The organism is Neorhizobium galegae (assembly GCF_021391675.1).
GTDB lineage: Bacteria > Pseudomonadota > Alphaproteobacteria > Rhizobiales > Rhizobiaceae > Neorhizobium > Neorhizobium galegae_B.
The window spans coordinates 741,656-799,326 of sequence record NZ_CP090095.1 but is presented as its reverse complement, the minus strand read 5'-3'; the positions used below and the strand labels follow the sequence as shown (position 1 = coordinate 799,326).

General features: G+C 61.5%; 51 protein-coding genes and 1 tRNA gene (2 of these 52 running past the window's edge). 17 read left to right on the top strand and 35 right to left on the bottom strand.

All coding sequences use genetic code 11. The features are described from left to right. From LZK81_RS29230 to LZK81_RS03885, 3 genes are all read left to right on the top strand, one after another. On the top strand, positions 1–1,706 hold the 3' portion of the coding sequence (locus LZK81_RS29230; protein ID WP_267967562.1) for a DUF3369 domain-containing protein. 88 nt of this gene lie to the left of the window's left edge; only the last 1,706 of its 1,794 coding nucleotides appear in the window; its start codon lies beyond the left edge, outside the window; its stop codon occupies positions 1,704–1,706. Continuing rightward, on the top strand, positions 1,610–2,164 hold the full coding sequence (locus LZK81_RS29225) for an EAL domain-containing protein (RefSeq protein ID WP_267967561.1): 555 nt from the start codon (positions 1,610–1,612) through the stop codon (positions 2,162–2,164). Before LZK81_RS29230 ends, LZK81_RS29225 begins: the two co-directional genes overlap by 97 nt. A 66-nt stretch (positions 2,165–2,230) precedes the next feature. Continuing rightward, the gene (locus LZK81_RS03885; RefSeq protein ID WP_233955245.1) at positions 2,231–4,081 is read left to right on the top strand and encodes a sensor histidine kinase; all 1,851 of its coding nucleotides are present in this window, start codon (positions 2,231–2,233) and stop codon (positions 4,079–4,081) included. 6 nt (positions 4,082–4,087) lie between these two features. On the opposite strand, the gene LZK81_RS03880 is transcribed toward LZK81_RS03885, so the two are convergent. The 3 genes from LZK81_RS03880 to LZK81_RS03870 all read right to left on the bottom strand — a co-directional run bounded on the left by LZK81_RS03880 (position 4,088) and on the right by LZK81_RS03870 (position 6,061). Next, the gene (locus tag LZK81_RS03880) at positions 4,088–4,864 is read right to left on the bottom strand and encodes a molybdopterin-binding protein (protein WP_233955244.1); all 777 of its coding nucleotides are present in this window, start codon (positions 4,862–4,864) and stop codon (positions 4,088–4,090) included. Continuing rightward, positions 4,861–5,715 carry a cytochrome b/b6 domain-containing protein gene (locus tag LZK81_RS03875; RefSeq protein ID WP_233955243.1) on the bottom strand — a complete coding sequence of 285 codons (855 nt, stop codon included), beginning with the start codon at positions 5,713–5,715 and terminating at the stop codon, positions 4,861–4,863. The genes LZK81_RS03880 and LZK81_RS03875 overlap by 4 nt, the downstream gene beginning before the upstream one ends. Before the next feature lie 82 nt (positions 5,716–5,797). Continuing rightward, complete coding sequence (locus LZK81_RS03870) at positions 5,798–6,061, bottom strand: pentapeptide MXKDX repeat protein (protein WP_046603292.1); 264 nt, start codon at positions 6,059–6,061, stop codon at positions 5,798–5,800. Between the two features lie 186 nt (positions 6,062–6,247). Between LZK81_RS03870 and LZK81_RS03865 the strand changes: the two genes are divergently transcribed. Together LZK81_RS03865 and LZK81_RS03860 are read left to right on the top strand one after the other, a co-directional pair. After that, entirely contained in the window at positions 6,248–6,796 is a 549-nt protein-coding gene (locus LZK81_RS03865; RefSeq protein WP_046603291.1) for a sigma-70 family RNA polymerase sigma factor, read from the top strand. Further along, positions 6,793–7,437, top strand: coding sequence for an NrsF family protein (locus LZK81_RS03860; protein ID WP_046603290.1), 645 nt, complete (start codon positions 6,793–6,795; stop codon positions 7,435–7,437). The genes LZK81_RS03865 and LZK81_RS03860 overlap by 4 nt, the downstream gene beginning before the upstream one ends. Before the next feature lie 166 nt (positions 7,438–7,603). Here LZK81_RS03860 and LZK81_RS03855 read toward each other — a convergent pair. Beyond that, positions 7,604–7,680, bottom strand: a tRNA-His gene (locus LZK81_RS03855). Between the two features lie 146 nt (positions 7,681–7,826). Beyond that, the gene (locus LZK81_RS03850; RefSeq protein WP_046603289.1) at positions 7,827–8,273 is read right to left on the bottom strand and encodes a phasin; all 447 of its coding nucleotides are present in this window, start codon (positions 8,271–8,273) and stop codon (positions 7,827–7,829) included. 237 nt (positions 8,274–8,510) lie between these two features. Between LZK81_RS03850 and LZK81_RS03845 the strand changes: the two genes are divergently transcribed. After that, the gene (locus LZK81_RS03845; RefSeq protein ID WP_233955242.1) at positions 8,511–12,422 is read left to right on the top strand and encodes an ATP-binding protein; all 3,912 of its coding nucleotides are present in this window, start codon (positions 8,511–8,513) and stop codon (positions 12,420–12,422) included. A 350-nt stretch (positions 12,423–12,772) separates the two neighbouring features. Here the strand turns inward: LZK81_RS03845 and LZK81_RS03840 are convergent, their stop codons facing one another. Then, positions 12,773–14,725: an acetoacetate--CoA ligase gene (locus LZK81_RS03840; RefSeq protein ID WP_233955241.1), complete on the bottom strand. Its 1,953-nt coding sequence runs from the start codon at positions 14,723–14,725 to the stop codon at positions 12,773–12,775. Between the two features lie 181 nt (positions 14,726–14,906). Between LZK81_RS03840 and LZK81_RS03835 the strand changes: the two genes are divergently transcribed. Together LZK81_RS03835 and LZK81_RS03830 are read left to right on the top strand one after the other, a co-directional pair. After that, the gene (locus LZK81_RS03835; RefSeq protein ID WP_233955240.1) at positions 14,907–16,781 is read left to right on the top strand and encodes an AsmA family protein; all 1,875 of its coding nucleotides are present in this window, start codon (positions 14,907–14,909) and stop codon (positions 16,779–16,781) included. A gap of 28 nt (positions 16,782–16,809) precedes the next feature. After that, complete coding sequence (locus tag LZK81_RS03830; RefSeq protein ID WP_233955239.1) at positions 16,810–17,058, top strand: hypothetical protein; 249 nt, start codon at positions 16,810–16,812, stop codon at positions 17,056–17,058. Positions 17,059–17,061: 3 nt separating this feature from the next. Here LZK81_RS03830 and LZK81_RS03825 read toward each other — a convergent pair whose 3' ends face one another. The 5 genes from LZK81_RS03825 to LZK81_RS03805 all read right to left on the bottom strand — a co-directional run bounded on the left by LZK81_RS03825 (position 17,062) and on the right by LZK81_RS03805 (position 22,688). Continuing rightward, complete coding sequence (locus tag LZK81_RS03825) at positions 17,062–17,880, bottom strand: ABC transporter permease (protein ID WP_046664720.1); 819 nt, start codon at positions 17,878–17,880, stop codon at positions 17,062–17,064. A gap of 1 nt (position 17,881) precedes the next feature. After that, on the bottom strand, positions 17,882–18,799 hold the full coding sequence (locus LZK81_RS03820; RefSeq protein WP_233955238.1) for an ABC transporter permease subunit: 918 nt from the start codon (positions 18,797–18,799) through the stop codon (positions 17,882–17,884). Positions 18,800–18,813: 14 nt separating this feature from the next. After that, positions 18,814–19,971 (bottom strand): ABC transporter ATP-binding protein, encoded by a 1,158-nt coding sequence (locus LZK81_RS03815; RefSeq protein WP_046603285.1) that lies wholly within the window; start codon positions 19,969–19,971, stop codon positions 18,814–18,816. Positions 19,972–20,048: 77 nt separating this feature from the next. Continuing rightward, on the bottom strand, positions 20,049–21,146 hold the full coding sequence (locus LZK81_RS03810; protein ID WP_233955237.1) for a polyamine ABC transporter substrate-binding protein: 1,098 nt from the start codon (positions 21,144–21,146) through the stop codon (positions 20,049–20,051). A gap of 123 nt (positions 21,147–21,269) precedes the next feature. Further along, on the bottom strand, positions 21,270–22,688 hold the full coding sequence (locus tag LZK81_RS03805) for a helix-turn-helix domain-containing protein (protein WP_233955236.1): 1,419 nt from the start codon (positions 22,686–22,688) through the stop codon (positions 21,270–21,272). 204 nt (positions 22,689–22,892) lie between these two features. Here LZK81_RS03805 and aceA point away from each other — a divergent pair, with 204 nt between their 5' ends. Further along, positions 22,893–24,182, top strand: a complete 1,290-nt coding sequence (gene aceA, locus LZK81_RS03800) for an isocitrate lyase (RefSeq protein ID WP_233955234.1) — start codon at positions 22,893–22,895, stop codon at positions 24,180–24,182. Positions 24,183–24,214: 32 nt separating this feature from the next. Next, positions 24,215–24,454: a hypothetical protein gene (locus LZK81_RS03795; protein ID WP_046603281.1), complete on the top strand. Its 240-nt coding sequence runs from the start codon at positions 24,215–24,217 to the stop codon at positions 24,452–24,454. A 12-nt stretch (positions 24,455–24,466) separates the two neighbouring features. On the opposite strand, the gene LZK81_RS03790 is transcribed toward LZK81_RS03795, so the two are convergent. Then, positions 24,467–25,330 carry a LysR family transcriptional regulator gene (locus tag LZK81_RS03790; protein ID WP_233955233.1) on the bottom strand — a complete coding sequence of 288 codons (864 nt, stop codon included), beginning with the start codon at positions 25,328–25,330 and terminating at the stop codon, positions 24,467–24,469. A 90-nt stretch (positions 25,331–25,420) separates the two neighbouring features. On the opposite strand from LZK81_RS03790, the gene LZK81_RS03785 reads away from it, so the two are divergent. Further along, positions 25,421–25,744 (top strand): hypothetical protein, encoded by a 324-nt coding sequence (locus LZK81_RS03785; RefSeq protein WP_046624932.1) that lies wholly within the window; start codon positions 25,421–25,423, stop codon positions 25,742–25,744. Between the two features lie 12 nt (positions 25,745–25,756). On the opposite strand, the gene LZK81_RS03780 is transcribed toward LZK81_RS03785, so the two are convergent. Further along, complete coding sequence (locus LZK81_RS03780) at positions 25,757–27,595, bottom strand: methyl-accepting chemotaxis protein (protein WP_233955232.1); 1,839 nt, start codon at positions 27,593–27,595, stop codon at positions 25,757–25,759. A 490-nt stretch (positions 27,596–28,085) separates the two neighbouring features. Continuing rightward, entirely contained in the window at positions 28,086–29,219 is a 1,134-nt protein-coding gene (locus LZK81_RS03775) for an NAD(P)/FAD-dependent oxidoreductase (RefSeq protein ID WP_233956453.1), read from the bottom strand. 174 nt (positions 29,220–29,393) lie between these two features. Between LZK81_RS03775 and LZK81_RS03770 the strand changes: the two genes are divergently transcribed. From LZK81_RS03770 to LZK81_RS03745, 6 genes are all read left to right on the top strand, one after another. Further along, positions 29,394–30,833, top strand: coding sequence for a glutamine synthetase family protein (locus tag LZK81_RS03770; protein ID WP_080954416.1), 1,440 nt, complete (start codon positions 29,394–29,396; stop codon positions 30,831–30,833). A 10-nt stretch (positions 30,834–30,843) separates the two neighbouring features. After that, positions 30,844–32,145 carry an NAD(P)/FAD-dependent oxidoreductase gene (locus tag LZK81_RS03765; RefSeq protein ID WP_233955231.1) on the top strand — a complete coding sequence of 434 codons (1,302 nt, stop codon included), beginning with the start codon at positions 30,844–30,846 and terminating at the stop codon, positions 32,143–32,145. Positions 32,146–32,246: 101 nt separating this feature from the next. Next, complete coding sequence (gene zwf / locus LZK81_RS03760; RefSeq protein ID WP_233955230.1) at positions 32,247–33,719, top strand: glucose-6-phosphate dehydrogenase; 1,473 nt, start codon at positions 32,247–32,249, stop codon at positions 33,717–33,719. A 5-nt stretch (positions 33,720–33,724) separates the two neighbouring features. Further along, positions 33,725–34,423 carry a 6-phosphogluconolactonase gene (pgl, locus tag LZK81_RS03755; protein ID WP_046624927.1) on the top strand — a complete coding sequence of 233 codons (699 nt, stop codon included), beginning with the start codon at positions 33,725–33,727 and terminating at the stop codon, positions 34,421–34,423. A 97-nt stretch (positions 34,424–34,520) separates the two neighbouring features. Beyond that, positions 34,521–36,338, top strand: a complete 1,818-nt coding sequence (edd, locus tag LZK81_RS03750; protein ID WP_233955229.1) for a phosphogluconate dehydratase — start codon at positions 34,521–34,523, stop codon at positions 36,336–36,338. 85 nt (positions 36,339–36,423) lie between these two features. After that, positions 36,424–37,785 carry a metallophosphoesterase gene (locus LZK81_RS03745; RefSeq protein WP_233955228.1) on the top strand — a complete coding sequence of 454 codons (1,362 nt, stop codon included), beginning with the start codon at positions 36,424–36,426 and terminating at the stop codon, positions 37,783–37,785. Positions 37,786–37,863: 78 nt separating this feature from the next. Here LZK81_RS03745 and LZK81_RS03740 read toward each other — a convergent pair whose 3' ends face one another. The 21 genes from LZK81_RS03740 to flgK all read right to left on the bottom strand — a co-directional run. Then, positions 37,864–38,220: a hypothetical protein gene (locus tag LZK81_RS03740; protein WP_046611702.1), complete on the bottom strand. Its 357-nt coding sequence runs from the start codon at positions 38,218–38,220 to the stop codon at positions 37,864–37,866. A gap of 178 nt (positions 38,221–38,398) precedes the next feature. Next, positions 38,399–39,487 (bottom strand): ABC transporter ATP-binding protein, encoded by a 1,089-nt coding sequence (locus LZK81_RS03735; protein ID WP_233955227.1) that lies wholly within the window; start codon positions 39,485–39,487, stop codon positions 38,399–38,401. Between the two features lie 25 nt (positions 39,488–39,512). Further along, a complete protein-coding gene (locus tag LZK81_RS03730; protein WP_233955226.1) occupies positions 39,513–41,168 on the bottom strand; it encodes an alpha-glucosidase family protein in 1,656 nt (551 codons plus the stop codon). Positions 41,169–41,196: 28 nt separating this feature from the next. Then, entirely contained in the window at positions 41,197–42,354 is a 1,158-nt protein-coding gene (locus tag LZK81_RS03725; RefSeq protein WP_233955225.1) for a carbohydrate ABC transporter permease, read from the bottom strand. A gap of 1 nt (position 42,355) precedes the next feature. Then, a complete protein-coding gene (locus tag LZK81_RS03720; RefSeq protein WP_046630750.1) occupies positions 42,356–43,369 on the bottom strand; it encodes a carbohydrate ABC transporter permease in 1,014 nt (337 codons plus the stop codon). Positions 43,370–43,457: 88 nt separating this feature from the next. Next, entirely contained in the window at positions 43,458–44,819 is a 1,362-nt protein-coding gene (locus LZK81_RS03715) for an ABC transporter substrate-binding protein (RefSeq protein ID WP_233955224.1), read from the bottom strand. Positions 44,820–44,959: 140 nt separating this feature from the next. After that, complete coding sequence (gene folD, locus LZK81_RS03710; RefSeq protein ID WP_046611732.1) at positions 44,960–45,859, bottom strand: bifunctional methylenetetrahydrofolate dehydrogenase/methenyltetrahydrofolate cyclohydrolase FolD; 900 nt, start codon at positions 45,857–45,859, stop codon at positions 44,960–44,962. A 120-nt stretch (positions 45,860–45,979) separates the two neighbouring features. Further along, the gene (locus LZK81_RS03705; RefSeq protein ID WP_233955223.1) at positions 45,980–47,713 is read right to left on the bottom strand and encodes a hypothetical protein; all 1,734 of its coding nucleotides are present in this window, start codon (positions 47,711–47,713) and stop codon (positions 45,980–45,982) included. A gap of 107 nt (positions 47,714–47,820) precedes the next feature. Then, on the bottom strand, positions 47,821–48,465 hold the full coding sequence (locus LZK81_RS03700) for a hypothetical protein (RefSeq protein ID WP_233955222.1): 645 nt from the start codon (positions 48,463–48,465) through the stop codon (positions 47,821–47,823). A 179-nt stretch (positions 48,466–48,644) separates the two neighbouring features. Next, positions 48,645–49,193 carry a hypothetical protein gene (locus LZK81_RS03695; RefSeq protein ID WP_046624918.1) on the bottom strand — a complete coding sequence of 183 codons (549 nt, stop codon included), beginning with the start codon at positions 49,191–49,193 and terminating at the stop codon, positions 48,645–48,647. Continuing rightward, positions 49,193–49,558: a hypothetical protein gene (locus LZK81_RS03690; protein ID WP_037085524.1), complete on the bottom strand. Its 366-nt coding sequence runs from the start codon at positions 49,556–49,558 to the stop codon at positions 49,193–49,195. Before LZK81_RS03690 ends, LZK81_RS03695 begins: the two co-directional genes overlap by 1 nt. A 25-nt stretch (positions 49,559–49,583) precedes the next feature. Then, the gene (locus tag LZK81_RS03685) at positions 49,584–50,135 is read right to left on the bottom strand and encodes a rod-binding protein (protein WP_046603262.1); all 552 of its coding nucleotides are present in this window, start codon (positions 50,133–50,135) and stop codon (positions 49,584–49,586) included. A 158-nt stretch (positions 50,136–50,293) separates the two neighbouring features. Further along, a complete protein-coding gene (locus tag LZK81_RS03680) occupies positions 50,294–50,695 on the bottom strand; it encodes a hypothetical protein (RefSeq protein ID WP_046603261.1) in 402 nt (133 codons plus the stop codon). 9 nt (positions 50,696–50,704) lie between these two features. Next, complete coding sequence (gene fliR, locus LZK81_RS03675) at positions 50,705–51,457, bottom strand: flagellar biosynthetic protein FliR (RefSeq protein WP_046603260.1); 753 nt, start codon at positions 51,455–51,457, stop codon at positions 50,705–50,707. Positions 51,458–51,485: 28 nt separating this feature from the next. Further along, entirely contained in the window at positions 51,486–53,573 is a 2,088-nt protein-coding gene (flhA, locus tag LZK81_RS03670; protein WP_037085218.1) for a flagellar biosynthesis protein FlhA, read from the bottom strand. A gap of 122 nt (positions 53,574–53,695) precedes the next feature. Further along, on the bottom strand, positions 53,696–53,962 hold the full coding sequence (gene fliQ, locus LZK81_RS03665; protein WP_037085216.1) for a flagellar biosynthesis protein FliQ: 267 nt from the start codon (positions 53,960–53,962) through the stop codon (positions 53,696–53,698). Positions 53,963–54,015: 53 nt separating this feature from the next. Next, a complete protein-coding gene (gene flgD, locus LZK81_RS03660; protein WP_046603259.1) occupies positions 54,016–54,459 on the bottom strand; it encodes a flagellar hook assembly protein FlgD in 444 nt (147 codons plus the stop codon). Next, positions 54,450–54,899 carry a flagellar biosynthesis repressor FlbT gene (gene flbT / locus LZK81_RS03655; RefSeq protein WP_037085211.1) on the bottom strand — a complete coding sequence of 150 codons (450 nt, stop codon included), beginning with the start codon at positions 54,897–54,899 and terminating at the stop codon, positions 54,450–54,452. The genes flgD and flbT overlap by 10 nt, the downstream gene beginning before the upstream one ends. Then, positions 54,896–55,243, bottom strand: a complete 348-nt coding sequence (flaF, locus tag LZK81_RS03650) for a flagellar biosynthesis regulator FlaF (RefSeq protein ID WP_037085209.1) — start codon at positions 55,241–55,243, stop codon at positions 54,896–54,898. Before flaF ends, flbT begins: the two co-directional genes overlap by 4 nt. 35 nt (positions 55,244–55,278) lie before the next feature. Then, the gene (locus tag LZK81_RS03645) at positions 55,279–56,382 is read right to left on the bottom strand and encodes a flagellar hook-associated family protein (RefSeq protein WP_046611708.1); all 1,104 of its coding nucleotides are present in this window, start codon (positions 56,380–56,382) and stop codon (positions 55,279–55,281) included. A gap of 2 nt (positions 56,383–56,384) precedes the next feature. Next, positions 56,385–57,671, bottom strand: the 3' portion of a protein-coding gene (gene flgK, locus LZK81_RS03640; protein WP_233955221.1) for a flagellar hook-associated protein FlgK. The gene runs 183 nt beyond the window's last position; 1,287 of the gene's 1,470 nt are visible here — the last part of the coding sequence; its start codon lies off the right edge, out of view — the gene reads right to left on this strand; its stop codon occupies positions 56,385–56,387.

The window sequence follows — 57,671 nt, the reverse complement described above, 5'->3', positions numbered from 1 at the left end:
AGTTCCAAGCGGAGATGATGGATTTCACCATCTTGAGCGTCGATGACGACGAGATGTTCCAGAACTCCCTCAGGCTCTCGCTTTCGGGCTTCACCTATCGCGGCGTCGCGCCGCGGATACTGATGGCCGCTTCTGCCAACGAGGCGGCCAAGCTTCTGCTCGAAACGCCTTCGATCGCCGTCCTGCTGCTCGATGTCGTGATGGAGACGGACGATGCGGGGCTCCGGCTGGTTCGCACCATCCGCGAAGTGCTCGGCAACTCGCAACTGCGTATCGTGCTTCTCACGGGGCAACCGGGCATCGCGCCGATGCAATCGTCGCTGGAGACCTATGATATCGCCGATTATTGGCTGAAGACCGACCTGACCAATGAGCGGCTTCACAGCATTCTCACTGCAAATCTCAGGACCTTCGAGCAGATCGACGTGCTGAACCGCGCACGCCGGGGCCTCCAGAGCATTGTGGAGGCGAGCAATAGCCTGGCGAGGTCGTCGGGATTCGAGGACTTCTCCCGCCGGATGATCCACGAACTGGCCGCACTTCTCGGCGTCAGCGAGGACGGCATCGTCTGCGTCCGCGGGCGTGACCGCGAACAGCCGCCGAAGATCATCGGCTCGGCGGGACGGTTCGCTACGGTCCTCAACCAGACCCTCGATACCATCGATGACGAATCCATTCGCGACTTGATTCAGCGCTCGTTGGACGAGCAGGCGAGTATCGAAACGGCGAAAGCGCAGGTTCTGTTTTTCCAGGGCCAGGCGGTCGCACCGCCCGCGGCAGCCTACATCGCGACAAACAGGCGAATCGACGACACGGAGCGGGAATTGCTGCGGGTCTTCGCGACCAATATCGGCACCGGCCTGATCAATGTGGCGCTGACCAGCCAGCTCGACCGCATCGCCTACGAAGACGGCCTTCTCGAGATCGCGAACGGCAACGCGCTGAAGCGCGGCATCCAAGCGGCGCTCGAGGTTCCCCCGCCCCGCAGACGGAAGGTCCTGTTCATCGAACTGAACCAGTACGCGAGAAGCTGCATCTCGCTCGGCGTCGAACAGGGCGATCACCTGCTGCGCGCTTTCGTGAAGCGTCTGGCAGCGGCCTTTCCGCCGCCCTGCATGATCGCGCGTCTGCACGAAGACGTATTTGCGGTGCTCGGACCTGAATATCTCGTGCGGATCGAATATGTAAACCGTCTCGAAGCGGGCGCCCACTCGCCCGAAGCCCTGTTCTTCGGCGCAGAAGCGGCCTCCCTCGACCTCAATCACTTCTCGTCGGCTCAAACCGTCATCGCGAATGGGCTTCTGCTCCTGAAGAAGGCGGGACTGAAGGGGACGAGCGGGCAACTGATCGAATACGACCCCAATGTCGAAGACGAGACGCGCCGCCGGCTCGCTCTTTCACAGCAGCTTTACAAGGCGCTGCTCAACCGGGAAATCAGCGTCGTATTCCAGCCGCAGATCGACCTGACCGACAATCGGATTGTCGGCGCCGAAATCCTGGCGCGCTGGACGCGTCCGGACGGTTCGGTCGTATTTCCGGCAGATTTCATTCCGCTCGCAGAGGCGAACGGGCTGATCGTGCCCCTGGGTCAACAGATCCTGGAACAGGCATGCAGCGCGCTCCGGTCCATGAGCGAAGCGGGATCGCAAGCGTCACCATCGCCGTCAATGTCTCGCCGATACAGCTTGGACGAAAGGAATTCATAGACGAACTGATCGCCACCACGCGCCGTTATGGCCTGTCGCCGGATCGGCTGGAACTGGAAATTACCGAGACGGTCGCGATGGAAGAGCACCAACACGCCAATAACATGCTCTCCATTCTCAAAAGCGAAGGTTTCACGATCGCCATCGACGATTTCGGCACCGGCTATTCTTCGCTGACGAAGTTACGGTCGTTCGAGGCCGCCACGCTCAAGATCGACCCGTCTTTCATCGCCGATCTCGGAGAGTCCAGCCAGAGTGACATGATCGTCGAGATGATCATTCAGCTTGGCGAGCGCATGAACATGCGAGTTCTCGCCGAGGGTGTCGAGACCGAGCAGCAGGCGGAATGGCTGCGGTCGAGAAAATGCATCCTGGCGCAGGGTTATCTCTACGCTCGCCCGGAGCCCTTCGAGCAATTCCTGGCGCGGTTGCAAAACTCGTCGGTCAAGACGGTGTAGCGGCCGATGGTCCCCGCGTCTGCAACCCGCATATTTCCGTCTCTCCGGGCCATTTATCGCCATCGCATGCGGCTTGCCATCTTCGTGGTACCCTGGGTCGTGGGACTTGGCCTCGGCGTTCCATTGCTCTGGTATCAAATCGGCGCGAACGCGCGGGAACCGCAGATCCGCAACAGGGAGGAGACCCTGTCGCAAGGCTACGACATTCTCAGTCGGGCCCTGGACCGGCTTGGCCGCGATGCCCTGTTTCTCGCCGACCTGCAATCGCGCTTCGGCGAAACGACGACTCGGCTTGCTCCGATAAGCGCAGAGATCTTCCAGAGTTTCGCCGCCAGTTCGCCGGACTACGCTCAGGTACGGTGGCTGGATAATGACGGCAATGAACGGCTGCGCGTCAACCGCCGCAGCGGCGCAGAACCGGTGGTCGTCAGCAGCGAGCAGCTGCAGAGCAAGGCGGACAGGCCCTATTTTCGCGATACGATTCCGCTGCCGCTGAACGGCCTGTATTTCTCTGCCCTCGATCTGAACATCGACAACGGCGTGGTCGAGGTCCCCCATCTGCCGACATTGCGCGTTGCAAGCCCTGTCTTCCGCAACGGGATCAAGCAGGGCATCATCGTCATCAACTATCGTGCCACGCGATTGCTCGAACGCCTGAAGCGCCTCGACAGGAGTGTCGAGCTCTATCTGATGAACCAGGCCGGATACTGGGTCCAGGGTCCAAATGCGGCCGCGAACTGGGGCTGGCAGCTCGGAGCCCCAACGCCCGGCGCGGCTGAGGCGGAGATGTTGCGGGCGATAAACAAGGGGGACAGAGGGCTTTTCGGCAGCAGGGACGGAGATTGGAACTACCGTCGCTTCGAGCCCGGTACGGGCCTGCTGACAACCGGGGAGGTCGCGGAAATGCGCGCCGCGGATGCCGCTCTCTACCTGCTCGCCCGTGACTCGGCGAGTGCGATCGATGACCAGGAAACGAGGGGGAAACTCATTCTCGGCGCGATCGCCGCAATCCTCGCCATGGTGGCGCTTGCGGTAACCGGCCGCCTGGCCAGCGGCATGGAGGCCGAGGCGGAATGGGCGCGGCAAATGGAGGACACGAACAAGACGCTGCGCGAGACCAATGAAAAACTGAACGTGACCCAGCGGGAACTTGCGCGGGCCGAACGGCTGTCGTCGCTGGGCCTGATGGTTGCCGGCGTCGCCCACGAGATGAACACGCCGCTTGGAAGTGCGGCACTCGTGCTCAGCAAGGCCGCCAAGGATCTCAGGCTTTTCAAGGAACGGATTGCAGCTGGGCTGCGCCGCTCGGATCTCGACCTCTATATCGCAGACAGCGATACCGGCCTCGATCTGGTGCGTGAGGCCATCCACCGGTGCACCGCGCTGGTTCAACGTTTCAAACAGGTTGCGGTCGACCGCGCGACGCTGGAGCGACGGGATATCGATCTCGCCGCATTCATTCCCGATGCCGATCCGCGCCTGCGCAAATGGGACGCCAGCGCCGGCATCAGGCTGACTCTGAACCTGCCTGCTGATCTGGTGATCACCACCTATCCGGGACCGTTTGCCCAGGTCTTGTCGAACCTCCTCAACAATTCGCTGCTGCATGCCTTCGATGCGGGCAAACCCGGCATGATCAGCATCGATGTCCGCAGACTGGCAGACCAGGTCCTCATCGAATTCACCGACGACGGTCGCGGCATAAACGAAACGGATATCCAGAAGATATTCGAACCCTTCTTTTCCACGGCCCGTCACAGCGGCGGTACCGGCCTCGGGCTGCATATCGTCCACCAGATCGTCACCGAAGTTCTCGGCGGATCGATCGCCGTCGAGAGCCCGCCCACCGGCGAGGCCCGCGGCACCCGCTTCATCATCCGGATTCCGAGAATTGCTCCGGCACAGGCGGGAGCCTAAATCTCTTCAGATCCCGGCATACCATTCGTAACCGCGATCCTCCCAGAAGCCGCCGTTGCCGCCATAAAGCCGGCCGAGATCGGCCACCGCCTCGATGCGGGTCAGATATTTCGCCTGCTTGTAGCCGAGCTGGCGCTCGACACGCAGCCGCAGTGGAGCGCCATGCGCGACTTCGAGGTCCCGGCCGTTCATCGTGTGGGCGAGGATGGTCTGCGGATGGAAGGCATCCACCAGGTCGATGCTCTCGTAGTACCAGCCACTGCCGTCGAGCGACTTCTCGTATTCGTCGGCACAATGGAAGACGATGTAGCGGGCTTCCGGCTTCAGGCCGACCGTCTTGAGCAGAGCGCCGAGCGGCACGCCGGTCCATTTGCCGATGGCGCTCCAGCCTTCGACGCAGTCGTGCCGGGTGATCTGGGTGCGGGCCGGCAGGACCTTCAGTTCGGCAAGCGACAGCTGCATCGGCTTGTCGACCAGGCCGCCGATTTCCAGCTTCCAGGTGGAGAACTGCCGGTTCATCCAGTCGAGATATTGCGGATTGTCCGGCATGCTGGTGCCGTTGGCGCGGAAGACCGGGGACAAATCCGCCTCCGTGAACTCGCGCGCCAGCGCGTTGTCACCGAGCAGGAAGCGCTGCGTCTTCATCGAAAACCCTTCGGCGATCTTGAGGACGGATTTCGTCCGGTCGCTTTCGACGAGCGCGTCGCAGCCGCTGAGGCCGAGCGCCGAGGCCGCCATGGTCGCGCCGATCAGGAAGCGGCGGCGGGTGAGGATGCGGCTCATTGCTTGTCTCCCTTTGTGTCCCCTTGGTCGATGGCGTAATAGCCGGTGATCATCGAACGCAGATTGTTGAAGACGCCCGACAGGATCACCATCGCGACGTGGACCACCACGAAGGCAGTCAGCGAAAACGCCGTGAGGAAATGGATCGTACGGGCGGATTGGCGGCCGCCGAAGACATCGAGCAACCAGGGTGCCACGGCATTGAAGCCGGGCGACATGGTGAGCCCGGTGAGGATCATCAGCGGCAGGAGCAGGAAGATCACCGCGACGTAGGTGAGCTTCTGCAGCGTGTTGTAGTGCCGCGCCTCCGGCCCTTTCGGAAACCGCAGCCGGGCGTGATTGACGATTTCGTGGCCGATATGGGCAGGCATCAGCTCACCCCGGGCCGGCAGAAGATCGCGGCGGAAATGACGGCTGAACAATCCATAGGCGAGATAGATGAAGCCGTTGATGACGAACAGCCACGCAAAGAAGAAATGCCATCGTCGGCCGCTTGCGAGGTCCTGATAGCTCGGGATCGTCAGCCAGTCGGGGAACCCTCGTTCGGTCGCCTCGCCGTCCACTTCGGAGAGGCCGAGAAACCCGGTCGTATTGAAGGTGAGCGAACCCACATGGGTGAGGCCCTCAGCCCTGTCGCCATCCTGGACCGCCTCCATGGAAATGAAGGAGGGATCGTTGTCGGCACCATACTGGCCCCAATAGAGAGACGGATGGGCGTTGAATATCTGCAGGCCGCTGAACAGCAGCACGGTCATGCAGAACACGTTTATCCAGTGCGACAGGCGCACCAGCAGGCTGTGGCGGTAGATGACCGGCCGGCCGGTTGCAACGCCAGCATCGATCGTGGCCATGGTGTTTCCTCCAAATGCGGGAAGCGGGCTCCAGCAGATAGACGCGGCCGCCGGACAAAAAGTTTCAGCGGCCGCAGTCATGTCACTTCATCGCGTCGCAGGCCTTCATCATGTCAGACTTCTTCATCGCGTCCTTTTCCATGCCGGCCTTGTGCATGCAGTCGGTCTTGGTGCTGCCCGTCGCCATCGAGTCCTTCTTCATAGCATCCGGTTTCATGGCGTCGGTCTTCATGGAGTCCTTCTTCATCGCGTCGGAGTTCATGCTGCTCTGGGCGTTCGCCGCCCCGGCAAGCGAAAGGCCGACAACGAAGGTGCAGGCTGCGAGGCTGGAAAGAAGCTTGGTCATGGGATGTCCTCCTGGGATCAACCGATGTGTCCGCCGGCTGTCTGCCGAGGGCTCACAACCATCAATTCGACCCGCGCAGAAAGTCGTTACAGCTTCACGGTTATGTGATAGGCCGGAATCGTTCGGAATATTTTCCATTCCGCCTGTAACCGTTTACGTGCTTTTCCGAATGACCATTGAAACAGCATGACGAGCGCCCATTCGGAAGAAGCCTTGAAGGCCCTGATGCTTCTGTCCCTTGATGGGGACGAGGCAGCCTATTGGCGTTTACTCAACGCGGTGCGCGTCCTGCTTGTCGGATATTACAGCCGCCGAATGGCTGCTGCGACGAAAGCGGACATGGAGGACCTCGTCCAGGAGACATTGCTGGCGCTGCATTCGCGCCGGGAAACCTACGATCGCCAGCGGCCGTTCACCGCCTGGTTCTTCTCGATTGCCCGCTACAAGCTGATTGACCACCATCGCGGCCGCGGTAGCCGGATGATGGCGGAAACGGAGCTCGGCGAGGATTTCGAGAGCGACTACAACGAGGAAGGCCTGACGGCGCGGATGGATGTCGAGCGGCTCCTGGACGGCCTGCCGGTGAAACAGCGGGAATTGATCCGCCAGGTGAAGCTCGAGGGCCAATCCGTGGCGGACACGGCAAGCCGGACCGGCCAATCGGAATCGGCGGTCAAGGTCGGCATTCATAGAGGGCTCAAGGCACTGGCGGAGAAATTGCGAGGCGGAAAGTGAGAAAGACGGACGACATCATCGACAGCCTGGTAGGCGACCTGAAGCCGGTGCCGCGGCATGCGCTGGCACGGCGCTTCGCGACCGGCGTCCTGCCGGCGCTCGCCATGTCGCTGGTGCTGATGCTGGCGACCCTCGGCTTTCGCATAGACATGGCGGAAGCTCTGATGTTGCCGGTGTTCTGGATCAAGTCCGCCTATAACGTGTTGTTGGCGATCACCGCGTTCCTTGCCGCCTACCATCTGGCGCGGCCCGACGGTTCCAGGGGGCGGTTCTTCCAGTTCGCGGCGGCGATCGTCGCGATCATGGCTGTGGTTGCGGTCGGCCAGCTGATGATGTCGCCGGCTGAGACCTACCGTTCCTTGATCATCGGATCGTCAGCGCTGCATTGCCCTCTGCTGATCTTCCTCTTTGCGCTTCCGGTGCTTGCCGGGAACGTCTGGGTGCTTCGCCGCGGCGCGCCGACGGACCTGCGGCTTACCGGCTTCATCGCCGGCATCGCGGCGGGCGCTGCCGGTGCCTGGGTCTATTCCTGGTTCTGCACCGAGAACGGCATGCCTTTCGTGCTCATCTGGTATTCGCTCGGCATCCTGCTGGCAGGCATTCTCGGCTCGCTTCTGGGACCTCGGCTGCTGCGCTGGTGAGCCGGCGGGAAGATGCCTTAGCTCGATAATTTTATCGGGCAACCGATCCGTTCGCGGCAATCCAAGGTGCGGAATTCAGCGGCGGAGCTGGTCGATTCCACGATACACGAGTGCCTAAACACTCGGAGTGCTATCCGACCCGACAAAACTCTTGATTTGGAAGAAATGGTACGGTTGGGGGGTCTCGAACCTCCGACCTCAGGTGCCACAAACCTGCGCTCTAACCAACTGAGCTACAACCGCACAAGCGCCTTTGGGCGCCGTTGGGGGGTCACATACGGTGATCGGACTTTTTTTGCAAGTCCCATCCCGCAAATAGAAAGTCCTTTCCCGCAAATAGAAGAGGCCGGAGCATGCTCCGGCCTTCTCCTACAAATCAAGCTCAGGAATTAGGCAGCCTTGAAGGTCGTCATGACCTTTTCAGCGGCTTCCTTGCCGGGCTTCGTCACGTCTTCGACGATCTTGCGGGCGGTGTCCTGCATGGACTTGGCCTGCTCAACCGTGATTTCAGCCTGCTTGCGGATGAAACCGGTCTGCAGTTCGATCAGTTCGGCAAAGGACTTCACACCGAGCAGCTTTTCCATGTGGGTCAGCGAGATTTCGGCATTGGTGCGCAGAGCGTCGATCGCCTTGAGGCCGAGTTCGACAGAGCCGGACTGAGCGGTCTGCATTGTGGATTCCACCGTCTTGGTGGCTTCCTCGGCAGCAGCTTTCATCTTAGCATAGGCTTCGCGAGACTGGGTGGCACCCTTTTCGGCGAAGTCGCGGAAGCCTTCGGTCATCTTGGACGGATCGAGAGCGGAGAAGGAAAAGATATCGTCGTTCTTGTAAGCCATCGTTTTGGGTCCTCGTTGGCGATTTCTTCGGCAGAACCGAAGATGTCATGCCTCTTATATAGACCATGCCGTTGTGCATTGCAACATCATTGTGCGATGCACAATAAAATGAGTCCAGGAATTAACCCTATCGGAGGTTTGGAGAGCGCCGCTCTCGACCCGAAGGCAGGGGAAGGTTATTAACAATCCGTTAAACTACGTAGAAATCCGGTCACAAACGCCCTGTAGGTTTTGCCTATGTCCGCAGTTCAATACCCGTTCATCGACATTGCCGTGCACGAGCGCGTCCGCGATCGTTTTGCGGCAGGCGAAGCGATCGTGCTGTTTTCTCCGGACATGCAAAGCCCTCTCTGGGCGAACGGGCGCGGCGCCGATCTTTTCGGTTTCGGCTCCATCTACGATTTCCTCGACCAGGGTCCCAACCGCGTCGATATCGCCTTCCGTCAGATCGAAGCGGCCGCGCGCCAGCTCGGCGAAGTCGGCGACATCCGCAACCTGACGATCCGCGTCGCCTCCGGTTTCCAGCGCATTCCCGTGCAGGCGATCTGCGAGCTTGTCCAGGTCCAGGGCGAAACGGCCGTGCTGTTTAGCGCGCCGGTGGAACGGGGCAGGCTCGCGCCTTCGGCCTCTGCTGCCCGGATGATCGAAGGCTTCGACGATCCCGATACGCATATGGCGGTGATCGACGAAAACGGTGAGGTGCTTGCCGCCTCGGCCGAGTTCGCGGGGCTTGGCGTTTCCGTGCAGACGGCCAAGATGATGGCGACCATGGCGGGCGCCGATCCGAGCCGCCTCGTCAAGCGCCCGATCCCGACCTCCAAGGGCTACCTGCCGGCTGCCATCGGAAAGCTCTCCAACGAACCGGCCCTGCATCTCCTGTTCACGGTCGAGACGGAACAGGGCCGCGCCGCCGTGGCTAACGGGTATGAGCCCCGCGACGAGGCACCGACGCTCGCCGAAGACGATCAGGCGAATGCCGCGATCGGCGAGGACACCAAGGAACCCACTGCGAACAGCGACACCGAGCACTTCACGGTCGAGGCCGAGCCGGTCGACGATTTTGCCGAGGTGATCGCCGCTGTCTCCGAAATCGAGGATACGGAAGACCCGGAAGAAGAAATTTCGCTTGAAGCCGGCGAGGATGTCGCGCCCGTTCAGTCCGCTGCCTTCGAGGAACCGGCGGAAGAGGTCGCGCCTGAAAATGCCGTGCCGACCGCGGACGTCGAGGCCCTTTCCCCCGCTGACGGGATCGAGACGGCCGAGGCGCTGGTTTCCCCAACCGCGGTCGAGGAAACTTCTGCTGCCCAACTGGAGACAGTGGAGGCGGCGCCCGCAGCCGCCGAAACCGCCGCGTCGGAACCGGCTGGTTTCGTCTTTCGCGGCGACGGGCGCGCGACCCGCTTCGTCTGGAAGATCGATGCGGAAGGCCGGTTCAGGGAAGTTTCGAGCGAATTTGCCGATGCCGTCGGCCCACACGCCGCCGATATCAACGGCATGGCCTTTACGGATCTAGCCGCCCTCTTCCATCTCGATCCCGAGGGCAAGATCACCGAACTGCTCCAAAAGCGCGATACATGGTCCGGCAAGACGATCTGGTGGCCGATCGAGGGCACGTCGCTGATGGTGCCGGTCGATCTCGCCGCGCTGCCGACCTATACCCGCACCCGCGAGTTCGACGGTTTTCGCGGCTTCGGCATCGTGCGCATCGGCGATGCAGCCGAGGATCCGAATGCCGTCGGCCTGACCCTGACCCGGGCGGTGCCGGAGGATGTGGCCGAAGCGGAAACTGAGACTGTTTTCGAAAGCTACGAGGTTCCCGTCGATGCACCGGAATTGGTGGCAGAAGACGGTCTGTCTGTTGGGCAGGGCGAAGCCGAGGACGCGCCCACCGAAATCCTCGAGACGGAAGAGCCCGCCGCTGAGACCGGCTCCGCAGAGGATGCCATCGCCGGAAGTTCCACATATGACGAACCGGCTGACGAGGCTTCCGTGACCGAAGAGCTGGAAGTCGCTGAAGACGCCGAGCAGCCGGCTGCCGCCGAAGACATATCCGCCGATGCGGCGCCATCCGAAGACCTGCTGCCGGAGCCGGCGCCAGAGGATGCGCCGCAGGCGTCCAAGTCGGGGCGGCAGATCCCGTCGCTGCTCGATTGGCCGGCCGGCGAACGCCCGGCACTGCGGATCGTCGAAAATGCCGGCCGCCGCCATTCCGACAAGGTCATCCAGCTGGAAGAGCGTCGCTCCAACCGCCGCGACGGATTGACACCCGTCGAACAGGCGGCTTTCCGCGAAATCGCCCGCCAGCTCGATAATTTCGTCGGTCGCCGCAACGAGGAAAAGACGCCGGAGACTCCGGCCGAGGCGGAGGTGCCTGCCGTCGAACAGACGGAGCCGAGCGCGATAGAACCGGTTCAGCTCGAGCATGAGGCTGTGCACGAGGAACCCGTCGCGCCTGTTTTGGAAGAGATTTCCGAGGAAGAGGCGATCGCCTTCGGCGAAGACGCGAACAAGGCTTTTGCCGACGGGCCGATCGAGCTCACCGAAGAGACGGAAGCCCCTGTGGAGGCTCCGGCCGACCCGCATCCGGAGCTTTCCGACCGCGAACTGTTGAGCCAGATGATACCGGTTCGCGAACGCATCGGCCTTTCCGCGGAGATTGTCGACCAGATGCCGGTGGCGCTTCTCGTCCACAGCGGCGACACCCTGATCTATGGCAATCCCGAATTCCTGCGGCTGACCGGCTATGCCTCGATCGACGAGCTGGCGGAAGTCGGCGGCCTCGATGCGCTGCTGCAGCGGCAGGACCTCGAAGGCAAGACAACGGAAGCCGGCGGCATGGTCGTGGTGCGCGCCGACGATGTGCTAGTGCCGGTGACGGCGCGCCTGCAGTCCGTCCGCTGGGACAATTCCACTGTTCTCATGTTGGCGCTGATGCCGGTCGTGGCCGAGACCCAAGGTTCCACCGAGGATGGCGAAGCGGCGGCGGTCATTCCGTTGCGCGCGCCCCGCGCCGCCGACCAACTCGCCAAGCTGCAGGTCGAGGTAACCGAACTGCGCGCCATCCTCGAAACGGCCACCGACGGCGTGGTGATCATCGGCGCGGATGGCGACATCCGCTCCCTGAACCGGGCGGCGAGCGCGCTCTTCAACTACGACAATGAAGAGATCAACGGCAAACCTTTCGTCACCCTGTTCGCCCATGAGAGCCAGCGGGCGATCCTTGATTATCTCGCAGGCCTTGCCGGCCATGGCGTGGCGAGCGTTCTCAACGACGGCCGCGAAGTCATCGGCCGAGAGGCTTCCGGCGGCTTTCTGCCGCTGTTCATGACGATTGGCAAATTGACCTCCTCGAACGGCTATTGCGCAGTCATCCGCGACATCACCCAGTGGAAGCGCACCGAGGACGAGCTGCGCGCCGCCAAGCGTGCTGCCGAGACCGCAAACGCCCACAAGAGCGAGTTCCTCGCCCATGTGAGCCACGAAATCCGCACACCGCTCAACGCGATCATCGGCTTTGCCGACATGATGGCAAGCGAACGTTTCGGCCAGATCGGCCATGCGCGTTATGTGGAATATGCCAACGACATCAGCCGCTCCGGCCGGCATGTGCTCGATATCGTCAACGACCTTCTCGATATTTCCAAGATCGAGGCCGGCGAGATGGAGCTTGATTTCGTCGCGGTCGGCCTGAACGAGGCGGTGTCGGAAGCCGTCTCGCTGGTGCAGCCGCAGGCAAACGGCCAGCGGGTGATCATCCGCACGGCCCTCTCGCATGCCGTGCCGCAGGTGGTCGCCGATCCGCGCTCGATCAAGCAGATCGTGCTGAACATCCTGTCGAACGCCATCCGCTTCACGCCCTCCGGCGGTCAGATCGTCGTGTCCACCGCCTACGAGACCAATGGCAACGTGGTCCTTCGCGTCCGCGATACCGGCATCGGCATGACCCGCTCGGAGCTGGAGCTTGCGATGAAGCCGTTCCGCCAGGTTGCGAGCGCCTCCCGCAAGCGTGGCGACGGCACGGGCCTCGGTCTGCCGCTGACCAAGGCGATGGTCGATGCAAACCGCGCCGCCTTCGCGATCACGTCCGCACCGAACGAAGGCACGCTGGTTGAAATCACCTTCCCTTCACCGCGGGTTCTGGCGAACTGATCCTGGAGATTGCGATCGTTTTTCGGTTCTCATGGCTCGGCCGGCGATAGTGGCCGGCGACACCCATGGCTGCAGTTCCACTTATTACTGCGCCCTTGGGTTGTCCTGGACTTTAAAAGAAAGGCAGCCGAAGCTGCCTTTGAAGTTTAATGCTGTCCAACGAGGGTCGGTGGAGACGTCATGTCTATGAAAGCTCGCGGCTAGGCGTAGTTCATACACGAGACGAAACCATGTTGCTCCACTTTTGATCGAAGCGGCTTAATGGGTCGTTAACAGCGGCCCATTTCTGGATTTCATGCTGGATATGTGCCGTATCGATACATTTCGCCTCGTTGGGGATACCCGGCGCATCAGCTTTTCAACTCGACAAGGCCATCGAACAGATCGAGCGCTTCCGGATTGGCGAGCGCCTCCTTATTCTTGACGGGCCGGCCATGCACGACGTCGCGGACCGCCAGTTCGACGATCTTGCCGGACTTGGTGCGCGGGATATCGGCGACCTGGATGACCTTTGCCGGTACATGGCGCGGCGAAGCGCCGGTGCGGATGCGGGCCTTGATCGCCTTGGTAAGATCTTCGGTCAGCGTCAGGCCGCCGGCGAGGCGCACGAACAGGATGACGCGGACATCGTCGTCCCAGTCCTGGCCGATGCAGATGGCTTCCGCGACCTCCTCCATCTGCTCCACCTGATTGTAGATCTCGGCGGTGCCGATCCGTACGCCGCCGGGATTGAGCGTGGCGTCGGAACGGCCATGGATGACGATGCCGTCATGTTCTGTCCATTCGGCGAAATCACCGTGGCACCAGACATTGTCGAAACGCTCGAAATAGGCAGCACGGTATTTCTGCCCCTCAGGATCGTTCCAGAACATGATCGGCATGGCCGGAAATGCCTTCGAGCAGACGAGCTCGCCCTTTTCGCCGCGTACCGGCTTGCCGTCGTCGTTCCAGACATCGACGGCCAAGCCCAGGCCAGGCCCCTGGATCTCGCCGCGCCAGACCGCCTTGAGCGGATTGCCAAGCACGAAACAGGAAACGATGTCCGTACCGCCGGAGATCGAAGCCAGATGCACGTCGCTCTTGATGCCTTCGTAGACGAAGGAGAAGCCCTCCGGTGACAGCGGCGATCCGGTCGAGGTCATCAGCCGCAGCGCCGAGAGATCGTGGCTATCCTTCGGCACGATGCCGCCCTTGCGGACTGCGTCGATGTATTTCGCCGAGGTGCCGAATACCGCGAACTGCTCGGCTTCAGCATAGTCGAACAGGACGTTGCCGTCCGGCGCGAAGGGCGATCCGTCGAACAGGCAGAGCGTGGCGCCGACCGCGAGGCCCGAGATCAGCCAGTTCCACATCATCCAGCCGCAGGTGGTGAAATAGAACAGCTTTTCGCCGGGCTCGAGGCTGCAATGGAAGCGATGTTCCTTGAGGTGCTGCAGCAGCGTGCCGCCGGCCGAATGGACGATGCATTTCGGCACGCCGGTCGTGCCGGACGAGAAGAGAATGTAGAGCGGATGCGCGAACGGCAGAGGCTCGAACTCGACGGTCTTCGCCTCATAAGGCGCCGTGAAATCGGCAAGTGTGCGGCCATCGGCAAGCGATGCGGCGAGTGCGGGAGCGTCGCCCGCATAGGACACCACCAAAACCGGCGTCTTCAGGACCTCCGAGACCGTCTTCACCTTGGCGGAGACATCCTGGAGCTTGCCGTTGTACCAATAACCGTCGCAGGTGATGAACAGTTTCGGGCCGATCTGGCCGAAACGATCGAGCACGCCCTGCTCGCCGAAATCGGGGGAGCAGGAGGACCAGATGGCGCCGATCGAGGCAGCGGCCAGCATGCAGGCGACCGTCTCCGGCATGTTCGGCATCATCGCGGCGACGCGGTCGCCCTTCTGGATACCGAGCGCTCGGAAGGCCTGCTGCAGGCGTGAGACCTCGGCGCGGAGCTTGTCCCAGGACCAGCGATAGCTCACCTTGTCCTCGCCGCGGAAGATCAGCGCGTCACCGGCGCCCGTTTCGGCGAGGAGGTTTTCCGCGAAATTCAATGTCGCATCGGGGAAAAAGCGGGCGGCGAGCATGTCTTCGCCGTTGATCAGCACGCGTTCGCCGCGCTCGCCCTTGACGCCACAGAAACCCCAGACCGCCGACCAGAATTCGGCGCGCTCGACGATCGACCATGCGTAGAATGCATCGTAGTCGGGAAAGCTTTTGCCAAAGCGCTCCGCGCACCAGCCGATGAAATGATAAAGCGGGGTTTTCTGCTGCGCTTCCTTCGAAGGACTCCACAGCGGCTGTTCGTTGCCCATTCCCATTCCTCCACCCCCGGGAGAACCCTGCCCGACATCGGAAACCAGGGTCCCGTCCTCTCTCCATCTGCGCCCGAGCCTCAGGGGCCGGACGTGTCGGCCTGTATAGCATGTTGCACCGCGTGATAAAGAGGACAGCCGGGGACGTTTCCCGGATTTGCACGGGGCCTGCATTTCCTATATGCGCGTGGTGATCATGCTCACCAATCCGATCGGAAATCTGCGGAAGAACCTGAGCCGCCCGCTGGGTCGGCGGTCGCGCCGCGTTCTGATCGGTGCCATCGTCGCCCTCTTCCTGTTCGCGCTTTTCCAGGTTATCGCACCGTTCCTCATTTCGTCGGCCGTCGTGCGCGAAAGCATGGAGCGGGCGGTCGCCGAATGGACCGGCCATGACGTGGAGATCGAGGGAACCCCGGATATCCGCTTCTGGCCCCAGCCTCGGGTCACGCTCCGGGACATCACCATCCGCAAGCAGGCGGAAGACGGCGAGCGCGTGCTCGGCCGGGTCTCGCGGCTTTCGGCCTCCTTCGATCTCATGCCGGCCCTGGTCGGCCAACCCGAGTTCAAGGACTTCCGGCTCACCGATCCGGAAATCTACGTCGTCAGGGAGGCCAACGGCAGGCTCGACTGGGCGAATGACGGGCTGCTCAGCCGTGCAGTGCGCGATGCGCGGCCGGATGGCAGCGGCCAGGCGCTGACGGCGGATGACGATGCACGCATGGGCGATGTCCGCATCACCAACGGAACGCTCGAAATCTCCGACCTCGCCAGCGGCCGCGTCACACGGTTTCAGTCGATCGACGGAACGCTCGACTGGCCCTGGCTTTCTCGCGGCCTGGAGCTGAAGGCGGATGCCGAGCTCAACGGCCGGGCGCTGACGCTGGACATAAGTTCGACCCAGCCCCTGCTGCTGCTCTCGGGCAAAAGCGGCGATATCTCGGGCACGACGGCGTCCACCCTCTTTCGGGGCCAGTTCCGAGGCGTCGCCAACCTTGCGGCGCAGGCATTTCTTTCCGGCGATGCCGAACTGGCGGTCCCCGACCTTGCGGCGGCGATGAGCTGGGCCGGCCTGAATTTTTCCGGCACGGAACGCGTGAAAAGCTTCTCTTTGACGACCCACCTCGTTACCAACGACAACGTCCTGCGCTTCGACAACCTCTCCCTCAGCCTGAACGACGCCAAGGCGACCGGCATACTCGATCTGCTGCTGCCTGCGGACAAACCGCCGAGACTGACCGGCACGCTCGCCTTCGACCAAATGGACTTTTCCGCGGCGCTTGCCGCCATTGCGCCACGCACCATGGGAGACGCCAGCGAGAGCGATGGCCAGCTCGCCGATCTGGAACTCGACCTGAGGCTTTCCGCCCAGCAGGCGACACTTGGACCTTTCCAGCTTTCGGAGGCCGCCGTGAGCGTGATGAACACCGGCGAGCAATCGCGTATCGACATTGCCGACAGCGATTTCGAGACGGGCCGGCTGACCGGCCGGGTCGCCACCGTGAAAGGCGGCGTGGCCGGGGCTGTCGCCTTGCGCCTTGCTGTCCAGGATGCCGATTTCGGGAATATCGTCAGGAAACTCGGCCTCGCCGGGCCACTTCCGGCGGCACGCGGATCGTTGGACCTGGCGCTCGACGTCGACCGGCCGCTGGAGCCGGAAGCCTGGCGCAACGCCAAGGGTACCTTGCGCTTCCGTGCGGACCGCGGTTCGTTTTCAGGCATCAATATTGCCGGCATCCGGCAGCTTGCGGCGCAAAAACCCTATTTCCCCTTAAGCGATGCCGGCAGCGGCAGCCTGGAATTCGAGCATATCGACATCTCCGCCAATCTCGCGGGTGGCTCGGCGGATATCCGCGAGGGGAAGATAACCGGCGCCGCAGAAACGCTGACGCTTTCGGGCGTCATTCCTTACATCAACAACAGCCTCGCGCTCTCGGCGATCGTCGAAACGATCCCGCAGGGTGCCGATACCGCGCCGCTGATGGTCTTCATCGGCGGGTCCTGGCCCAACCCGGTGATCTGGCCTGTTTCGCAAACTCCGGCGAAGCCCCTACAATGAGCCGAATCAACCGGATGGGGGTAATCTGGTGGCGCGGGTCCTGATCAATCTATGCAAGGCGCTGCTCGCCTGTCTCATCATGGGCGCAGTCTTAAGCTTCTTCGGCATCACCATGCCGTCGCTGCTGGCGCTCCTGCATCTGACGCCGGACGATATCCGGCTCGGGATCGAGAACGCCTATGTCTGGTCGGTGCCGCGCATCGTACTCGGGGCCGTCATCGTGCTGCCGGCCTGGCTGCTCATCTACATCTTCTTGCCGCCGCGTGGAGGCGAGTGAGCTTCAGGTCGTCCCGCGGGCTGCGACGTGTTCGTCGCGGATACGCCGCATCTCGGCCTGCTTGGTGGTGATCGAGGTGATGATGACGCCGATGGTGACAAGCCCGATCAGGATGGTGCAGATCGCGTTGATTTCCGGCGTGACGCCCAGGCGAACCTGGCTGTAGATCTTGATCGGCAACGTGGTTGCGCCGGGACCTGTGGTGAAGCTCGCGATCACCAGGTCGTCGAGTGACAGTGTAAAGGCGAGCATCCAGCCGGCGATGACCGCCGGAAAGATCAACGGCAGGGTGATCTTGAAGAAGGTCTTGACCGGCGGGCAGCCGAGATCGAGGGCCGCCTCCTCCAGGCTCCGGTCGAAGGTCAGCAGTCGCGACTGCACGACGATCGCCACATAGCACATCGTGAAGGTCGTATGCGCGATGATGACCGTCCAGAAACCGCGATCGATGCCGACCGCGACGAACAACAACAGCATCGACAGGCCGGTGATCACTTCCGGCATGACGAGCGGCGCATAGATCATCCCGGAAAACAGCATCCGGCCGGGAAAGCGCGTGAAGCGCACGAGGGAAAGGGCCGCGAGCGTGCCGAGCACCGTACCGATCGTGGCGCTGATGACGCCGACGCGTGCCGTTACCCACGCGGCGTCCATGAGACCCTGGTTCGACCACATGGTGCGATACCATTGCAGAGAAAAGCCGCCCCAGACCGTGACGAGCTTGGAGGCGTTGAACGAATAGACCACCAGGATGATGATCGGGATGTAGAGGAAGGCGAAACCGAGGGTGAGGACGGTGGCGTCGAAGCGGGATGATTTCATCTCAAGCCACCTTCTTTTGCTGGTTCTGAAAAATCATGATCGGTACGACCAGCATGATCAGCAGGATGACCGCCACTGCCGATGCCAGCGGCCAGTCGCGGTTGCCGAAAAATTCCGTCCACAGCGTCTTGCCGATCATCAGCGTATCGGCACCGCCGAGCAGATCCGGGATGACGAATTCGCCGGTGATCGGGATGAAGCAGATCATCGAACCGGCGATGACGCCCGGCAGCGACAAGGGAAAGGTGATCTTCCAGAATGCCTTCCAGGGCGGGCAGCCGAGATCGCTCGCGGCCTCGAGCAGAGTGTTGTCCATCTTTTCCAGAGCCGCATAGAGCGGCAGGACCATGAACGGCAGGTAGGAATAGACTATGCCGACGAAGACGGCGTAATCGGTGCGAAAGATCTGCACCTGGTCATCCGCGCCGAGAAGGCCGACCGATTGGAACAGCAGCGTCAGCAGGCCATCCGGCTTCAGGATGCCTATCCAGGCGTAGACGCGGATCAGGAAGGACGTCCAGAACGGCAGGATGACCAGCATGACCAGCGTCGGCCGCAGCGTGGTCGGGGCGCGGGCCATGGCGAGCGCCATGGGATAACCGATCAGCAGCAGCAGGAACGTGGAGATCACCGCGATGCGCAGCGAAGAGAGATAGGCTTCTATGTAGAGGGGATCGTCGGTCAGGAAGAGATAGTTGTCGAGGTCCAGTTCGGAGACGAAATCGCCGAATGCGCCGAACCCTTCAAAGAGCGGCGTATAGGGCGGCATGGCGATCGCCGTCTCGGAGAGCGAGATCTTGAAGATGATCAGGAAAGGGGCGACGAAGAACAGCAGCAGCCAGAGATAAGGGACCGCGACCACCAGCCAGCGGGCGGGGTTGGGTTTGTTGGCGGGGTGGGTTTCGGAAACGCTTGCCATCTCCACTCCCCCGCTCAACGCGTCAACACGAGGCCGGCATCGAGCGGCCAGGTGAGCCAGACCATGTCGCCGAAGGTGATCGGCCGATCGACGAGGCGGGAAACGTTGGCCTGCGCCGCACGCACCACCCGGCCATCCGCGAGCTTCACCAGGAAAACCGAAAAGTCGCCCAGATAACCGATATCCCAGACTTCGCCGTAGACCGCATTGACCGAGGTATCCGCCGGCTGGTCGGGCGAAATGCGGACTTTTTCCGGCCGCACCGCGAAGGCGACCTTGTCGCCCACGACCGCCTGGCATTCCTGCTCGACCGATACCGCGATGCCGTCGCAATCGATCCTGACCGTGCCCGGCGCGCCAAGTGCGCTGCCGGTCGAAGCGACCGTGCCTTCGAGAATATTGATGTCGCCGATGAAATCCGCGACGTAGCGGCTGTTCGGCGCCTCGTAGATCTCGGCCGGCGTCGCCACCTGCATGATCAGGCCCTTGTCCATGACGGCGATACGATCGGACACGGTCATCGCCTCTTCCTGGTCGTGGGTGACGATCAGGAATGTCAGGCCGAGCTTGGTCTGGAGGTCCATCAGCTCGAACTGCGTCTCTTCGCGCAGCTTCTTGTCGAGCGCTCCGAGCGGCTCGTCGAGCAGCAGCACCTTGGGGCGCTTGGCGAGGGAACGGGCGAGCGCCACGCGCTGGCGCTGGCCGCCAGACAGCTGGTTCGGCTTGCGTTTGGCGAACTGCTCCAGCTTGACGAGCTTCAGCATTTCCTCCACGCGGGTGGCGATCTCACCCTTCGGCAGATTGTCCTGCTCCAACCCGAAGGCGATGTTCTTTTCGACCGTCATATGGGGGAAGAGCGCGTAAGACTGGAACATCATGTTGGTCGGCCGGCGGTAGGGCGGCACGCCGGAAATATCCTTGCCCTGCAGCAGGATGCGGCCTTCGGTCGGCTCCTCGAAACCGGCGAGCATGCGCATCAGTGTCGTCTTGCCGCAACCGGAAGGCCCGAGCAGCGAGAAGAATTCCCGCTCGTAGATATCAAGCGTCAGGTTATCGACGGCGGTGAAATCGCCGAACCGTTTGGTGATGTTTTCGAAACGAATGAACGGAACCGCCGACGGATCGGTCCAGGGAGAAAATTTACGCTTAACCGGCCCAAGAGATTTCGCCATGCCCTTACCCCATTTCGCCCGATGGCGGCTGCCCCAAAAGTAATCGGGGCAGACGTTTCCGCCTGCCCCGCCCTTGATCAGCTACCGGTCTTGATCTGCGTCCAGACCCGGTTCAGGACCCGCTGCTCGCGCGGCCCGTATGGCGAAATGATGAAGAGTTTCTTGACCACGTCTTCCGGCGGATAGACGGAAGGATTTTCCAGGACTTCCTTGTCGATGAACTTCTGCGAAGCCAGGTTGCCGTTGGCGTATTGAACGAAGTTCGAAGCCTTGGCGATGACTTCCGGTTTCATCAGGTAGTTGATGAAGGCATGCGCTTCGGCGACATGCTTCGCGTCCGCCGGGATCGCGAGGTTGTCGAACCACATATAGGTGCCTTCCTTGGGAATGATGAATTCGATGTTGACGCCGTTCTTGGCTTCCTCGGCGCGGGTCTTGGCCTGCAGCACGTCGCCCGACCAGCCGATGGTGATGCAGCTGTCGCCATTGGCGAGCTCATCGATATAGGCGGACGAATTGAAGGTCTTCACCGACTTGCGAATTTTCGCGTAGACGGCGCCGCCGGCTTCGAGGTCCTTGGTGTCCTTGCTGTCAGGATTCTTGCCGAGATAGTTCAGCGCGATTGCGAAGGTCTCGTCGGATGCATCGAGGATGTTGATGCCGCAGGACTTCAGCTTGGCAGCATTTTCCGGCTTGAAGAGAACATTCCAGCTGTCGATGGGAACATTGCCGAGTGCCGCCTTCACCTTGTCGACGTTATAACCGATGCCGGTCGTGCCCCACATGTAGTTGACGGCATATTGATTGCCGGGATCGTATTTCGACAGACGCTCGGAAACCAGCGGCCACACGTTGGAGAGGTTCGGCAGCTTCGACTTGTCGAGCTTCTGGAAAACCTTGGCCTGGATCTGGCGGGCGAGGAACGGGCCGGTCGGAACGACGACATCATAACCGGAGCCGCCGGCGAGAAGCTTGGTCTCCAGCATCTCGTTGCTGTCGAACACGTCGTAGATGACCTTGATGCCGGTCTCCTTGGTGAAATCGACCAGGATCGACTCATCGATATAGTCCGACCAGTTGTAGACGCGAACTTCGCGCTCCTGGGCCAAGGCAGCCGTCGCGGCGAAGGCCGTGGCAGCAACTGCAGCGGCAAGACTGAGCAAATGACTTTTCATGATCTCTCCTGTTCCAGTTTTTTCTGCGCAATCGTCAAAATCACGCCCAATTCCCTTATATTTTTCGCGAGAGTAAAAAGTAATTTTACACCCCACAAGGGGGAATGTGCGCCGCCGCAAAACTCATTGGAAATCGAAGGCGCTGAGGCCGGTTACCATCTCGTCCAGACCGAGCGGCCTGGTGACCGGCGGCTCGGCACGGGAAAGGCAACCCTGTCTTTCGCAAAGCCGGCAGGCGGTGCCGACAAGTACCGTAGCCGCGCTCCCCGGCAGGGCCTCGCCATAGACGGCGTCTCCCGCGCTCGACAGATCGCAGCCGAGAAGGATCGCGGTGCGCCGGATCCGCTCGCCGAACCCCGCCTGCGGGCCTTCGAGCGTCCTCGACAATGTCAGGAACGTCCCGCCATCCGGCATTTCTACCCGATCGACGAGGACCTGACCCGGCTGGAGGAAGGCGGAATGGAGCCCAAGCTTCGGACAGAGCCCGCCGAACCGTGCCTGCGGGAACCCCTGGGCACCGGCGCGGCGGATCGCGTTGCCGGCGTGGTCGAGTTCCATCAGAAAAAACGGGATGCCCGGCGCACCGGGCCGCGCGAGAGACGTCAGGCGGTTGGCGGCCTGCTCGAACGATACATCGAAGCGCGAGCGCAACACGTCGAGATCGTATCGGGCGCGCTGGGCTGCCGCGAGAAAAGCCCCATAGGGCATCATCAGCGCATGGGCGGCATAACGGGCGAGTTCGAAGCGGCCGATGCGCCGCGCCTCGTTGGTGGAGAGGTTGAGGTCTTCGAGTTCGGCGGCAATCTCCTGGCCCAGCGCCAGCAGCGCCACTTCCATGGCGAGTTCACGGGTTCGGTCGAAAGGAGAAAGCCGTTCCGACAGAAACAGCCGCATGGAATGGCGGTCGTAACGCCGGCGCAGGTTCGGCATGGCATGGACAGGCAGCGTGCGCACCACGATGCCGTGCTCGTTCTTCGCCCAGGCCTTCAAGGCGCCGGGCAGTTCGTCGCCGGTTCCGAGCCTGGCCGCGAAGGTTTCCGCCGCATCCTCGATGCGCGCGAAGAAGTTGGGGCGACGCTCCAGCGTCTCGCGCACGTCGTCTATCGGCAGGCGCGTGCCGGCAATCGATGTTTCGTGACCTTCGCGAGCGAGAAGCTCGGCGAGATCGGAAAGCCTTGCTGCCTGCTCGCGATAGGCGCGATAGAGCTTCATCAGCCCGAGCGCCGCATTGGGAGCCGCCTCCGCCACCTCGATGATTTCCTGGTCGCCGGGGATTTCACCCGCCAACAACGGATCGGCAAATACCTCGCGCAGCCGCCCGGCAAGACCGCCGCCCTCGCCCTGCAGCGCATCGAGATCGACCTTGTAGACGGAGGCGAGCTTCAAGAGGAGCTGGACGGTCAGCGGCCGCTGGTTGCGCTCGATGAGATTGAGATAGGAAGGCGAAATGCCGAGCGCCTCGGCCATGGCCGTCTGGGTGAGACCAAGCCCCAATCGTACCCGCCGCACCCGCGGGCCGGCAAAAATCTTTCGCTCTGCCATTTGTCACCGTTTTTACAAAATTACCGGCTGACCACTTTTACTAAATTGACATCTTCACAGAACTTCTTGTGAAAGACAAGACATCCTAACCCCTTTGCCGGCACCAATCCGGCATCTTTTCTGGCAGTGCAGCATTCTATTCTGTAAATATAGTCACATCAAACCCGCAGCGAGCGGCTGACCCATTTACACAGGAGGATGACAATGACAGATTTTTACACGCTGGTTCCAGGCGCTCAAAAAGGCCGGTTCGAGGGGGTCGAACGCCCCTATTCCGCAGACGACGTCAAGCGGTTGCGCGGCTCAGCCGAGATCCGTTATTCGCTCGCCGAAATGGGTGCCAACCGGCTGTGGTCGCTGCTGCACAGCGAGGACTTCGTCAACGCGCTCGGCGCGATGACAGGCAATCAGGCCATGCAGCAGGTCCGGGCCGGGCTGAAGGCGATCTACCTGTCGGGCTGGCAGGTCGCAGCCGATGCCAATACCGCTTCCGCCATGTATCCGGATCAGTCTCTTTATCCGGCCAATGCCGCGCCGGAACTGGCGCGGCGCATCAACCGCACGCTGCAGCGTGCCGACCAGATCGAGACGGCGGAAGGCAAGGGCCTTTCGGTCGAAACCTGGTTCGCGCCGATCGTTGCGGATGCGGAAGCCGGGTTCGGCGGGCCGCTCAACGCCTTCGAGATCATGAAGGCCTTCATCGAGGCGGGTGCAGCGGGCGTCCACTACGAGGACCAGCTCGCATCGGAAAAAAAGTGCGGCCACCTCGGCGGCAAGGTTCTGATCCCGACCGCCGCACATATCCGCAACCTGACGGCCGCGCGGCTTGCCGCCGACGTCATGGGCACGCCGACGCTGGTGATCGCCCGCACCGATGCGGAAGCGGCAAAGCTGCTCACCTCGGATATCGACGAGCGCGACCGGCCCTTCGTCGACTACGATGCCGGGCGCACGGTCGAGGGTTTCTATCAGGTGAAGAACGGGCTCGAACCCTGCATCGCCCGCGCCGTCGCCTATGCACCCTATTGCGATCTCATCTGGTGCGAAACCTCGAAGCCGGATCTCGAACAGGCCCGCCGGTTCGCGGAGGGGGTCCACAAGGCGCATCCGGGCAAGATGCTCGCCTATAACTGCTCGCCGTCGTTCAACTGGAAAAAGAATCTCGACGACGCGACGATCGCCAAGTTCCAGCGGGAACTGGGTGCGATGGGCTACAAGTTCCAGTTCATCACGCTCGCGGGCTTCCACCAGCTGAATTTCGGCATGTTCGAACTCGCCCGTGGCTACAAGGACCGCCAGATGGCTGCCTATTCGGAGCTGCAGGAAGCGGAATTCGCCGCCGAGATCCACGGCTACACCGCCACAAAACACCAGCGCGAGGTCGGCACCGGCTATTTCGACGCCGTCTCCGTGGCCATCACCGGCGGACTTTCGTCCACCACCGCGATGAAGGAATCCACCGAGCACGACCAATTCCGGCCGGCCGCGGAATAAGCCTGAACCCTATCACAAAGAGGAGAACCGACATGAACATCCAGACCCACGTCAAGGAACGCGCAGAAGAGCAGTCGAGCGCGATGACGCCCGACCAGCAGGCGGCGATCCGCACGCTCGCCAACGACCTGCATCGCCTCAACCATGCGATCATGAAAGCGGTCGAGGCCGGGGTTTCAGTGGAGCTCGTCCGTTCCGCCCGGCACCACGGCGGCGACGGCCACTGGGGCGACCTGATGATCCCGGTCATCGTCACCAACCGGGTGCAGTGACAGGAAGACAGTCTAGGGCTGGCGGCCGGCAAATAGCGGGCCGTGGCCTCGGGCGAACTTCACCATGCGATCGACCACCGTGCGGATATCCCGGCGGTGGCGATCGTCGTTGTTCATGACGATCCACTGGTTGTGCCGAAGGCTCTCGATCTCCCCGCCAACCCGCTCCAGCCGCATGTCCTGGTCGCCGACGAAACAGGGCAGGACCGCAGTTCCGGCCCCGCCCAGCGCCAAATCGCGCAGGGAACGCGGGCGGTTGACGGTGACCGCCACTTGCGCTGCCCGTTCCTGATGCGGCCAACGGAGATAGGCGGAAATCGCGTCCTCCTCCGAGACCGCAAGCCAGCGGTCGGCAACCGAGGGGTGGGCGTTGCGGGCGCGATAGGCTGCATAGGCGACTTCCCCGAGCCTGGTTGCAGCAAGGTTCGGCTCCTCCGGCTCGAAGGCACGTATGCCGATATCGCTTTCCCGGTGCGCCAGGCTCGCCCGTCGTTCGGCGACATAGAAATCGAGGCGGAAGTCGTCGCGCTCGGTGCGGATAAGCGAGAGATTGCGGGTGAACATCCAGGCAAGCCAGGTGCCGCAGGCGACCCGCACCAGCGTCGAACCGGCGCCTTCCCGTTTCCAGCTCTCGATGCGGCGGGCGGCGCCCTCCATCTCCAGAATCTGCGCAAACAACGCAGACCCATCGGCGGTCAGCTGATAGCCGGTACGGCTGCGTAAAAACAACGGACGCCCGACGGCCTCTTCCAGATCGAGCATCCGTCGGCCGATCGTGGCGGGGCTCAATCCGGTGATGCCGGCAGCACCGGACAGCCCGCCAAGCCGGGCAACCTGCATGAAAAGCTCGTAGGCATCCCAGTTGACGTTTTTCATGGGTGAAAGACATAGCGGGAATTCGGCGGTAAAAGAAGCAGTTTTTGAGGTTTAATAGAGGAGACGATTTCCACAAACGGAGGAATTCCGATGTATGAGAACATCGTCACAGCCGCCTTTTCGTACCTCTTCCGAACAAGTCCCATCCGTCGCGATATCGCAGCGGAGAACGATTTCTATGAACGTTACGCCCATCCCTACCCGCGCTGGTTCGTCAGCCTGCAGCGGGTGACGGATAGACACAAGACGACAAAGGGCGGCATCGCTGCCGCCCAGGAGATTGGTTCCGGTCTATCCGGTGGCGCAGGCGATGACCAGAACTCCGACCATTGCCGCACCAGGCAATATTGCCGGGCAGTGCCAGAGCGGTGTGGCACCCGGGTTTCCGCGGTGCCCGGCTCTTCATCGCTTTGATATCGGCAGATATCACGCAGCGCGGGAATAACCCGAGCGGCGACTGCTCGCGTCGATGCGGAACTGCTCTACCAGTTCGAGCAGGGCATCCGCCTCGCTTGCGAGACGTCTGCTTGCTTCCGTCGTCTCGCCGACCATCGCGCCGTTCTGCTGGGTCATCTGGTCCATGCGGTTTACGGAGTTGTTGATGTCCTGCAACGCGGCCGATTGATCGCGGCTGGCCGTCGCGATCATTTCCACATGCTGGCTGACGCCGGTGATCTGTTGGCTGATCGCTGCCAGCACTTCGCCCGCCTGCTGCACCAGACCGGCACCGGAGCCGACTTCCCGGCTCGACTGGGTGATCAGATCCTTGATCTCCTTGGCGGCACCGGCGGAACGCTGAGCCAGTTCGCGAACTTCCTGCGCTACGACCGCAAATCCCTTGCCGGCCTCACCGGCACGGGCTGCCTCGATGCCGGCGTTGAGCGCCAGAAGGTTGGTCTGGAAAGCGATGTCGTCGATGACCTCGATGATCAGCTCGATCTTGCCGGAAGCCTCTTCGATACGTCCCATGGCAGCGACCGCGTTGCTCACCACGGTGCCGGAGCTGTCGGCGCTCTTCTTGGTGACGGCGACCGCCAGATCCGCCTCGCGGGCGCGCTCGGCCGAAGAACGGACCGTCGCGGTGATCTCGTCGACCGCGGCAGCCGTCTCCTCGAGAGAAGCCGCCTGGGTTTCGGTACGGCGCGACAGTTCGGTCGAGGAATGGCTGAGGTCGGCACTGCTTTTCTGGATGGAAAGCGTGCTTTCGCGGATATGAGACAGCGTGTCCCGCAGCCGGACGATGGAGCCGTTGAAGTCGGTGCGGAGCTGCTCCAACCGGCCGGAATATTGTGTCTCGATCGTGCTCGACAGGTCGCCCTGAGCCAGGCGGGCCAAAGCCGCACCCAGTTCGCTGACGGCGGTGTCGATCTCACGGTCGACACGTTGCTTTTCGGCGTCGTTGCGACGGCGCTCGGCCTCCGTTTCGGCACGATGCTCGGCGCTGCGGCTTTCCAGCCGTTGTTTTTCGCGCGCGGCTTCCCGGAAGACTTCCAGGGCGCGGGCGATATTGCCGAATTCGTTACGGCGTTCGGCATAGGGTATTTCGGTCGCATCATTGCCTTGGGCCAGCGCATGCACGGTGCCGGTCAGCACGCCGAGCGGCCGTAGCAGCATACGCAGGGCGAAAAGGCTCGCTATCCCGATGACGAGAAGAGCGCCAAGCGAGGTGCCGATGACGATATAACCCGCGGTGGCGATATGGGCGAAATAGACTTCCATCGGAATGCCGATGAAAAGCAGGCCGGTGACGCCGTTCGAGGCGTTGGTGATGGGGAAATACCCCGTCATGAAATCCTTGCCGAACAAGACAGCGGGCCCGAAATAAGCTTCCCCCCGCGCCAGGAACGGCTGCGCCGGGTGCTCCGCGGCAAGCTTGGTGCCGACCGCCCGCTCGCCCTTTTCCGTCTTCACATTGGTCGATATCCGGACATAGTCGGTGCCCTTCTTTTCGAACAGGGTCGCGACACCGCCGATGGCGGACGCCGTGCGATCGACCATGTCATGGTCCTTCACCGCACCCTCGGCCTGACTGACACGGATGACTACGCCGTCACGGATCTCGGTTTTGGCGCCATCCAATTCCAGATCGTAAAGCAGGCTCATGGTGCGGATCGCCTTGCGCGCATCGTCCTTCGCCGTATCCATGATATCGCCGCGCAGGTAGTTATAGGTGAGGCCACCTACCGCTATCACCGCAACAAAGATCATGAAGAGGCAAAGAAGAACGATCCGCGATACCACGGACGACGGCAGGATTTTGATCATTTAGGCCAGCTTCCCCGCAAAACTATGTACTGAAATCTAGTATCGTCGGGGAAAGTGAAAATTTACTAAATTTGAATGTAGTGAATTAATGCGCGAAACTGACGCAAGCCTGAGCTCGGGAATGCGCGAAAATAAACAGGCCAGCGCTCCGCGGGCGTGACTAAAGATCGCCGCCGTTCAGGCGCGCGATGAGATCGAAGCGTGGAAGCTCTTAGAAAAAAAGCGTCGGAAGCGCGAGGAGCGCGGCCGTTGCACCGATGGCGATCGCGAGAAAACGGAGGCGAATGAGCTTCGGGTTATCCTGAACCTTAGCGATTGCGATTGCGCGGGCACGGCTGGGTCTCTGCATGGAAACGGCACTCCAAGGCAAGTTGCTCTGGCGCTCCAGCGGCCACCGGCAGGAAGCGCATGCCCGCCTTAAACCACAGGATTTGGCTGGCATTAAGGCAGGATGGGGCGCTCACATTAACAACTGCTGAATCAACCTATACTACAATGCGTCCCCACAAACATGGCCCGAAGCCCAGGCCCATTGGAAATTGTAGCCGCCGAGCCAGCCGGTCACATCCACGCATTCGCCGATGAAATAAAGGCCGGAGACCGCCTTTGCCTGCATCGTCCTGGAATCCAGTTCCGAGGTGTCGATGCCGCCGAGCGTCACCTCAGCTGTCCGGTATCCTTCGGAGCCGGCCGGCCGGATGGCCCAGGTCTGGATCGAGGCGGCCAGCCCCTCGACCGCCTTGTCGGGAAGATCGGCGAGATGCCCGGTCAGGCCGCGGTTTTCGACGAAGAACTGAGCCAGCCGTTTCGGCAACACTTCCGCCAGTACCGTCTGCGCCGCCTGCCTTCCGTTGGCCTTGCGGGCCGTCTTGAGGATCCCTGCGATATCCAGGTCGGGCTCGATAACCAGCGTCACGTCATCGCCTTCCCGCCAATAGGAGGAAATCTGCAGGATCGACGGGCCGCTCAAGCCACGATGCGTAAAGAGCAATGCCTCGCGGAAGGCAGTCCTGCCGTGACGGACTTCGGCCGGCACCGCGATGCCGGAAAGCGGCGAGAGTTTTTCGAGCAGGTTCGGATCGAGCGTCAGCGGCACGAGCGCCGGCCGCGTCTCGACGATCTTCAGCCCGAATTGCCGGGCGACGTCGTAAGCAAAACCGGTGGCGCCCATCTTTGGGATCGATTTGCCGCCGGTCGCAACCACCAGGGACCCCGCCTCCACCGGCCCGTCGGAGGTGCCGACGCGGAAGCCGTCGGGCGTCTTTTCGATCGACGTGATCTGTTTCTGCAGTTCGAGCACCACGTTCGCCGCCTTCATCTCGGACAGCAGCATACGGATAATGTCCTTGGCGCTATCGTCGCAGAAGAGCTGGCCGAGCGTCTTTTCGTGCCAGGCGATACCATGGCGTTCGACCATGTCCAGAAAATCGCGCGGCGTGTACCGGGCGAGCGCCGACTTGGCGAAATGCGGATTGGCGGAGATATAGTTTTTCGCGCTTGCGTGGATATTGGTGAAATTGCAACGACCGCCGCCGGAAATGCGGATCTTCTCGCCCGGCGACTTGGCGTGATCGAGGACCAGCACCGAGCGGCCGCGGCCGCCGGCACGGATGGCGCACATCATGCCCGCGCCGCCGGCGCCCAAAACCACTACATCGAATTTCCGCGTCACCGCCTGCTCCTTGTTTCGATATCTGCTGTTTTCGATCGGCAACTCAAAGTCAATGGCGTCTCCCCCTCGCCATTCGCCAATCCGTGGTTATGATGGAACATCCGATCAACCTCACCCCGATGTGTCATGCCGCGCAAAAAAACCGCTCCCGCCCTCGCAACCGGCACCGTGGCAAAAGCCGCAACTGCCCAGCCGACGCTCACTTCGCTCAGAGGGGTGGCGGACTGGCGGGAGGCCGCCGCGTGGCTTCGGGCTCGAGGGATAGAGGATATCGAGTGCATCACGCCCGATCTCGCCGGCGTGGCGCGGGGCAAGATGATGCCCTCTTCGAAGTTCACCTCGAACACCTCGCTGGCGCTGCCGTCCGCTCTCTACCGCCACACCATTTCCGGTGAATATCCCGAAGAAACCGGCACGTTCCGCTATGAGCCTCGCGACAGCGACCTGAAGCTGGTGCCGGATCTTTCGACCCTGGCGGTGGTGCCCTGGGAGACCGACCCGACCGCGCAGGTGATCTGCGACATCGTCGATACCGAAGGCAAGGCGGTTCCCTATACGCCGCGCAACGTGCTGAAGAACATCCTCAAGCTCTATGAGGAGCGCGGCTGGAAGCCCGTCGTGGCGCCGGAGATCGAATTTTACCTCGTCGCCAAGAACGATGATCCGGACTATCCGTTGCACCCGCCGAAAGGCCGATCCGGCCGGTCCATCCTCGGCGGCCAGGGTTATTCGATCGCAGGCATCAACGAATTCGACGAGCTGATCGACGACATCTACCATTTTTCGGAAAAGCAGGGCCTCGAGATCGATACGCTGATCCACGAGGAAGGCCCGGCGCAGCTCGAGATCAACCTGCGCCATGGCGATCCGATCGAACTCGCCGACCAGGTGTTCATGTTCAAGCGCACCATCCGCGAGGCGGCCCTGAAACACGGCATCTACGCGACATTCATGGCCAAGCCGATGCAGGGCCAGGCAGGCTCGGCGATGCACATCCACCAGTCGGTGGTCGACATCAAGACCGGCAAGAACGTCTTCTCGAACCCGGACGGCTCCGCCTCGAAGGAATTTTTCCACTTCATCGGCGGCATGCAGACCTATGTGCCCAAATCTCTCGCGATGATGGCGCCCTATGTGAACTCCTATCGCCGCCTGACACCCGACATGTCGGCGCCGGTCAACAATGCCTGGGGTTACGACAACCGGACCACCGCCTTCCGCGTGCCAGTCTCGGATGCGAATGCCCGTCGCGTCGAAAACCGCCTGCCGAGTTCGGACGCCAATCCCTATCTGGCGCTCGCGGCCTCGCTCGGCTGCGGCCTGCTCGGCATCATGAACGCGATCGAGCCGGGACCGCCGACCGAGGATACTGCCAACGAGGGGTCGATCGAACTGCCCCGCGGCCTGCTCGAAGCCGTATCGCTGCTCGAATCCGATCCGGCGCTCGCCGGCGTCTTCAGCTCGGAATTCATCGGCCTCTATGCCGGCGTCAAGCGCGGCGAATTCGAGACCTTCATGCAGGTGATCAGCCCCTGGGAGCGGGAATTCCTGCTTCTCAACGTGTGAGGGCTGCGTCTTGGATGCATGGCAGAGCCCGATCGCACCGGGAATTTCCTGGTATCAGGCGACTCTCAGCGAGCGACCGACCTATCCGGCACTCGACGGATCCAGATCGGTCGACGTGGCTATCATCGGCGGCGGCTATACCGGCCTGCAGGCGGCTTACAACCTTGCAAAGGCCGGCATCTCCGTCGCGCTGATCGAGGCCAGCCGGTTCGGCGACGGCGCCTCCGGCCGCAATGGCGGACAGATGGGCACCGGGCAGCGCTGGTGGCCGGAGGATCTTGAAAAGGAGATCGGCTACGAGCGCTCCAAGGCGCTGTTCGACATGGCCGAGAACGCCAAGCGCCATCTCCTCGACTTTGCCGAGATCCACGGCATCGACATGGAGTACATGCCGGGGCAGATGAATGTTTCCCACAAACGCGGCCACGAGAAGGATTATCGGGCGACCGCCGAGATCGCGGCGGAACGTTACGGGTATTCCCATATTTCCTTCATGGACGGCAAAGAGACCGCGGAGCGGCTCGGCACGAAAGATTATTACTGCGGGGTGCGTGATACCGGCACCGGCCATATCCACCCGCTGAAGCTGCTGGTCGGGCTTGCCAGGGTGGCTCAGGCCGCCGGCGCGCAGATTTTCGAGATGACCCGCGCGACGGGCATCGAGAAAACGAGAAACGGACCGGGCGGCAAGATTCTGGTCCGGACGCCCAGGGGCACGCTGACTGCCGACCGGGTGCTGATCGCCACCAATGCCTATATCGGCGATCTCGAACCGGTTACATCAGCGCATATCATGCCGATCGGCTCCTTCATCGCCGCGACCGCGCCGCTCGACGATTTTCCCGATGTCCTCCCCGGTGGCGAGGCCGTCGCTGATTCGCGGTTCGTGGTGCGATATTTCCGCAAGAGCCGGGATAACCGGCTGCTGTTCGGCGGTCGCGAAGTCTACACCTCAAGCAATCCGGCAGACACGGCCAACGCCATCCGCAAGCAGATCGTCGACACCTATCCGGCGCTGAAAGACGTTGAAATCACCCATGCCTGGGGCGGGAACGTCGGCATCACCCTGCCGCGCCAGCCTTTCGTGCGCGAAGTCATGCCTGGCGTCACGTCGATCGGCGGTTATTCCGGCCATGGCGTGATGCTGTCAAACTATTGTGGCAAACTTTATGCTGATATGGTCGGCGGCAAGGCGACGGATCTCGACCACCTCGCCGCACTCAAAATTCCCGCCTTCCCCGGCGGGCGTCACATGCGGACCCCACTGCTTTTCCTTGCCCTCACGTGGTTTGCGCTGCGCGACAGGCTCTGACAAGCAAGGTCCGTAACACACTTCGGAAGCCAATTCGGGCTAGCGTTTTTAAATCGATTAGAATAAGTATGCACCCAACCATGCAGGACGAAAGAACAGCGATGAGCAGCCAGATCATCCCAGTTGAACCCTTTGATTGTATCGTGTTCGGCGGTACCGGCGACCTTGCGGAACGCAAGCTCCTTCCGGCCCTCTACCACCGGCAGATCGAGGGCCAGTTCACCGAACCAACCCGCATCATCGGCGCCTCGCGCAGTGCGCTTTCACATGAGGATTACCGCAAGTTTGCCCAGGATGCCCTGAAAGAGCATCTGAAGAAAGGCGAATACGACGAGGCGGAAGTCCAGAAATTCCTCCAGCGGATCTATTACATCTCGGTTGATGCAAAGGCCGAAGGGGGATGGGCCGAACTCAAGAAACTGCTCGATGACGGCAAGGAGCGCATCCGCGTCTTCTATCTGGCCGTGGCGCCGGGCATTTTCGGCCCGATTTCCGAAAAGATCCGTGACCACAAGCTGATCACCAAGTCGACCCGCATCGTCGTCGAAAAGCCGATCGGCCGCGACCTCGCGTCGGCGCTGCAGCTCAACGACATGATCGGCAAGGCCTTCCACGAAGACCAGATCTTCCGCATCGACCACTATCTCGGCAAGGAGACGGTGCAGAACCTGATGGCTCTGCGTTTCGCCAACGCGCTTTATGAGCCGCTGTGGAACGCTGACCATATCGACCACGTGCAGATCACGGTCGCCGAAGCCGTCGGCCTCGAAGGCCGCGCCGGTTATTACGATACCGCCGGTGCGCTTCGCGACATGGTGCAGAACCACATCCTGCAGCTCCTCTGCCTTGTCGCCATGGAAGTGCCCTCCTCCATGAACTCGGAAGCGGTGCGCGACGAAAAGCTCAAGGTGCTGCGCGCCCTGAAGCCGATCACCGAGGCCAATGTCGAACAGATGACGGTGCGCGGCCAGTACCGCGCCGGCGCCTCCGCGGGCGGCCCGGTCAAGGGTTATCTCGACGAGCTCGAAGGCGGCGTTTCCAACACCGAGACCTTCGTCGCCATCAAGGCCGAGATCGGCAACTGGCGCTGGGCCGGCGTTCCCTTCTACATCCGCACCGGCAAGCGGCTTGCAGCGCGCATGTCCGAGATCGTCATCACCTTCAAGCCGATCCCCCACAATATCTTCGACTCGGCCGCCGGCCGCATTTCGGCCAACCAGCTGATCATCCGCCTGCAGCCGGACGAAGGCGTCAAGCAGTCGCTGATGATTAAGGACCCGGGCCCGGGCGGCATGCGGCTGCGCAATGTCTCGCTCGACATGAGCTTTGCGGAAGCCTTCTCGGTGCGCAATCCGGACGCCTACGAGCGGCTGCTGACCGACACGATCCGCTCCAACCAGACGCTGTTCATGCGTCGCGACGAAGTGGAAGCCGCATGGCGCTGGGTCGATCCGATCCTCAAAGGCTGGGAAGCGGCCGGCCAGCAGGTGCAGGGTTATACCGCCGGCACCTGGGGTCCGAGCCAGGCGATCGCCCTCATCGAGCGCGACGGCCGGACATGGCATGAGGGCTGAGGGTCATGACCGCGAACATGCTTGAATTTGCGGATGCCGCCGCCCTCGCCGCCAGCCTGGCGGACGAGGTCGCGGCACATCTTGAAACAGCGATCCGCGACCGGGGCACCGCCTCGATCGCGGTCTCGGGCGGTTCTACCCCGAAGAAGTTCTTCGAGGCGCTGGCGACCCGCGATATCGACTGGAGCAAGGTAACCGTGACGCTGGTCGACGAACGGTTCGTGCCGGCGGACAGCCCGCGTTCCAACCACCTTCTGGTGTTGGCGCATCTGCTGAAAGACAAGGCGGCTGCCGCCAAGTTCATACCTCTCTACTACGAAGCGCCGTCGATCGATGAAGCGGCCGTGATCGCGACCGAAAAGACGTCCGGCATCGGCAATCCGTTCGACGTGGCGATCCTCGGCATGGGCGGCGACGGCCACACGGCTTCGTTCTTCCCGCATGGGAATAATCTTGCCCGAGCACTCGATCTTTCCGGGCCCCGCGGCGTTCTGACCATGCAGGCGGAAGGTGCCGGCGAAGAGCGACTGACCTTCTCGTTCGCCAGCCTTTCCGATGCGCGTTTCCTGGTGCTGCATATCGAAGGCCAGGGCAAGAAGGACGTGCTCGAGGCGGCAAAGGCCGGCTCCGACGAAACTGACATGCCGATCCGCGCCGTGCTCAATCGAGCCGCTTCGCCGCTGCAGATTTTCTGGGCGCCTTAAGGCGCCGACTTTTCAACGCGAGCAATCCCGGTGGCTTAGGGCCCTCCCGAAGGTCCTGTCCCTCCCAAGCCGGGGTTGAGCACAAGAGGACAAGACCATGGCCGCTCATTCCAGCATCGAGGCAATCACCGCCCGTATCGTCGAACGCTCGAAACCCCATCGCGAAGCCTATCTCGACCGCGTTCGACGGGCGGCAACGCGAGGCCCGCACAGATCGACGCTCTCCTGCGGCAATCTCGCCCATGGCTTTGCGGTCTGTTCCCCCGCCGAGAAGGACGCGCTTGCAGGCGACGTCGTCCCGAACCTCGGCATCATCACCGCCTATAACGACATGCTCTCGGCCCATCAGCCCTACGAGACCTTCCCGCCAATCATCCGCGAGGCGGCTCGGGAGGCAGGCGGCATCGCCCAGGTCGCCGGTGGCGTGCCGGCCATGTGCGACGGCGTCACCCAAGGCCAGCCGGGCATGGAGCTGTCGCTGTTCTCGCGCGACGCGATCGCCATGGCGGCCGGCATCGGCCTGTCGCACAATATGTTCGACGCGGCCGTCTTCCTCGGCATCTGCGACAAGATCGTGCCGGGCCTCGTCATCGCGGCGCTGAGCTTCGGCCATCTGCCCTCCGTCTTCATTCCCGCCGGGCCGATGACTACCGGGCTTCCGAACGACGAGAAGTCGCGCATCCGCCAGCTTTATGCAGAAGGCAAGGTCGGCCGCGCCGAACTGCTCGAAGCGGAATCGAAGTCCTATCACGGCCCCGGCACCTGCACCTTCTACGGCACCGCCAATTCCAACCAGATGCTGATGGAGATCATGGGCTTCCACATGCCCGGCGCCTCCTTCGTCAATCCGGGCACGCCGCTGCGCGAAGCGCTCACCCGCGAGGCCGCCAAGCGGGCGCTGGCGATCACGGCGCTCGGCAACGAGTTCACGCCAGCCGGCGAGATGATCGACGAACGTTCGATCGTCAACGGCGTCGTCGGCCTGCACGCGACGGGCGGCTCGACCAACCACACGCTCCACCTCGTCGCCATGGCGCGCGCCGCCGGCATCCTGCTCACCTGGCAGGATATTTCCGAACTTTCGGATGTCGTGCCGCTGCTTGCCCGTGTTTACCCGAACGGGCTTGCCGACGTGAACCATTTTCACGCCGCCGGCGGCATGGGCTTCCTGATCAAGCAACTCCTGAAGACCGGCATGGTGCATGACGACGTGCGCACCGTCTTCGGCCATGGGCTGGAAGCCTATACGGTCGAGGCGAAGCTTGACGCCAACGGCGTGGTCTTCCGCGAACCTACCCCGAACGAGAGCGGCGACCTCAAGGTGCTCGCATCGATCGAAACACCCTTCCAGTCGAATGGCGGCCTCAAGATGCTGAAGGGCAATCTCGGCAAGGCGGTCATCAAGATTTCCGCGGTCAAGCCGGAGCGCCATATCATCGAGGCGCCGGCGATTGTCTTCCACGACCAGCATGGGCTGCAGGAAGCGTTCAAGCGCGGCGAACTCAACAGGGATTTCATCGCCGTCGTGCGCTTCCAGGGACCGAAGGCGAACGGCATGCCGGAATTGCACCGCCTCACCCCGCCGCTCGGCGTTCTCCAGGATCGCGGCTTCAAGGTGGCTTTGGTCACTGATGGGCGGATGTCGGGCGCCTCCGGCAAGGTGCCGGCGGCGATCCACATCACCCCGGAAGCCTGCGACGGCGGGCCGATCGCCAAGATCAAGGACGGCGACATGATCCGCCTCGATGCGGTGGCCGGTACGCTGGAAGTGCTGGTGGACGCCGCGGAATTTGGGGCTCGCACGCCGGTCGTCGTCGATCTTTCCGACAACGAATTCGGCATGGGCCGCGAGCTCTTCGCTCCGTTCCGCCGCCATGTCGGCACCGCCGATATGGGTGCCAGCGTGTTTGCGTGAGATATTGAGGCGCATTCGTCACACGATTGTGTTTTGTGGTTTCTATGAAGTTTCCAAGCCAAACACATGCCTGGGGGCCTGATCGATGCGTGCACAAATTACCCGCCGAAGCCTGTTGACGCTGCTTGCGTCGACCACCGTTCTGCCTTTCGTTCCGATGACCGCCATGGCCGCCGGGGAAGGCTTCCAGGCCATCATCCTTTCCGACCTGCATTCAGCCTATGAGCGGATGGGCCAGCTGCTGGCCGTGGTCGAAAAGCAGGTGGCCGGCGCGAGCGTTCCGCAGATCATCCTCATCAACGGCGACATCTTCGAACTCGGCAATGTCGTTGCTTCCCGCTCCGGCGGCGAGATCGACTGGGCCTTCCTCGGCGCGTTGGCGAAGCTTGCCCCGACTGTCGTCAATATCGGCAACCACGAACCCGACCTCGACAATGACCTGGCGCATTTCATCGAGCGCGCCCGTGGCCTCGGCGTCGCTGTGCTCAGCAACATCGTCGATAAGCGTACCGGCAAGCCATACACGGAAGCCGGCAAGCAGATCGAGGTCGGCGGCCTCAAGCTGAAGCTCGCCGCCTTCGCCACCGACGCGATCAGCACATATCCGAAGCCGACGCGCGAGATGATGGAAATCCCGAAACCGGTGGAATGGGCGAAGGCCAAACTGCCGGCACTGCTTTCCGGCGAAGGCGTCAATATCGTGCTCAGCCATGCGGGCGTGGTTCCGGATCGCGACATCCTGCCGATCCTGCCAAACGGCACGCTGATGATCGGTGGCCACGACCACCTGACGCTGACGCATAACCAAGGCGAGACCCGCTATATCCATACCGGCTCCTGGTCGTCGGCGATCATGGTCGCCACCTTCAAGGCCGCCGACAAGGCGCCGGAGCTTGCGCGGATCGAGATCGACCGCACCGGTCCGTCCTCTGCCGTGCTGAAGGACCTGATCCCGGCTGTCCTCGCCAAGCATCTGAAGGACGAAGAACGCGCTGTCATCGCCAAGACCGGCAAGGCCATGACGCTTGGCGAGACCGCACGTTTCGCCGCCCAGGCGATGGTCGCCAAGACCGGTGCCGATATCGGCTTCGTCGGTCACACCTCGTTCGGCACCGGTCTGCCGGCCGGCGATGTCAGCCGGTTCGACTTCAATGCCGGACTGCGTTTCGAGGGCAAGCTGATGGTCTCGGAAGTGGATGCCACCGCGCTTGCGGCGATCCTCGCCCGCTGCAACCAGGACGGTGATATCCCGCTCTCCGCCCGCACCGGCGATTTCCTCTACGCTGCGCCGAAAGCGCCGGAGGGCAAGCAGCGCTACAAGATCGTCTGCAACGACTGGTCGGCGATCAACCAGAAGAGCTATTTCGGCCGCGAGGATATCGCGTTTACCGAAGTGCCGGACGTCAAGCTGAAGCAGCTCGTAGCCGAGACGCTGGCGAAGGGCTGAGGCACCAAAAGAAATCGCCCGGAACCGGAGCCGGTTTCGGGCGATTTTCGAGAGGCATGAGCCGAAGAGATCTGCCTCTTACCAGGAGCGGATATCCAGCGTCCGGTCGCGATGGTTCGGATGGGTCGAGAATATGAAGATGCGGTCCAGTTCCTTCTGCTTGAGCAGCGACAGGAAACGCACCTCGATCGTGTTGTTGGCGTTGGTGCGCATCAGCAGGCAGCCGACCTTGGAAATGCGCGCGTCGGGAATATCGAGATAAAACTGCTTCGGCAGATTATACTGGGTCAGGATGCCAAGGACGGCGCCGCTCATCGAGATACGGATGACGTCACAGCGGCGCTGCGCCATGTTCATCACGCCATTTTCCGTATATTCGATACGCGCCGCATTCATCGTGTCTTCCATCTTGAACCGGGCTTCCCGGTCGTACATGAAAGACTCTTCCTTGTTCAAAAAGTGATTTTTGTTAATTGGTGCCGCGCTCACGACATCCCTCCATTTCTTAATGGAAGGAAGCCTAGCCGGCGAAATTTAACAGAGTGTTTTGAAGTCCCAAATCAGAACAACTCCAAATGCATATCGCAAAATCATAGTAAACAGGCGGTTACTCCTAGATACGGTAGGCCTTACCTTCCGCATCGAAAAGGTGCAGTTTCTTGAGGTCTGCCGAGAAGCGCATCGTGTCGCCTTTCTTCACCTGCAAAATGCCAGGTATCTTGGCGATGATCGGTTCTTGATCGGCCAAGCCTTCGATATAAAGCAGCGTCACTTCGCCGAGTGCCTCGATGATCCCGATCTGACCTTCGAAAAGATAGTCCTCGCCTGAGGCAATCGATAGATCTTCCGGCCGCACCCCGAAACTGGCGGTCTTGCCCTTTTCCGATGCCGCTGTCGGCGCCGGCAGCTGCACCGATTTTCCGCCCTTCAGCGCAACCGTGGTCATCTCGCCGGTTTCCGTCACCGTGGCCGGGATGATGTTCATCGCCGGCGAGCCGATGAAGCGGGCGACGAAGAGGTTCTGGGGCCGCTCGTAGAGTTCGAGCGGGGCGCCGACCTGTTCGATCCGACCGGCGGAAAGAACGACGATGCGGTCGGCGAGCGTCATCGCCTCCACCTGGTCGTGCGTCACGTAGACCATCGTCGTGTCGGGCATCGAATCCTTCAGCTTGGCGATCTCGATGCGGGTGGCGACGCGCAGCGCCGCATCGAGATTGGAAAGCGGTTCATCGAACAGGAAGACCTTCGGATCGCGGCAGATGGCGCGGCCGATGGCGACACGCTGGCGCTGTCCGCCGGACAGCGCCTTCGGCAGGCGATCGAGATAGGGAGTGAGCTGGAGGATATCGGCCGCCGCACGCACCCGGCGATCGATCTCGTCCCGGCTTTCCTTGGCGATCCGCATGCCGAAGGCCATGTTGTCGTAGACCGTCATATGCGGATAGAGCGCATAGGACTGGAACACCATAGCGATGCCGCGCCGCGACGGCGGCACGTCGTTGACGAGCTGGCCGTCGATGAACATCTCGCCGCCGGTGATGCTTTCGAGGCCGGAGATCATCCGCAGCAGCGTGGACTTGCCGCAGCCGGACGGCCCGACAAACACCACGAACTCGCCCTGGCTGATCTCCAGGTCGATGCCGTGCAGCACCTTCACCTGGCCATAGGCCTTGCGGATATCCTTCAGAATGACGCCAGCCATGCTTTCCTCCCCTTTGTTCTTCTCGTTATGCGTGATGGGCGAAGAACGCCCCCCAGGCCGGTAATTCCACTCGCTTGCCTTCCAGCCCACTCTCGAAGCCGTGGCCGGTCAGCACTTCCCAGTCGCCGGCCGGCAGCTCGGTCGCCGTCTCCGCCGCGCTCATGTTGAACAGGCAGAGCACCGTCTCGTTGCCGTACAGGCGCTTGTAGCCCAGCACTGCACCGTCCTCGGCCAGGAACTCGATCTCGCCCTTGGCAAAGGCCGGGTGCTGCTTGCGGAAGACGAGGAAGCGGCGGTACTGTTCCAGAACCGATGCGGGATCGCCGTATTGAGCGCCGACGGCTCGAAGCTGATGTTCGACCGGAATCGGCAGCCAGGTTTTCTCCGCCGTGGAGAAGCCAGCCTGCAATGCCTGGCTGTCCCAGACCATCGGGGTGCGGCAACCGTCGCGGCCCTTGAATTCCGGCCAGAACTGAATGCCGTAGGGATCCTGAAGGTCGGCATAGGCGATGTCAGCCTCGGTCAATCCGAGTTCCTCGCCCTGATAGATGCAGATCGAGCCGCGCTGGGACATCAGGATGGCGGACGCCATCTTGGCATAACTGTCGCGATCGAGAACGTCGTGGCCCCATCTGCTGACATGGCGCACCACATCGTGGTTGGAAAAGGCCCAGCAGGCCCAGCCATCCGGTGCAGCGATAGAGAACGCTTTCTGCACCTCGCAGACCCGCGCCGGCGTCAGCGGATCGGGCGCCAGGAATTCGAAGGCGTAGCACATCTGCATCTTGTCGTTGCCGGACGTGTATTCCCCCACGATCTCCAGGCCACGCTGGCTATCACCGACTTCGCCGACGGCGGCAATCGCCGGGAACTCGTCGAGCACGGCGCGGAAGCGCCTGAGGAATTCCAGGTTCTCCGGTCGGTTCTTGTCGTAGAGATGCTCCTGGAAATTATAGGGATTCACGGCCGGCGCGGTGGAGGCGTTACGGCGCGAGGGATCGAGCGCCGGGTTGTCGCGCAGGTCCTTGTCGTGGAAGTAGAAGTTGATCGTATCGAGGCGGAAGCCGTCGACGCCGCGCTTCAGCCAGAAGCGCGTCATGTCGAGCAGCGCATCCTGGACTTCCGCATTGTGCAGGTTGAGGTCCGGCTGCGATGTCAGGAAGTTGTGCATGTAATATTGCATGCGGGTCGGGTCCCAAGCCCAAGCCGACCCGCCGAAGATCGACAGCCAGTTGTTGGGCGGTGTGCCGTCCGGCTTGGCGTCCGACCAGACATACCAATCCGCCTTCGGGTTGAAGCGGCTCGACCGGCTCTCGATGAACCAGTGGTGCTGGTCGGAGCTGTGCGACATCACGAGATCGATCATCACCTTGATGCCAAGCCGGTGCGCCTCGGAAATCAGCCCGTCGAAATCCGACAGCGAGCCGAACATCGGATCAACATCCGTGTAGTTCGAGACGTCGTAACCGAAGTCCCGCATCGGCGACGGGAAGAACGGCGAGATCCATATCGCATCGGCGCCAAGTGCCGCCACATGCGGCAGGCGGGCGGTAATGCCCTTCAGGTCGCCGATGCCGTCGCCGTTCGAGTCCTGATAGGAGCGCGGGTAAATCTGATAAATAACGGCCCCACGCCACCAGTCCTTGTCCGGTGCTGCGGGGGCTTCTGCTGAAACGCTCATTCAATGTCCTGTTGTCGTTCGATGTTGATCAGCCGCCCTTGACGGAGCCGGCAAGCAGTCCGCGTACGAGATATCGCTGAAGGGCGAAAAAGACGATAATCGGCACGACGATTGTTATGAAGGCCGAAGCTGTGAGGATTTCCCACTTTCCACCCATGGAGCCCAGAAGCGCGTTCAGCGCGCCGGTGAGGACCAGCTGGTCCTTGCCGGTGCCGAGGAAGACCATGGCGACGAGGAGGTCGTTCCAGGTCCAGAGGAACTGGAAGATCGAGAAGGATGCAAGCGCCGGAAACGACAGCGGCAGGATGATCTTGACGAAAATCTCGAAATCGCTGGCGCCGTCGACGCGGGCGGACTCGATGATTTCCCGCGGCAGTCCGGAAATGTAGTTGCGCAGTAGATAGATCGCGAGCGGCATGCCGAAGGCGGAGTGCGCAAGCCAGATGCCCGCATAACTGCGTGACGGCACGCCGAAGAGATTGCCGATCTCGTTATACATTTTCAGAAGCGGAATGAGCGACATCTGCAGGGGCACGACGATCAGCCCGACGACAAGGGCGATGATCATGGCGCGCCCGGGAAACTCCATCCAGGACAGTGCGTAGGCTGCAAAGGCTGCGATCAGGATCGGAATAATGGTTGCGGGAACCGCGACCGTCAGCGAGTTGACGAAGGACTGGCCGATCCCTTGAGAGGTCAGCACCGTGCGGTAATTCTCTGTGGTGAAGGATGGCGGAGTGGCAACGGACAAGTAGACGCGTTTGCCGCGGCCCTCGAAAGGCGCGTTCTTGGAATAGGTATAGCTGCCGTCCTCGTTGACGGTCAGCGTCTCGCCGTTGCCGATATCGGCGGCCTGCCCAGCGGTAAATTCCGTCGGCGCGGCGACGCGGGTACCGAAGGCGCGCACGGTGCCGCCCTTCCCTCCCTCGAAGACCGAACCGGAAATAACGTAGTTCGTGCCTTCCTGCTTGGCTGCCGAAGGCTCGCCGAGGCGGGCGGCGCTCGTCTCGGCGGCGCCCGTAAAGGCCGTCCACCAACCCGACGCGGTGATCTGGCCCGCTTCTCGAAAGGAGGTGACGAGGATGCCGAGCGTCGGGATGAGCCAGATGATGCAGATGACAAGGACGGAGACGTGGACGATAAGGCGCGGAAGGCCGACGCGGCGTAGGCTTGCTACTGCGCTCATCTCAATGGCCTCCCATTTCCTTGTTCGCCTGGCGGATGTTCCAGATCATGATCGGCGTGACGGCGGCCATGATGACCAGCGCGATGACCGCACTTCGGCCGCTGTCGCCCCCGCCGCGGAACATCCAGTCGAACATCAGGTTTGCGAGAACCATGGTGTTCCACTGGCCGTTGGTCATGGTCAGCACGATATCGAAGACCTTGAGCACGAGAATGGTGATCGTCGTCCAGACGACGGCGATCGTGCCCCAGATCTGCGGCACCATGATCTTCCAGAAGATCTGCCAGCCATTGGCGCCGTCGATGACCGCCGCCTCGATCGTCTCCTCGGGGATGCCGCGCAGTGCCGCCGACAGGATGACCATGGCAAAGCCCGTCTGGATCCAGATGAGGATCGCCATCAGGAAAAAGTTGTTCCAGAACGGCAGCGAGATCCATACCTGCGGAGAGCCGCCAATGGCCTGCACGATGGCGTTGAGGAGGCCGATCTGTGTTTCGCTGCCACCGCGATACTCGTAGATGAACTTCCAGATAACCGACGCGCCGACGAAGGAAATCGCCATCGGCATGAAGATCAGGCTTTTGGCGAGGTTGCCCCACCAGATGCGGTCGGTCAGCACCGCGATGACGAGGCCGAAAAAGGTACACGCAGCCGGCACCACGGCGAGCCAGAGAATGTTGTTGAAGATGGACTGGCGGAACTGCGCGTCCTGGATGGCCCATCGATAGTTCGCAAGACCGACGAAATTGCCGCCCGACCTGTCGTAGAAGGAAAGGATGAAGGTCGCGACCACCGGATAGACGAGATAGACGACCAGCAGGATCAGCGCAGGGCCGAGAAACAACCAGGGACGCACCATGGCGCGGCGGTTGAGATTGACGGAGGCTGCGCGGACATTCTCCACAGGGACAGGAAAGACGATTTGCAGGATCTTGTCGGAGAGCCAGTAATACAGAGCACAGACGAAAACGCCGGCGATCACGACGCCGACGGCTGAAACGATCTGCGATATCATGGCTCTCCCCTTTACCGTTTATACGTAGCTTTTCATTGGACCGCGCCGGCATCCGGCGCGGTCGTATTTCGAGAACTTATGGGGAGGCTTATTTCAGTCCGTCCCATGCCTTCTGGATGTCGGTCGCCACGGTCTTGGCATCCTTGCCGCCGACATAATCGACCATGCCGGTCCAGAACGCACCGGCGCCGATCTTGCCCGGCATCTGGTCGGAGGCATCGAAGCGGAAGGTCGTGGCGGTGGTCAGAAGTTGCCCCTGCTTTTTGAGCACCTCATTGGCATAGGCATTCGCATTGGCACCCTTGAACGGCGTCAAGAACGACGATTGCGCCATCCAGACCTCGTGGGCGATCGGCGTCCTCAGGAATTCGATGAACGCCTTGGCGGCGGGCGAATCCTTGGTGATGGCAAACATCGTGCCGGCGCCGAGGACCGGCGTTCCGAGCTCCGGCTTCGAAGCATAGGTGGGCAGGTAGAAGAAGTCGGCGTCGGTGCCGAGCTTGGTCTCCGGCGGGAAGAAGGACGGAACGAAGGATGCCTGATGATGCAGGTAGCATTTCGGCGGAATGCCGAAGAGGCCCTTCGGGCTGTCGCGGAAGTCGGTCGAGGAAACGGCCGCGACGCCACCGCTGACATATTTCGGATTTTTCGCGAACTTGCCGAATTCATCGATCGCGCCAACGACAGCCGGATCATTGAACTTGACTTCGTTGCTCACCCACTTGTCGTAGACTTCCGGCTTCTGGGTGCGCAGCATCATGTCCTCGACCCAGTCGGTCGCCGGCCAACCCGTCGCGCCGCCGGAGCCGAGACCGATGCACCACGGAACGCCGCCGTCCTTGACGATCTGGTCGCTGAGCTTGATCAGGTCCTCCATGGTCTTCGGAACCTTGTAACCCGCTTCCTCGAAGTTTTCAGGCACGTACCAGACCATGGACTTGAAATCGGCCTTGAAGGGGAAGCCGAAATAGGCCTCCTTGCCGTCCTTGCCCTTGTACGTGCCGTAACGGATCCAGTCCTCACCCGAGCCGTAATTGGTCTTGACCCAGTCAGAGTTCTCCTGGCCGAGCGAGGTCAGGAAGCCCTTGGCTGCAAGATCGGCCAGGAGGCCGGGCTGCGGAATGATGGCGATGTTCGGCGGAGAACCGGCCTGCGTGTCGATGACGATCTGCTGTTCGTAATTTTCCGAGGAGGAATAGCGGCCGTTGATGCCGGTCGCAGCATTGAAATAGGCCAGAACGCTGTTGAAGAGCACTTCGTCCTCGCCGCGCCAGGGGCCGAAAAGCGTCAGGCTCTGCCCTTTGAGATTGGCATGGGCAGCCTTGAAATCCTCATAGCTCTTCCAGCTGAATTTCGAATCCTGGCCGGGCGCGAATTTCAGCTCCTGGGCGACCGCGCCACCGGCAAGGAGCGCCGCCAGCGCCGTACCGATCCAAAATGATGCCTTCATTGAAATATCCTCCCACTGTCCCGGCTTTTTCTACCCTGCCGGGAGTTCCAAAACATGGGGAGAGATTTAACGCTCTCGCGGAGGAGTCAACCCCCGCGCTGCCGACGTGGAACAAATGAAAAAATCTGTCCCCCGCAGGATCAGAATCTGGGTGCGGTTTTGCCGGCCGTGCGATAGGCCGCGATGACGGTGTTGGCCATCAGCATGGCAATCGTCATCGGGCCGACGCCGCCGGGGACCGGGGTGATGGCGCCAGCGACTTCAGCGGCTTCCGCATAGGCCACGTCACCGACCAGCCGGGTCTTGCCCTCACCCTTGTCGGGCGCCGCTACGCGGTTGATGCCGACATCGATGACGGTTGCCCCGGGCTTCACCCAGTCGGCCTTGACCATCTGTGGCCGGCCGACGGCGGCAACCAGGATATCGGCGTTGCGGCATACGGACCCTAGGTCCTTCGTCTTGGAATGCGCCATGGTAACGGTCGCGTTGGCGGCCAAGAGCAGCAGGCCCATCGGCTTGCCGAACAGGTTGGAGCGGCCGATGACAACAGCGTTGAGACCCGAAAGGTCACGACCATGTATACGGTTGACCAGCAACATGGCCCCGGCAGGGGTGCAGGAAATCAAGCCGGTCTCAAGGTCGCCGGTAGCGATCTTGCCGGCATTGACGACGTGCAGACCGTCGACATCCTTCTTCGGCGAGATCGACAGGATGACCGGCTCGGCGTTCAGGTGCTTCGGCAGCGGGAGCTGGACGAGAATGCCATGGATGGACGGATCGGCATTGAGCTCGGCTACCAGTTTCTCAAGCGTTTCCTGAGTGGTGTCATCGGGCAGACTATGCTGGATCGATTTGAAACCGCACTGCTTGGCCATCTTGCTCTTGGAATTGACATAGGCGTGGCTGGCTGGATCGTCACCGACGATGACGACTGCAAGGCCCGGCTTCACGCCGGTTTCCCTCTCGAGCGAACCCGATGCCTCGGTCACCGCGGTGATTACCGATGCTGCCGCCTCCTTACCATCGATCACCACAGCCATGCGCACCTCCCGCTTGAAACCGCCACCAATGTATACATTGAGCATGTTCTGAATTTGCCCACCAACGCCCTATGCTGGTCGCAGACAGCAAATGCAAGCGGATTCGATGTCGCAGGCTTCTTATCCTCGGGAGGCGTTCCGGCGGTCGGAATAGACCTGAACGCGTTCGCGCAACTCCGCCATGTTACGGCGAAGCTCGCGAAGTTCCTCCGCCTTTCGGAACTGCTCCGGCGACGGAGCCGGACGACGGGGTGCACCATAGGACGGCCCATCGGCAAGACGGCCCGCCATGACGGCCGCGACCAGGGAAGGAAGCTCCGCCTCCGGGGCCGGACGGCGATTGACCATCAGCATTTCGCGGATGTGATCGGCAAGCGGACTGTCATTGGCTGGCGCCGGATGGCGCGGGCGCCAGGAGGGCTGCGGCTCATAGGCCGGACGATCGTAAGCCGGATTATACGCCTCGGGGAGGAAATCCTGCTCGTCCAGATGCTCCGCCAGCAAGTCCCGATCGATAATCAGCGCGGCCTCATCGGCCGGATCCGTTTCGTCGGCGGAGGTCGCCGACCGCGGTGCGCGGCGCGTCAGAAAGGCCAGGGCGACGCCGAGAGAGAGCCCGACAAGGGCACCGATGAGCGAAAGCTCGGCGGATGAGGGCCCCAGCACGGCCGCGGATGCCGCCACGGCCGGAACGACGACCGACACTTTGCCCGTGGATGCCTTGGCTTCGGTTCCGTGCAGCGCTTCGAGGTAATTCCGCCGTGCCTCGTCCACGGCAGCTTCGAGAGCCGCAAGCCTTGCTCCGGAATCGGCTATTTCCTTGTCGTCGGGTTTCCTCGCCTGCTTCGCCTTGAGCTCAGCCAGATGTCTGGCTGCGGCCGCCTCCTGCTGACGAAGCGAGGTCCCGAGCTGTTTCAGCGCGTCCTGGATGTCGTCTTTCACATCCGCCAGCGCCGCCTGAGCCGCCGCAAGCCTTGGGTGACGCGGGCCCAGATCGCTCGAAAGCTGGTCGACGGCAAGCTTTGCCTCGACATGCCTCTGCCGCTGATAGTCAAGGCCGGTATACTCGAGACTGTCCGGCAGGGGCTTGTTCAGCACGTCCGAAAGCTTCATGGCGGACGCTTGTGCCGCCTTCTGCTTCAGCTCGCCAAGCTGCGCCGTCGCCTCGTTTATTTCCGCGGTGAGCTGCTGTCCGTCGCCCTCGGTCCGGCGCAATTCGGCAAGCTTCTGCGCGTCGGTCTCGGCGATGAAGCCGGAAAGAGCGGCTTGCGCATGCTCGAATGTCTGGCGCAGCTTCTCCACCACCGGGCCGGACGACCTTGTGCCGGAGAATGCGATCTCGTCGTGGAATGTGTCGCCGAGCATGTTGGCGATGCGGGCCGCCTCTTCCGGCTCCCCCGTCGTGACGGAGATCGTAAGCTGGCCGGCGCGGCGGTCGTAACTCGTTAAAATCGCCTGGGAAAGTCGCTCGCGCAGCCGGTTCTCGGCCTCGGACACGGTCATCGCCTCACCGGAGACGATATCGGACACGATCCTGGCGATGCTCGGACGGTCGACCGAAAACTCACTGTCGCGGCCGAGATTGAGGGCACGGATGACATTGTCGAGGCTGGTCCTGGAGCGCAGCGCCGCAGCAGCCGTGTTGATCGTGACTTCGCTCGCTGCCTCGACCTTCAGTCTGGTCTCGGCGCTGAACTGATGCGGAACCGTCTCGACGAACAGCAGCGGCAAAAGTGCACCGATCACCGTGAGGGCGCCAACCTTGAGGGCGGCGGATCGCAGTCCGGCGAACACGGAACCGGTGCCGGCGAGCATTGCTGCCGGGTCAGGGTTTCGGTCGTCTTCGATTTTCACCGACTGATACATGGGATGACCGCGCTAATCTGAGGCCGCCGGCATCCCGCGGGCAGCCCTCTGATTAAGGCAGTCTAAAATTTCATGGCAAAGAAAGGGTTAACTTGTCAGGCGAAAGACGGCTGCCGGGACGGGACTGTCGCCTGGGGCACCGCGGGTGCCGATTTGCCTTCGATGAAGGTGGACAACCCTGCCCCGGTCATGACCACCAATCCGGTGCGGACCGAAGCGAGCCGGCGCTCGACCCGCCGCTCCTGGCCAAGACCTGCTGCATCGACGAGGATAAGGTCGAAACGTTGCGGCATGTCCTGGTCGAGGGCTACGACCGCCACGTCATGCCAAGGGGCATGGCGGGCGAAATGCTCGCGGAGGGCTTCGACCCGTGCGGTATCCTCGCCGGCTATGCCGATGCGATGCCCCTTTTCCAGGAAGCTCAACAGGGCCGGGACGAACATCGCTGCCGAAAAACGTACCGGCGTCGGTTTTTCATGCCGCGCTTTGGCGAGGATGCTAAAGGCGCGGCCGCCACCCGGCAGAAGCACCCTGCGGCCCAACTGACTGCGGTAGGCAGGATCGATCATCTGACGGAAAGCCGTCCGCTCGTCGAGGAAACCGATTGTTGTACGATTGCCGCGCAGCGCGATCAGGCTTTCCACGAGACCGAGCGTTGCGTTCCATCCGAGATCGCAGACACGCAGGCCGAACAGGGTCCGGGGTGACGCGGATGCCAGGAACTCTCCGGATGCGTTCATCGATGCGCTCCCCATGGGGCAAGACCAATTCGTCCCCAAGGTCTAACAGCGCGCTCTGAAATCGCCTTTAAATCGATTGGTAAAATGCGAACGATGCCCGTATTTCCAAGGCCCTCGCAACAAAAAAGGCCGACCACCAAGGCCGGCCTATATTCGCTGTGTTATCGCCGTAGCGGTCGTCAGTGGCCGGTGGTGGGCGAAGCTTTCGGATCTTCGATCTTCACCCCCTCGACAATCTTCTTGCCCGGGTTCGGGTTCTTGTTGCCGCGCGAGGCATTGTTGCGAATGTCTTCCTTGGAGAGGTAGTCGAGCTGTTCGACCAGGACCTCCGCCACCAGTCCGTCGCCGAGCTTCTTGTTGAAATTGTCCTTGATGCTGGTGCGGAATTTTTCGAGGTTGAAGGCGCCGGGCTTGCTGAGATCGACCATCTGGTTGCCGATCAGCAGCGTGAAAAGCTGGTCCGTCGTCAGTTCGGTGATCGGCAGCTTGGTGTTCTTGATCTTTTCCTTGTCCATCATGAACGAGACACGGCTCAAGAAATAACCGGTGATGGCACCGTCCGCGATCATCGGAATGGTGATCGATTCCCCGCGCACCAGTTGAAGAAGCTCCTTCCGCCTGGCCTCTTCGTCGACCGGCGCAGGTGCTGCGGACATCTGCACGGAGAAATACACCGCCCCAAGCGTGACGATGCAGACCCATAGACCACTGAGAAGGAGCTTGACCATCAGGCCTCGCCGTAGGTGAACTGTTCCTGGGTGTAGGTACCGTCGTCGTCCGCATCGCGGGCAGCATTCTTCAAGAGATCGGCGACGGCGCGGACAGCGTGAAGATGCGCCTCGACCCGGCGGGCATTAAGCGCCAGCTTGCTCTTCAACCCGTGCATCTGATCGATATGGCCGGTGGCAAGCTGCTTCGGATCGGTGCCGCGGAACAGCATGGTCAATTCGTAGAGGCAGCGGCTTTTGTGCGCATTCGACACTTTCAGGTCGAATTCCGGATCGCGGCCAATCCGCTGATTTTCGTTGTCGATTATCATCTCCAACCGGCCAAGCACGGTCTTGATGCGATAATCATTCGAAACAACTTCCATGTTCTCTGCCCCAGTCTGATGCATGTCAGGCCTCACTCTTCTTTCCGACGCCGAGAACCTGTCGCTCGAAATCGGTGATCATGCTGATTGCGCGGCTGCGATCAGTCTCATTGGTGGTCGGATTGACCGAGGCCTGACGTTCCGCACGGGCGAGCGCCTGCGAATACATCTGTTCGGCGATGCCGACACCGCCCTTTTTCGACATTTCGTCGGCGATCTTCTCGGCCATCATGCCCTTCCAGAATTCACCGGCGGAGCCCTTGCCGTAAACTTCCTCGGTCTCCTTCGGGAGCATGGAATTCACGAATGTCGAAAGAACCGATGCTTCGAACTTGCGGTATTCCTCCGGCATTTCGGCGAGCTTCTTCGGTGCCTCCGGATTGCCGAGACCCGCCGCCGTGCCGGGCGTGTCGATGAATTTCATGGCGGCACCAAAACCCTTGCCAACTTCGGCAAGGCTGGTCGCGGCAAAGGCCGCCTTGTTCGCCTTCAGCTTGGCCTGCGCTTCTTGAACGGCAGTCGGGTCCGCAGCGCGGACGACGTCCATGACCAGATCGCTCGGAGGTGAAATCGCCACGTCAGCTCCTTTCATGACTGCCGCGAGCCGCATCCCTAAAGGTGCAAGTGCGCAGCAACAATTTGAAATGGCACATGATCCCGCCCGATCTCGATCGAACCGGCAATCAGTGCAATGACGAGACTATGAAGGTCGAAGCTTGCTGGAGGCTGGCCAGTCTATTTGACTTGCTCGAGGGCGAGCGTGATATCGATGAGCTCGTAGATCGCATCGTCGGCCGCTTCGCGGTCTTCGTGATCTCGGGCGTCCTTCATGTTCTCTTCCAGGCGGTCGGCCTTAGTCCGCTCCTTGAGCACCTTCATTTCCTGGATCTGCTGAACGCCGGCAAGCTGGCGTTCCTTGGTGGTCAGGCGGCCGAAGCGTTCCGAATAATGCTGAGAGAACTGCCGGTGTACCGGGTTCATCGAGCCGATCGCATCGATGACGTCTTCCATCGACTGATTGACTTCGGCACGGTATCGGGTCGTCGCAGCAAGCTCGTGTTCAGCCATCGTCTCGAGATGCCGCTGGACCGCCACGAGGCGCTTGAGCTTGTCCGACCGCTTGACTGGACCTGCCATTGCGATCTCCTAGAAGGACCTGAAGATCGGCGCGAAACCATCCGCGTACTGGCGGATAAAGGCGGCGATCGACAGATAGAGAAGGAAAAGCCCTCCCATCAGCAGGAAGGGCGTCGAGATGAAGAAGATCGGGATCTGCGGCGCCATCTTGTTGATGAGGCCGATCGCCACGTTGAACATCAGGCCGAAGATCAGGAACGGACTTGCCAGTCGCAACATGATGATGGTCGACGCGCGCAGCGTATCCGTCAGCGTGATCAGTATCTTCTGCGAATCGATCAGCGCGCCGACCGGCGTCGCCCCGTAGGAATCGACCAGCGCGCGGAACACGATGTGGTGGAAGTCCATCATGAACAGGAGCAGCAGGCCGCTCAGCGTCAGCAGAATGGTCAGCTGGTTTTCCTGCGAGTCTTCGAAAATGTCATGGCCGCCCGGCGCCGTGAAACCGATCGACATGGTAAGGACCGTGCCGGCAAATTGCATGCCGAGCGTATAGAGCCGGGCTATCAATCCATAGACCGCGCCGATCAGGGCCTCGGTGAAGATCAGGCCGAGATAGGTGGCCGTCGGCTCGGAGGCTCTTGGATAAATCTGATCCCAGAGAACCGGCAGCACGGCCATGGACAGGGCGACCGCCACGAACAATCGCACCTGAACCGGCACGCGGCCGCTTCCCAGCCCCGGGAGAACCATCACGCACGTACCCATGCGGCAAAACGCAAGGAAAAGCGCGAGAATGGTTCCTTGCGGGTCTGTAATCATGCGAGAATCGTCCTTTGCGGACAGTCTATCACGAAATGGCGCCCAGTATCTTGATTTCGAGGCCCTTGGCGAGTTCCACATGGGAAAGAACCGGCAGGGTCGCGAACAGCCGCTCTATGATCATGCGGACGTAGGAACGCGTTTCCGGCGAGGTGACGAGCACGAAGGGCAGGCCGCGATCCATGAATTCGCGGATGACTTTCGTCGCCTGTTCGCTGAACTCTTCAAGCGTGCGCGGGTCGATGTCGAATTCCACCACCTCGCCCTTGCCGTCGCGCTTGAGCGCCTGATGGAACAGCATATCCCATTTGTTGCCGAGACGGAGTACGCGCAACACGCCGTTGTCGGCCAGGTCGCCGCAGAGCTGCTGCGACATGCGAACGCGCACGTGCTCGACGATCTGCTCCGTCTTGCGGACATGCGGGGCGAGCTCGGCCACCGCTTCCAGGATGAGATGCAGGTTGCGGATCGAAACGCGCTCGGCGAGCAGAAGCTTCAGCACTGCCTGCAGGCCGGAATAGGACATATGCGACGAGCAGATCTCGTCTGCGAGCTTCTTGTATTCGGGATCGAGACGCTCGATCAGGATCTTCACATCCTTGTAGGAGAGAAGCTGCGGCAGGTTATTGCGGATGACTTCCGACAAGTGGGTCAGCACGACCGAGACGTTGTCGATCGGGTGGAAGCCTTCACGCTTCAAGTCTTCGGCGAAGGTTTCGAGGATCGACACCGCCGGCATGCCGAAAGCGGGTTCGCGAATCTCGTCGCCCGGGATGCTCGGCTTGCGGCCGGATCCGGTGACCACTAGGACGTCGCCGACCCGCAGGGCGTTCGACGCGATCGTCGTGCCATGGATTCGGATCTGATAGGACTTTTCCTGGATCGAGATGTCGTCGGTAACCTTGATCTCCGGCACCACGAAACCGTATTGCGTCGCGAACTTCTTGCGCATCTTGCCGACGCGGAAGGCGAGTTCCTGGTGGGCGCCAAGCAGCCGGGTGGAGACCTGCTTGCCGAGAGCGAGCTCGATTTCGGACGTCTTGAGAACCGACTTGACGGAGTCCTTCTCCATCTCCTTGGTCTGGACGACCTTCTGCTCCTCGTCTTCGCGACGAGCCTTGTTCTCCGCCTCGATACGGCGCGGAACAAGCCAGGCGCCGAAACCCATCAGGCCGCCGAGCGCCATGAAGGGCAGGAAGGGCAGTCCGGGGATGATCGCCAGAAGCGCCATCAGGCCGGCCGACATCGAAAGGGCCCGCGGATAGCCGCTCAGCTGATCGACGACCGCCTTGTCGGTGGAGCCGGCCGTGCCGCCGCGGGTGACCAGGAGGCCGGCGGCGAGCGAAACGATGAGGGCCGGGATCTGCGTGACGATACCGTCACCGACCGACAGCTTGACGAACACGTCGGCGGCTTCGCCGATCTGCATGTCGTGGCGGAAATAGCCGATGATGATGCCGCCGAAGATGTTGATGGCGGTGATGATGAGGCCGGCGATCGCATCGCCGCGAACGAATTTCGACGCACCGTCCATGGCACCGAAGAAGGAGCTTTCCTCCTCCAGCTCGGAGCGGCGGCGTTGCGCTTCCTTCTCGTCGATGATGCCGGCCGAAAGGTCCGCGTCGATCGACATCTGCTTGCCGGGGATGGCGTCGAGGGTGAAGCGGGCGCCGACTTCCGCGATACGGGTGGCGCCCTTGGTGATGACGATGAAGTTCACGGTGACGAGGATCATGAAGACGATCACGCCGATCACGAAGTCACCGGACATGACGAGGCCGGAGAAGCCCTGGATCACGTTACCGGCCGCGCCATGGCCCTCGTGGCCATGCGACAGGATCACGCGCGTCGTCGCGATGTTGAGGGACAATCGCACCATGGTGGCGATGAGCAGGATGGTCGGGAAGGACGAGAAGTCCAGCGGCCGCTGGATCCACAGCGCCACCATCAGGATCAGGACCGAGAACGCGATCGAGAAGGCAAGGCCAAGGTCGATCAGGAACGGTGGGATCGGCAGGAAGAGGATGCAGAGGATGGCGACGATGCCGCCCGCAAATCCGAGATCGCGACCGTTCGGGGCTACTTTCGGAATGGATAGTGAAGGTGGTTGCGCCATGACTTTCCCGTCTCTTCATGAGATGGCGGCAGGAAGTACTCCTACCAGTTCATGTCCTGCCTAAAGGGCGAAGCTTGCGCGAAGGTGGGTAGATGAAAAAGGATGGGCGGGCGGCAACCGGGTCAGAACCCCGATTGCACCCGCGAAAATACCAGATTGGCGAAAAGATTGATCTGGCCGCCGATAAACGGCGCGGTAATGCCGATCGTGATCATGATGGCGACGATTTTCGGCACGAAAGTCAGCGTCATCTCCTGGATCTGCGTCAGAGCCTGGAGAAATGCGATCAGGACGCCCACGACCATCGCCACAAGGACCGCGGGACCGGAGGCGATCAGGATCGTCCAGATCGCCGCCTGCATGATATCAAGGGCATCGGCTTCATTCATTGCGCCGGCTCCGTCTGCTTCAATGTTTCGGCGTCATGCCGCGTCGTCTGATCTCAAGTCGCCGCAGGGGGTTTCGTTGGCGCCTGATCCGAAAGAACGATTCCCGGCTGGATGAGCACCTTATCACCCTTATCGGTGATCGCCACCAGACCATCGGAGTAGATTTCCACCTGTTTGATGATGCCGGTGGTCTTGTCGTCGGCGCTGGTGATATACTTGCCGATCATATCGGCTGCCTGCGAGAACGAGTTCGCCTGGATGAGCGACTGCAGGTTCGAGTTCATCTTCACGGACTGCTCGACCTGCGAGAAGGTGGCGAGCTGGGCAATCTGCTCGCTCGCATCCATCGGATCGGTCGGATCCTGATACTTCATCTGGGCGATGAGGAGCTGCAGGAAGTTGTCGTAGTTCAGGCCTGCAGCCGACGCGTCGGACGACGCCGCCTTGCCATTGCCGGAGGCATAAGGGTTGTTGGTGTTGATCGGGTCTACCGCCATGGTGCGATCTCCTTGCGAATCCGCTCGACAGTTGCCGGCGCGAGTTCCCGATTGTTGAGGATACGGTCTTCGATGGGGTAGAGCGCACGGATTGCCTTCAGAGCGTCGAAGGCCCGGCCAGATGCAACCATACCGTCGATGCGCTTGAGTTCCGCCAGCATCTCATCGTCGGTAAAGCAGGTCAGCAGCATTGCCACCGACTTGCGGAACAATGTCGTCGACTGTTCCTTGCCATCCGGGTTGATGAGCATCATCTGGGCGATAAAGTAAAGCTGCCGAAGCGGCGTCGTCGCATCTTCCGGCTGAAGAACATGGTTCTCCAGAAGGAACGTGACGTCATTGAGAAATTCCAGCGCGACCTTGCGATCAACGCGCAGAACCGCGCCGTTGATAAATATCCGCTCGCCGGATTTCAAAGAGATGCGAAGCGTACTTTTCATTTAAGTCCATCCCTGATGATGGTGGTCACATCGATAATGCCCTGGAAATTGGTCGATTCGCGGTTTCTGATCTTTTCGCATTCCTTCAGTATCCAGATTGCGATCGAGATCAGATCCGCACGAAGTTCATTGGCCAACTCGTTATCCGGATGCTTCAGATCCTCGACAAAGCGGATCCAGACACGCCGGGTGTAGAACAACGCCTCAACCGTGGTGCGCGTATAGTTCTTCTCGTCGCGAGCCGCGATCAGAAGATCGATAGAACGATCCAGGGCCTGCCGCTCGCGATCCTTGGCGTTGGCAACGCCGTCCTCCATGATCTCGGCATATGAAAATTGGTACATTCATGTATCCTTCGTCACGAGCCTTCCTTTATTCATCAAAGGAAGTTGGCCAGGCTCAGCTGCTGTATCTTTGCCGTTACTGTATATGCAGTTTCGAGAAGCGTCTTCATCGTGTTGAGACGGGTTGCCGCCTCCGCCGGATCGACGTTCTCCATGCTTCCGAGGCTGGTCGTCAGAATGTCTTTCTGCGCCCGCAACCTTTCCTCAGCCTTGGAGACGCGTTCGGTATAGATACCCACCGACGTCCGCTGCTGGTTGATGCTGCCCTCGCTGTTCATCGCCTTGTTGATGACGCTGGTGGTACGCGTGGCCACGGCTGCACGAGCGTCCTTGTCCATCCCGGTCTGCAGGTATTCCATCGAGACGATCGACGCGAAAGCGAAGTTCCGCATGCCCTGGCTGTTGGCGTTGGTCGAGCTTTCGACCACTTCCGTCGGGCTGATGCGGCTCTTCATGTTGTCGTCGCTGGCATCCGAGAAAAAGGTCTTCCAGAAGTCCTGGCCTACGACCCCCGCGGGATGCGGCGGGTTCGTCAGCGGCGAGGAACCGTTGAACTTGCCTTCCAGTTTATCCAGGAAGCCGTTCATCTGGGCCTGCGTCATCTGCTCCTTGCTCGGAATGGCATTGTCCGAAAGGTACTGAGTAAGTTCGGCGGCGACCGCGGCCTTGGCCGGCGATCCCGGCGCGAAATAATCATCGAGCGGCTTCACGTCGGAATTGATGCCGGAGAAGATATATTCGCCCTGAACGGCAGTGTTGGCGAAGTTGGTGAACGCGTCCAGCGCGTCGGACATGGCCATGCGCGCCGTCGACAGGCTCGTCTCGTCGGCCGAGCTTCCAAGCGTCAGGATCGCGCTCTGGATCTTCAAACCCTGCTCGTTCATGCTCTTGAGCGCAAGTTCGGCTGTTTCGAGACGCTGCGTCGCGAGCGCGGCCGTGGTCAGAAGCGAGTCGGTGCGGGTGATGTCGCGGGAAAGATCGATAGCGCGCGAGGTATTGGCGCCAAGCGTGACGCCGAGATCGGCGTGCTTCTGGCTCACCGCCTCCTGGTTCGCCTTCACCATCTCGCGCTGAACGTTCGAGATGGAGTTTCGCATCGTGGTCTGGATCGACAATGTGGAAATGAAAGAGGTCTTCATGATCAGCTCGCAATATCCAAAAGGGCCTTCATCATATCATCGACCGTCGACATGAGCTTGGCGCCGGCCTTGTAGGACTGCTCGATATCGAGAAGCAGGGACAGTTCCTCGTCGAGGCTGACGCCCGTGTTGCTGGAAAACGCTTCAAGACTGCGCGACAGCATGGCCGTCTTCGTCTCGTCTGCGGCGGTCGCCGTGCTGCGAAGCTGCTCGAGCCAGCCCATGGAGTCCGCGGCAAAAGAGAGGACGTCCGGCGCATCGGCGATTTCCGTGTCCGTATCGAAAACCATCGGGCCGGTCAGGTTTTGGTTGTACTTGTCGAGGAGGTCGCCGTAGCTGCTGCCGCCCGTGTTGACGATGTAGGTCACGCCGTTGATGCCACCGTCGCGCACCTTGTCGGGCGTGCCTGCCGGGGGGACTACCACCGGATTGACGAAGATCTTGGAGGCGAGGCCCGGAACGATCGTGCCGGCGGCGGGAATGGCCGTCTGCTGCACGCCGGCGGCATCCTTGTATGTAAAAAGGCCGGTCATCGGAGCCAGTGCGCCGGTCGGTCCGGTTTCCGCAAACGAGGTGATCAGACCGCGGGCGATTTCGTCGAGCTGGCTCTGGAAGGTCGGCGCGATCTTGTCGCGGATCTGCATATGCGCCTGGAGCGAGCCCTTGGCGGTCGTATTGCCCGAATCCCCGGCCTTGAGCGCCACGCCGTCGATATAGACGCCGTTGCCGGTCGTCGATGCGTCGAAGGCTGCGGTAGGCTGGAATGTCACCTTGCGCGGTACCGCCTCGAACAGCGTGGTGCCGTCCGTGGTGTAGAGCACCATGTCGTTGCCGCCGCGGGTATAGGACGTGACCCCGACGATTTCGGAGATCTTCTTGACGAGGCCGTCGCGCTCATCAAGAGAGTCGTTCGGATCCGTGCCGCTGGAGACCGCGTTCTTGACCTGGTTGTTGACGGTCTCGAACTTCGCAAGCAGCGCGTTCAGATCGGTGACGTTCTGCTTGATCTGATCGTCCGCATCCTTGCGGATCTGCTGAAGCTTGTCGGAGGCGATGTTCAGGCCGGCCGCAACGTCCCGGGCGCTTGAAATGAAGGCGATGCCGATGCCGGTATCGTTCGCCTTTCCGGCGAAAGCATCGAGATTGTTGCGGAAGGAGGCAATCAGCTTGGCGGGGGAGAGCTCGTTGTCGTTCCCCCCCATCAGGTTCTTGATTTCCTGCAGGCCGTCCAGCACGGTCCGCTGGCCGCTGGCGATCGACGAGCTTGCGATCGTCTGGCGCAGCAGCGG

Bases quoted from the DNA above. Each gene is read 5' to 3' on its own strand.
- LZK81_RS29225 (WP_267967561.1), top strand. From the start codon at position 1,610: ATGCAGCGCGCTCCGGTCCATGAGCGAAGCGGGATCGCAAGCGTCACC.
- LZK81_RS03885 (WP_233955245.1), top strand. From the start codon at position 2,231: ATGCGGCTTGCCATCTTCGTGGTACCCTGGGTCGTGGGACTTGGCCTC.
- LZK81_RS03880 (WP_233955244.1), bottom strand. From the start codon at position 4,864: ATGAGCCGCATCCTCACCCGCCGCCGCTTCCTGATCGGCGCGACCATG.
- LZK81_RS03875 (WP_233955243.1), bottom strand. From the start codon at position 5,715: ATGGCCACGATCGATGCTGGCGTTGCAACCGGCCGGCCGGTCATCTAC.
- LZK81_RS03870 (WP_046603292.1), bottom strand. From the start codon at position 6,061: ATGACCAAGCTTCTTTCCAGCCTCGCAGCCTGCACCTTCGTTGTCGGC.
- LZK81_RS03865 (WP_046603291.1), top strand. From the start codon at position 6,248: ATGACGAGCGCCCATTCGGAAGAAGCCTTGAAGGCCCTGATGCTTCTG.
- LZK81_RS03850 (WP_046603289.1), bottom strand. From the start codon at position 8,273: ATGGCTTACAAGAACGACGATATCTTTTCCTTCTCCGCTCTCGATCCG.
- LZK81_RS03845 (WP_233955242.1), top strand. From the start codon at position 8,511: ATGTCCGCAGTTCAATACCCGTTCATCGACATTGCCGTGCACGAGCGC.
- LZK81_RS03840 (WP_233955241.1), bottom strand. From the start codon at position 14,725: ATGGGCAACGAACAGCCGCTGTGGAGTCCTTCGAAGGAAGCGCAGCAG.
- LZK81_RS03835 (WP_233955240.1), top strand. From the start codon at position 14,907: ATGCGCGTGGTGATCATGCTCACCAATCCGATCGGAAATCTGCGGAAG.
- LZK81_RS03825 (WP_046664720.1), bottom strand. From the start codon at position 17,880: ATGAAATCATCCCGCTTCGACGCCACCGTCCTCACCCTCGGTTTCGCC.
- LZK81_RS03820 (WP_233955238.1), bottom strand. From the start codon at position 18,799: ATGGCAAGCGTTTCCGAAACCCACCCCGCCAACAAACCCAACCCCGCC.
- LZK81_RS03815 (WP_046603285.1), bottom strand. From the start codon at position 19,971: ATGGCGAAATCTCTTGGGCCGGTTAAGCGTAAATTTTCTCCCTGGACC.
- LZK81_RS03810 (WP_233955237.1), bottom strand. From the start codon at position 21,146: ATGAAAAGTCATTTGCTCAGTCTTGCCGCTGCAGTTGCTGCCACGGCC.
- LZK81_RS03805 (WP_233955236.1), bottom strand. From the start codon at position 22,688: ATGGCAGAGCGAAAGATTTTTGCCGGCCCGCGGGTGCGGCGGGTACGA.
- aceA (WP_233955234.1), top strand. From the start codon at position 22,893: ATGACAGATTTTTACACGCTGGTTCCAGGCGCTCAAAAAGGCCGGTTC.
- LZK81_RS03795 (WP_046603281.1), top strand. From the start codon at position 24,215: ATGAACATCCAGACCCACGTCAAGGAACGCGCAGAAGAGCAGTCGAGC.
- LZK81_RS03790 (WP_233955233.1), bottom strand. From the start codon at position 25,330: ATGAAAAACGTCAACTGGGATGCCTACGAGCTTTTCATGCAGGTTGCC.
- LZK81_RS03785 (WP_046624932.1), top strand. From the start codon at position 25,421: ATGTATGAGAACATCGTCACAGCCGCCTTTTCGTACCTCTTCCGAACA.
- LZK81_RS03780 (WP_233955232.1), bottom strand. From the start codon at position 27,595: ATGATCAAAATCCTGCCGTCGTCCGTGGTATCGCGGATCGTTCTTCTT.
- LZK81_RS03775 (WP_233956453.1), bottom strand. From the start codon at position 29,219: ATGATGTGCGCCATCCGTGCCGGCGGCCGCGGCCGCTCGGTGCTGGTC.
- LZK81_RS03770 (WP_080954416.1), top strand. From the start codon at position 29,394: ATGCCGCGCAAAAAAACCGCTCCCGCCCTCGCAACCGGCACCGTGGCA.
- zwf (WP_233955230.1), top strand. From the start codon at position 32,247: ATGAGCAGCCAGATCATCCCAGTTGAACCCTTTGATTGTATCGTGTTC.
- pgl (WP_046624927.1), top strand. From the start codon at position 33,725: ATGACCGCGAACATGCTTGAATTTGCGGATGCCGCCGCCCTCGCCGCC.
- edd (WP_233955229.1), top strand. From the start codon at position 34,521: ATGGCCGCTCATTCCAGCATCGAGGCAATCACCGCCCGTATCGTCGAA.
- LZK81_RS03745 (WP_233955228.1), top strand. From the start codon at position 36,424: ATGCGTGCACAAATTACCCGCCGAAGCCTGTTGACGCTGCTTGCGTCG.
- LZK81_RS03740 (WP_046611702.1), bottom strand. From the start codon at position 38,220: ATGTACGACCGGGAAGCCCGGTTCAAGATGGAAGACACGATGAATGCG.
- LZK81_RS03735 (WP_233955227.1), bottom strand. From the start codon at position 39,487: ATGGCTGGCGTCATTCTGAAGGATATCCGCAAGGCCTATGGCCAGGTG.
- LZK81_RS03730 (WP_233955226.1), bottom strand. From the start codon at position 41,168: ATGAGCGTTTCAGCAGAAGCCCCCGCAGCACCGGACAAGGACTGGTGG.
- LZK81_RS03725 (WP_233955225.1), bottom strand. From the start codon at position 42,354: ATGAGCGCAGTAGCAAGCCTACGCCGCGTCGGCCTTCCGCGCCTTATC.
- LZK81_RS03720 (WP_046630750.1), bottom strand. From the start codon at position 43,369: ATGATATCGCAGATCGTTTCAGCCGTCGGCGTCGTGATCGCCGGCGTT.
- LZK81_RS03715 (WP_233955224.1), bottom strand. From the start codon at position 44,819: ATGAAGGCATCATTTTGGATCGGTACGGCGCTGGCGGCGCTCCTTGCC.
- folD (WP_046611732.1), bottom strand. From the start codon at position 45,859: ATGGCTGTGGTGATCGATGGTAAGGAGGCGGCAGCATCGGTAATCACC.
- LZK81_RS03700 (WP_233955222.1), bottom strand. From the start codon at position 48,465: ATGAACGCATCCGGAGAGTTCCTGGCATCCGCGTCACCCCGGACCCTG.
- LZK81_RS03695 (WP_046624918.1), bottom strand. From the start codon at position 49,193: ATGGTCAAGCTCCTTCTCAGTGGTCTATGGGTCTGCATCGTCACGCTT.
- LZK81_RS03690 (WP_037085524.1), bottom strand. From the start codon at position 49,558: ATGGAAGTTGTTTCGAATGATTATCGCATCAAGACCGTGCTTGGCCGG.
- LZK81_RS03680 (WP_046603261.1), bottom strand. From the start codon at position 50,695: ATGGCAGGTCCAGTCAAGCGGTCGGACAAGCTCAAGCGCCTCGTGGCG.
- fliR (WP_046603260.1), bottom strand. From the start codon at position 51,457: ATGATTACAGACCCGCAAGGAACCATTCTCGCGCTTTTCCTTGCGTTT.
- flhA (WP_037085218.1), bottom strand. From the start codon at position 53,573: ATGGCGCAACCACCTTCACTATCCATTCCGAAAGTAGCCCCGAACGGT.
- fliQ (WP_037085216.1), bottom strand. From the start codon at position 53,962: ATGAATGAAGCCGATGCCCTTGATATCATGCAGGCGGCGATCTGGACG.
- flgD (WP_046603259.1), bottom strand. From the start codon at position 54,459: ATGGCGGTAGACCCGATCAACACCAACAACCCTTATGCCTCCGGCAAT.
- flbT (WP_037085211.1), bottom strand. From the start codon at position 54,899: ATGAAAAGTACGCTTCGCATCTCTTTGAAATCCGGCGAGCGGATATTT.
- flaF (WP_037085209.1), bottom strand. From the start codon at position 55,243: ATGTACCAATTTTCATATGCCGAGATCATGGAGGACGGCGTTGCCAAC.
- LZK81_RS03645 (WP_046611708.1), bottom strand. From the start codon at position 56,382: ATGAAGACCTCTTTCATTTCCACATTGTCGATCCAGACCACGATGCGA.